The organism is Deinococcus betulae (assembly GCF_020166395.1).
In the GTDB taxonomy this organism is placed as follows: domain Bacteria; phylum Deinococcota; class Deinococci; order Deinococcales; family Deinococcaceae; genus Deinococcus; species Deinococcus betulae.
This window is the reverse complement of sequence record NZ_JAIQXU010000013.1, coordinates 1-57500: the sequence shown is the minus strand read 5'-3', so window position 1 is coordinate 57500 and position 57500 is coordinate 1. Positions and strand designations below refer to the sequence as shown.

The following is a 57500-nucleotide window of genomic DNA, read 5'->3' as shown; positions in this document are numbered from 1 at the left end:
CCCTGGGCCCCCAACCCGGCGTGGTCACGCTGCGCGGCGAGGGCCAGCGTCTGCTGGCAGCCCCGCGCGGCCCCGTGGGCGGCGAAGTGGCCCTGCTGCCCACCCTGGGCGGCACCGTCAGCGCAGGCCTCTCCCCTTTCACCGCCAGCCTGCCGGACACCGTGCGGCGCGACCTGGTGCCGGGTCAACTGGTGGCTGTTCTGAACGCGCAGGGCGCGCGCCTGAGCCTGGCAGGCAGCCGCTATCTGGGTGACCCCCTGGGCCTGGACGCCCGCGTGAGCTGGGGGGACGGACCGGTGCGGGCAGCGGGCACTCTGACCCATCCCGGCTCCCGCCTGCCCGTGGCTTTCGATGGCCGCACCCTGACCGTGCGCGGCGCCGCCCTGAACGCGCGAGTGCTGCGTCCCGTGCTGCCAGGGGCCGAGGGCCGCCTGAATCTGGATCTGACCCTGCCGGACTTGCAAGTGAAGCGCGCCAGCGGGCGGGCCACCGTGGACCTGCGCGCCCAGGGCCAGCGGGCCGCCGGCCGGGTGACGCTGACGGGTGGGCAACTGTCCGCCGACCTGAGCAGCACCCTGGCTGGCCAGGCGCTGCGGGTGCGCGGGCCGCTGTACCCGCAGGCCAACGCCACCGTGACCCTGAACGACCTGCGCGCCCGCCTGACGGGCCAGGCCGGCGAACGGGCCACCGATGTCTTGACCCTGCGTGTGGAAGGCACCTACGACAGCCGCGCCGTCAACCTCACCCTGACGGGGACAGGCCTGACTGGGGGCGCCGCGACCGTCACCGCCGAGGGCGCTCTGGCGGGCGCGGCGCTGAACCTGCGCGCCGCTCAGAGCGGGGGACCGGGCCTGACTGGCTGGCGCCTGAGCGGCGGGGCCAGTAGCGCCGACCTGCAGGCTCTGGCAGGTGTGCCTGGCCGCTTGAGCTTGACCCTGGGCGGCACCCTGGCGGACGTACAGGCACAGGCCGCTGGCGAGGTGTCGGGAGTCACGTTCACCGCCCCAGCCCGGTACGCCGCTGGCGTCCTGCGCCTGAGCGGCGCGCAGGCCACCCTGGGCGCGGCGGCCCCGGTGCAGGGTACGGCTCGCCTGAGCGGGCCGGTCTTTCCGACCCTGAACCTCAGCGCCAAGGTCAACCTGACCTCGGTGGTGCCGGGCGCATACACGGCGCAGATTGCCGGCGCCCTGAGCAAGCCGGACGTGCGCCTGGGCGGCAAGCTGCGCAGCGACCTTAGCGGGCTGCGCGCCGCCGGCACCCAGCTTTCGGCGCGGCTGCTGGGCCGTGACTACCGCGCGGTCTTTGCCGGCCCAGCGCTGGGGGGCGAGGTGCGCGGCCAGCTGGGCAGCGGCGCGCTGGGCGGCCTGCAGCGGCTGGCCCTGACCCTGAACACCGCCTACGTCGCCCAGGGAGTGGATGTGCGCCTGCGCGGCCCGCTGGGCTGGAACGCCCGCACCGGGTTTTCCGGCTCGGTGCGCGCCGTAGGGGACATTCCCGGCGGGCCGCTGGACGCCGTGCTGGATGGCCAGGGCGAGCTGCGAGTGGCGGCCCTGGTCGGCACCGGTGCCCGCGAGGCCCGCCTGACCGGGCGCTTTCCAGCGGCCCTGCCCCTGCGCCCCGGCGGGACCCTGACCCTGGCGGCCTTCGATGTGGGCGCCCTGTGGGGCCGCGCGGAACAGCTGCGTCTCAGCGGCGGGGCCACCCTGGGCGGCGCGGCCTGGGGCAGCCCCAGCCTGGCGTTGAGCGGCACCTTGACCGATGCGCTAGGCGAACTCAGTGGCGACCTGAGCGCGCAGCTGGCCAGCGGTGACCTCACGGCCCGGCTGGCTGGTCCCCGCCTGAGTGGACAAGCCAGCCTGCAAGGCGGCCGCTACGCCCTGACCCTGACCACCGGGACTGTGCGCGCCGCGCGCCTGCTGCCCCCAGGGCTGGACGTAGACGCCTTGACAGCAGCGGGCCGCCTGGACGTGCGTGGCTCGCTGAGCGGCGGCCTGGAACGGGTGGAGGCCCAGAACCTGTCTGTGCGCGGCGAGCAGGGCCAGACCGGCCCCTTCAGCCTGTATGGCCGCGCGAGTTACCAGCCGGCGGGCAACCGGCTCAGCGCCGACCTGAGCGGCAGCCTGAGGGGCGCGGTGGTGTCGGCCCGCGGCGCCCTGCCCGCCGGCCTGACCGTCACGGCGCGCGGGCTGGGCACGGCGGCCCTGAACCTGCCGGCCCTGGGGCGCGGCACGCTGGACGGCGCCGTCACGCTGAGCGGGGCGGTACAAAACCCGGTTGCGGCCGGCACCCTGACCCTGAACACCGAGACCCTGGACGCCCAGGCGGCGCTGTCAGGCCGCCTGCTGGACCCCCGCCTGAACCTGCGCCTTTCACCGCGTGGCGGGGCCGGCGGCACCCTGTACGCCGAGGCCAGCGGCCTCGACCTGGCGGCTGGGCGCGTGCAGGCGCGCGTCTACGGCGCCCTGACCAGCGGCGCCACGCGCGCCGACGTGAACCTGGCCGGCACCTGGCCTGCGCTTTCGGGCACCGTGCAGGCCACGGTGCCGGGCCTCCCGGACCCCCTGACCCTGCGCGGCGACGGCCGGGGCGGCTACGCCCTGAACGCAGGCCGCCTGGGGGGCGGCAGTCTGACCCTGGGCGGCGCAGGCTTCCTGCCCACCCTGGGGGGCGCCCTGACCCTGACCCCGCTGCCACTGGTGGGCGGTCAGGGCGACCTGAGTGCCCGCCTGACCCTGGGCGGCACGCTGGCGGCCCCCACCCTGGTCGGCACCGTGGCTTCACGCGGCGCGGCGGCAGCGGGGGTCGCCCTGAACGACCTGAGTGGCACCCTGACGGCCGCCGGCACCACCCTCAATGGCACGCTGAGCCAGGGTGGGCGCCCGGTGGCCTCGCTGAGCGGAGACGCCGTGACCCTGAGTGGCCTCGGGGCACAGGCCTTCGGTTCGGCGCTGGCCGCCTCGGGGCAAGTGGGCCTGAGCGGCGACGCCGACGTGACCCTGGACGCTACGGGCACCGTCGCCGGGCGGGTGCAGGCCACCTGGAAGGCGCAGGCCCTCACGCTGCGCGGCAACCTGACTGGCCCGCAAAACCTGCGCGCGGCCCTGGACCTGAGCGCCACGCGCCTGACTGGCTGGCGCGGCGCGGCACGCGTGACGGGTGGCCCGGCCGGCGTCCTGACCTCTCCCCTGGCCTTGACCGTGGGCGGCGCTTTCGCCCAGCCTCTGGTCAAGGGGGAAGCGGGGCTGCTGAGCGCCGGGGCGCGCGTGGTGGCCGACGCGCGCGGCGTGCAGCTGCGCCTAGTGGACGGCCCCGGCGCCCAGGCCAGCGGCGTCATTGAGGCGCGGCCAGATGCGGGCGGCACCTGGCGCCTGCTGGGCGCGGCCGGCCTGACCCGCCCCGAACTCTCGCTGACGGTCACGCCCAGCGGGCCAGTCGGCGACCCGCAGGCGCAGCTGAGCGTGCGCCGGGGCGAGTGGCGGGCCAGCGGCACCGCCAGCCTGCGCGCGGCTGACCTGAGCGTCTCGGATGGAGAACGCAGCGGCACCGTGCGCTGGACCGGCACGGCCCTGAGCGCCGACCTGCCGGGCCTGAATCTGGGCCAGCTGGGGATTGGGGGCCTGAGCGGCGTGCTGACCGCTCGCGGCACCCTGAACCCCGACAGCGGGGACGGCCAGCTGGCCCTTCAGGTGGCCAACCTGCTGACCCCGTACCGCGCGCCTTACCTTGACCTGCCGCTGAGTGGCAACGTCAGCGCTGACGTGACCCTGCGCGCGGGCCGCCCCGAGGTGCGCGCGACCCTGGCCCTGAGCAGCGGCACCTTGCAATTTCAAGCGGCGCAAGTTCAGGCGCCACAGCTCCAGACGGCACAGGGCGGGGCCTTCTGGACGGGCGCCCTCACTGGGCAGTTGCGGCAAGGGAGCGGCACCCTGGACGTGAACCTGCAAGCCGGCGCGGATGGCGTGCAGGGCCGCCTGGAGGCCGCCCGCGTGCCCCTGACCCTGGCCGGGCAGACGCTGGCGGTCAGCGGCAGCGCCACCCTGGCCGGCCAGAGTTTCCGCGCCGACCTGATTGGCACCGGCCAGATGGGCCAGGCCATCGTGACCGCTTCGGGCGGGCTGGCCGACCTGCTGCCGGCCCTGGCGGGGCCGCTGGCGGTGGCCCCCACCGGCGAGGGCTACTCGGTACGCGCGACTGCCGATGACCTGGCCCTGGGTGACCTGGTGACGGCCCCGGCCCTGGGCGGGCGCCTGAGCGGCGAGGCCACCCTGCGCGACGGCGGCGGCACCTTCGTGCTGCGCTCGGATGACCTGACACTGGGTAGCCAGCGCCTCCCCGCACGCCTGGAAGGGACGCAGGTGGCGGGCGACTGGCGCATTCGCGGCTTCCTGGGCGAGTCGGACTTTACGGCAGGGCTGAGTGACGGGGCCGTCTTCGGGCAGGGCAACCTGCGCGCGCTGCCGGTGGGCGCGGTGGTAGGGGCCGCAACCGGGACCGCGCCGGGCGAAGGTGTGGTGACGGGCGTGGCGCGCTTCCGGTTCCCCCTGGCCGACCCACTGGCGGGGCAGGTAAACGTGGTCGCCGAGCGCATCCGCGTCAGCGCCACCAGCGGCGAGGGCGAGGCGGCCGTGACCGAGACCCTGACCGGCACCGGCACCCTGGACTACGCGGCCCGCGAACTGCGCGGCGTGAACATCCAGCTGACGGGCGCCGGCACCTGGAACGTACGGGGCCAGTACACCCGCCAGCAGGTGGACCTCACGGCCCAGCTGGCCAACACGACCTTTACCCCCGCGCTGCGGCTGGTGCCGGGGCTGGCAGCCCTGCAACCCAGCCTGAAAGGCAGCGTGACCCTCAGTGTGGCCGGCACTTACGACCGTCCACGCGGTTCGGTGCGGGCGCGCAGCCTGGACGGCGCGCTGGCGGGCCTGAGCGTACAGATTCCCGACTTTGCCGGCGACCTGCCCGACAGCGGCGCCTTTGCAGCGGGCGGGCAGGTGCTGACCGGCGGCACGGTGGGCGCCGACGGCGTGGTCGAGCTCCGCGGGCAGCTCACCCAGGGCCGCCTGAGCAGCACCGTGGCGACCTTCCGTGGCCTGCTGGCCCCCGCCGCCCTGGGGGCGCTCCCCGCCGCCCAGGTGCGACTGGAGCAGCAGCCAGGTGACCGCTGGACCGTCACGGCCAGCAGCACCAGTACCGGCGCGGCGGGCGGTGGCACCCTCAGTGTGAGCGGGACCGTCGCGCCCCTGATTGACCTGACCCTGAGCGCCCGCAATTACAACCTGCCACTGGCCGCCATTTACGGCCGCGAAAGTGCCCTGAACGCCGACCTGCGCGCCACCGACGACGGCACCCTGATTCGCGTGCAGGGAGCGGCTGACTTTACCCGCCTCGTGCTGGGGCGCGTGAATGCCCCGGCCACCATCCCGGCCCCCGGCCAGAGCAGTACGGGCGCAGGTGGCCGCCCCACCGACAATTACGCCAGCCCCCTGGCCCCCGAGTACACGACCTTCCCGCAGCCGGCGCAGGAGGGCGAGGAGGAGCGCGCGCCCAGCCTGCCCATTCTGGAACGGCTGGTCTTTGAGGACATTCCTATTCGCGCCAGCAGCGGTATCCGGGTAGACGAGAACCTGGCCCGCGCCGAATTTGCCGGCGGCTTGGTGCTGTCCGGGTCGGGCGACCGCCCCCGCCTGGCCGGCGAGATTCGCTCTCAGCGCGGCTTTATCTACCTGCGCGAGAACGAGTTCACGCTGGGCGACAGCGCCGTGACCTTTGAAGGCGACAACGTGTATCCCCGGTTTAATGTGACGGCCAGCGGCACCGTCAGCGGGCGCACCACACGCGGCGACACGGCGATTACCCAGCGGGTGCCGGTCACCCTGACGGTGGCGGGCGAGTTTGTGGCCCGCGCCAGCGGCGACACGGTGCTGAGCCTGAACACCACCCTGACCTGCACCCAGATCACCGCCGAGTGCGCCGACCCCAATACCGGCGTGCCCTACGGCGAGGCCGAACTCTACGCCCTGGTGGCGACCGGCGTGCCCAACCTGGCCACCCTGCCGAACAACCTGGCCGCCCTGGGCAGCAGCGCCCTGCAGACCGCCCTGAATGTCTTTGTCCTGGGCGAGCTGGAACGCACGGTGGCCAACGCCTTTGGGCTGGATGTGTTCCGCTTTACCCCGCAGATTGCGGGCGATTCTCTGGGCGCGACCATCACCCTGGGGTCATACCTGACGCGCGACCTGTACCTGCAATACCAGGTGGACCTGAACGGCGAGGGGTTGCTGAACGCCGAATACAGCACCCCAGACGGGCGCTTTACCTTCCGCGCCACCACCCCGCTGCAAGGACTGAACCTCCAGTCCATTCGCCCCAGCTTCAGCGCCGGCTACAACCTGAATTCGCGCACCAACGTCAGTATCGGGGTGCAGAACACCGAGCAGAGCACCCGCTTCCGCTTTGGTGTGAGCTACCGGATTGGCGGAAGGTAAGGATTAGGAGCAGCGCCGCAGGGATTGTAGGGGCGGCGCTGAACGGTACTGGTGACGGCCTGGGCCGATCGCTCTGCTGAGCAACAGGCCTGCTGGTCCTGTCATATCGAGTCCGAAAAATGCCAGAACGTATGACGAAATTTTCTCGACCAGAGGGAGCAGGAAAAGGGACGGATTTCCGGGCATGACGGCAGCGTCCCTGTTATGGAAATGGGCGGCACTCGTCTTAGGCTCTACGTTGGGTCGGGTCGAGGGCCTTCTCACGGGCGCTGCTGGGCCTCTTCACGCCGCCTTGCCAACCACGGGCCGAACCGCTGACTGGCACTCCTCTTTCGACCAGGGCACGCAGAAAGCCTTCCGGGTCGGCGGGTGTCAGAAAGTGAGGAACGCCCCGGACCTCCACCAGGGCGTGCTGGTGTATGCCGGAGCTCAGCGCCTGCACTTGCCGGGGTCCATCACCCTTCCAGGCATAATTGCCGCTGTGGTAGCCGGGCAGGCCCACGCCGCCCACCCTCAGCCCCAGCGCGCCGCCTGTGGCCTGGGCGCGCAGGTCGCGGTAGGGCCACTCAAAGGTGCCGGAGGCGCGGCCCACCCGCAGCCCGGTGCGGGTCAGGGTATAAGACAGCCGCCGGGGCACCAGCACAAAGCCCAGCAACAGGCCCAGCCCCAGCAGGCTCAGGAGCACCTGACCCGCCAGCGGCAGCGCCGGGCTATCCGGGTCGGGCAGCCACGGCGCAGCGATAAGCAAGAGGGGCGCCAGCCACACTACGCCGACAAACCACAGCGGCGACCGAGCCGGGGCCAGAGGCACAGGGACCGTCGTGGGAGGAGGGTCCACCACACCTATGCGCCCCGCTCCCGCCCGCCCCAGACCGCGCCCACAGCCTCTTCGACGCTTTTGACCCCGCGCACACCGTCCAGGCCGGGCGGCACCACGAGGCGCTCGTAACCGGCGCGTCGGGCTTCCTCGGCGCGGCGTAGGGCCGCCTGGGTGCTTCTGACCTCGCCGGCCAGGCCCACCTCGCCAAACACCGCCACGTTTTGCGGCAGGGCGCGCCCCACCACCGCCGAATACACTGCCAGCGCCACGGCCAGGTCCAGGCCGGGGTCCGGCACCTTCAGACCACCGGCCAGGTTGACGTAGATGTCCAACCCGCCCAGCGTCAGGTCCAGCCGGCGCTCCAGCACGGCCAGCACCACGTCCACCCGCCGGGGATCCAGTCCCACCACCACGCGCCGGGCGTTGGGGTAGGGCGTCTTGCTGGCCAGCGCCTGCACCTCCAGCAGCATGGGCCGCTGCCCATCAATGGTGGAGGCCACCACGCTGCCCGGCACGCCCACAGGCCGCTCGGCCAGGAAAGCGGCGCTGGGGTTCTCCACGGCCATCAGGCCATCGCCGCGCATCTCGAAGACGCCCAGTTCCCCGGCCTGCCCAAAGCGGTTTTTGACGCTGCGCAGCAGCCGGTACGCCCCCACCGACTCTAGAAAGACGGTGGTGTCCACGATATGTTCCATGACCTTAGGCCCAGCCACGGTGCCGTCCTTGGTGACGTGACCCACCAGCACGGTTGCCGTGCCCGTCTCTTTGGCCGCGCGGGTCAACATGGAGGTGCCGTCGCGCACCTGGGCCACACCGCCGGGGGCTCCTTCACCCTCAACCGTGACGGTCTGAATACTGTCCACGATGCACAGAGCGGGCTTGTGTTCGGCCATCAGGGCAGCGACGTGTTCGGCGCGGGTGTCACGGGTGAGCTGAATATCGGCAGTCACGCCCAGACGGTCGGCGCGCAGTCGAATCTGTTCCAGCGATTCCTCGCCCGCCACGTAGAGGACTGGGCCCGCCGTACTGGCCACCCGGTCGGCCACTTGCAGCAGCAACGTGCTTTTGCCAATGCCGGGTTCGCCGCCAATCAGGGTCACTCCGCCTGCCACCAAACCGCCCCCCAGCACGCGGTCCAGTTCAGGAATCCCACTGGGGGTGCGTGGCTCCTCGCGCCGGCCCACATTCGAGAGCGGGGTCAGCTTGCCGCCCGTGACCCCACCGTAGGCCCCACCGCGTCCACTCTTGCCGGACACCAGGGCCGGCGCTTCTTCCTCAAACGAGTTCCAGGCCTGGCAGTTAGGGCAGCGGCCCAGCGGCTTGGCCGCCTGGTAACCGCAACTGGTGCAGACGTAGCTGGTCCGGACTTTAGCCACGCTCACCTGAAGGTCTGGTGCCGGGGCGGCCATCGGCCCGCCAGTAGACCTGACCGTCGGTGGCCAGGTAATCACCCTCAACAAGCTCTGTCAGCAGCACGCTGGGGTCCGGCAGAGTGCTGTGATCCGCCAGCAGCTGGTCCACCTGCCCCTGGTCATACGAGACGCCGGGGTCCAGCAGGCCCGTCAGGTAATCCAGAATGGCCAGCTGGTGGGCGCGGCGGCGGTCGCTGGGCCAGGTGTGAATGCGCCCGTGTTCGTCCTGAAAATCGTGGATGCTCTTCGTCATGACGGCTATCGTACCTGGGTGACTGGGAAAGATGGTTCCCGGCAAGAGGTTTGGGGGCGGCCAACCGCTTTGCAGGTGTCTGCTCTGGCGGTAGTGTGTGATACGGACGCTGAGTGGCCCGTGGGCAAACCCCATGACCTCAGAGCGAATGGAAGGACAAGCGGACTGACGGGCGTGGTGATTGCACCTCGACGAGACGTCAACAGAACAGACGGCACCCGTATAACGCCTCGACAGCGGCGTGTGGTCCTTCACCACTAGCAAGGGGGAAACTGACCTCCTCACATCTCTCTTCGGACGCTCCACACCTACCTAACTTTCTTGAATGGACCTGCGAGCAGAGTGATTCACGCCACACAGCGCCAAAGACAACCGCTGCCCCCGGAAGGAACAGCGGCTGAAGAGAAGCTTTCTGCTTACGCCAGGATCTGTCTTGGCGCGGCTTCCTCGCCCTTCTCGAACTGAATGCCTTCCTGGCCCAGCACCACGCGCACTTCCTCGCCGTGGTTGTGCGCCAGTTCCATGGCCAGCGGGTCCTCGATTTCCTCGCGGACCAGGGTGCGCAGCTGGCGGCTGCTGCCCACCGCGTGCTTGGGACTACGGGACTTGAGCTTGCTCACCAGCCAGGCGGCAATAGCCGGATCGAAGGTCACGGTTATCTCGCGGCTGGCCAGTTCCTCACGCATCTCGCCCATCAGCTGCTGGGCCACGCGCACCAGTTCTTCCTCGCCCAGCGACTTGAAGCGGATGACCTCGTCCAAACGGTCCAGAAATTCCGGCGTAAAGATGTGGCGCAGCGGCGCATTGTTGTCGGGCGTCACTGGACTGAAGCCCACCGTCGGATTGACGTTAAAGCCCGTGTTGCTCGTCATGATGATGATCGTGCGGCGGAAATCCACGGTGCGGCCCAGGCCGTCGGTCAGGCGCCCGTCGTCCAGCACCTGCAAGAAGGTGTTGTACACGTCGGGGTGGGCCTTTTCGATCTCGTCGAGCAGAATCACGCTGAACGGCTGACGGCGCACCGCTTCGGTCAGGCGGCCGCCCTGCTCATAGCCCACGTATCCGGGGGGCGACCCGATCAGCTTGCTCACCGAGTGGCTCTCCTGAAACTCACTCATGTCCATGCGGATCAGGCTGCGCTCGCTGCCAAAGAGGGTGCGGGCCAGGGCCTTGGCCAGGTGCGTTTTGCCCACGCCGCTGGACCCCACAAACAGGAAGCTGGCGGCCACGCGGGTGCGGCCCCCCAGCCCCACGCGGGCGCGGCGCAGGGCACTAGACAGGGCCCGGATGGCGTCAGGCTGCCCATACACTTGGTCGGTCAGTTGGCTTTCCAGGTCCACCAGTTGCGCCGCAGTTTCCTCGCTATAAATGCCGCCCATCGAATTGATAACGCTCTCGATGTCCTCGCGAGTGACGTAGGGCTCGCCGTCCTCGGTCTCGGCCACCGGCAGGCCGATGCTCATGTTCAGGCGCACCCGGCTGGCGGCCTCGTCAATCAGGTCAATCGCCTTGTCAGGGAAGTTGCGGCCCGGCAGACTGCGTTCGCCAATCCGTACGGCCAATTCCAGCGCCTGCTCGGGAATCTGCACGCCGTGGTGCTCCTCGTACTTGGGCTTGAGGCCGCGCAGGATTTGCAGGGTTTCGGCAGGGCTGGGTTCCAGCACGATCACCGGCTGGAAGCGGCGTTCCAGGGCGGCGTCCTTTTCGATGTAGCGGTGGTATTCGCCAGTGGTCGTCGCGCCGATGACCTGAATCTCGCCGCGGCTCAGGGCCGGCTTGAGAATGTTGGCGGCGTCCAGCGTGCCTTCCGCGCCGCCTGCCCCGACCAGGGTGTGCAGCTCGTCAATAAAGGCCATCACCTTGGCGTTGCGCAGCTCCTCAATAATCTGGCGCAGCCGCTCCTCAAACTCACCCCGGTACTTGGTGCCGGCCACCACGCCGCTGAGGTCCAGGCTGACCAGCCGGACCCCGTGGAGGTTGGGCGGCGTGCGCTTTTCGTGGATGGCCAGGGCCAGCCCCTCGACGATGGCGGTCTTGCCCACGCCGGGGTCACCGATCAGCACCGGGTTGTTCTTGGTGCGGCGGGTCAGGATCTGCGTGACGCGGCGGATTTCCTCGCTGCGGCCAATCACAGGGTCCAGCTTGCCCTCGCGCGCCCACTTGGTCAGGTCGCGGCCGTACTCGTCCAGAAAGGGCGTGGCGACCGGCTTGGCGGGCTTGGTGCCCTGGCCCTCTCCCTGCGCCAGAATGCGCCAGCGGATCGTGTCCACATCCTTGGTCAGCTCCTGCAGGATGCGGAAGGCCACACCGTCACCTTCGCGGATAATCCCCAGCAGGATGTGCTCGGTGCTGGTGACCTGGGCGCCCAGCTGCCGGGCCTCGGTGCTGGCCAGTTCCATCACGCGGCGGGCGCGCGGGGTAATGCTGGGGGCGTCGTTCAGGCGGTTGCCCTCGCCGCGCCCGATGATTTCCTCGACGCGGCGGCGCAGGCCGTCCAGCGACGCGCCAAATTCACCCAGGATGCTGGCGGCCGTGCCGCCTTCGCGCATCAGCCCCAGCAGCAGGTGTTCGGGGCCGACCATCGCGTGTCCCAGGCGGTTGCCCTCTTCACGGGCGTAGTGAAACACCAGTCGGGCGCGGTCATCGTATCTGTTCATGGGTAACCCCCAGGGCAAGCGCAGGCGGCGCGGGAACGTTGAAAGCAGGGTGGCAGAGAGAGCCTCCTGTGCAGGTTGAGCGAGACGGTAAACACCTTGAGGGTAGACTATCGCCGCGCCTGCGTGTCAGGCAGGGGAAACCTTACGTTCCGTTCACATCTACGCCACACTGAAACTGTAGCGCGTGGGCTGTGACGAACTTCTTTCTTGCCTCCCTCTTGCCCGCTACCGTGAGGCCATGAGCGACCCCCACGCCCGCGACATCATTTTTGGAGACCAGCAGGAACGCATCCTGGCCCGGCTTCAGGCCCTGGACCCCCACCTGGCCCACGATATTCAGGTGTTCGCCTACGACACGGTCTATGACCGGCCTGGCCTGGACCTGAAGACCAAGGAGCTGATTGCCTGCGCGCTGCTGGTGTCGCTGGGCAGTCCGCCCGAGCTGAGGACCCATCTGCGCGGCGCACTCAACGCTGGCGCCACCGAGGCGGAGGTGCGGGGGGCGCTGCACATGTGCGTGCCGTACCTGGGTTTTCCGCGTGCGGTGGCGGGATTTGAACTGCTGCGCCAGCATCTCAGCGCCACACAAAAAACCAGCCCCACAGAGGAGGCTGGCTAGGGGGAGAAAGGTTAGAAACTGGTCTTAACGCCGATACGGGCCTTGAAGACCGTGCCAGGGCGAACGAAGATATTGCTCACCGTGCTGTAGTCGCCTTGGTTGGGCTGCGAGGTCACCACGTTACCCTTGTTGTCATTAGTAGTGATGGCCGAGCGGAAGAACGTATCCACACCGACATCGCCGACCAAGCTCAGACCACCGGTCAGAGCGTAGCTGACCATTACGCCAGCGCCCACGCCGAACGCATTGCTGGTGTAGGTGGTGCTCTGCGAGGAATCCCCAAAGTCAGAGCGGAACATGCCGTAGCGGCCACCTGCGTACAGGGCCGTGCCAACACCAGGCGCCACTTCGCCCAGGTTATAGGTGCCGTCCAGCGAGGCCACAGTGCTGCTGCCGCTCTCGGTGTAGCCCAGCCCACCCTGGCTGGTGGGCTTCTTGTAGTCGCCCAGAGTGCCGCCCAGGTTGTTGGAAGCGTTGTCGTTAATAGCGTCCGACGCGCGGCCATACGCCACGCCAGCCTTGATGCCAATGGGGCCAAGCACATTGGGCGCGTGGACAAAAACTTCGCCGCTCAGGCCACCGGCATAGCCGCCGGTCAGGCCGAGTTCGACGCCGTTCAGGGACTGCGCGCCGGCCGTGCTGGCAGCCAAGGTCAGAAGGGTCAGGGGAAGGAGCTTCTTCATGAGAAGTAGCCTCAGGGCTGAACATGAGAAACTTCCATGAGCCAGTTGACGGCGGATTTAGGTGCTGGCTTGCATAAAGGTTCGCTGAGGGCCCACGCGGAGGTTCAGATAGCCACAGCTGTCCGTGCCAGCCGACCTGCCCGACCCTCACCACCTCCTCCTCATACTGGTCAGAAATTGGGACACCTGCTAAACTTGAACCGAGTCTAATTTGTCATGCTGGGCACGCCAGCATCTTCCCCACACACGACCCCACGGAGGCCGCATGAATATCCTGACCCTGATTCGCCAAGTTCCTGACGCCGAAGCGCGCGTGAAAATCAACAGCCAGGCCGTTGACCTGGATGGCACCACCCTTGTTATGGACGGCATGGACGAGTACGGCGTGGAAGAAGCCCTGCGACTGCGCGAAGGCGGCGCGCCTATCGAGCAGATTATTGCGCTGGCCATCGGCCCCAAGCGCAACGAGGACGCGCTGCGCACCGCCCTGGCGATGGGCGTGGACCGCGCCATTCATGTGGAAACCGACGAGAAGTTTGACGCCGTGACCCTGAGCAAGGTCGTGGCACAGGTGGCGCAGGCCGAGAACGTGCAGCTCATTCTGGTGGGCGGTCAGGAAGCTGACTGGGACTCGCAGGCCCTGGGCGCCGCCAGCGCCGAGCGCCTGGGCTGGCCTCAGCTGACCTGGACCAACGAGCTGAAACTGGACGGCGGGACGCTGACCGGCCGCCACGACGTGGATGACGGCAACGAGAGCTTCCGGGCCGAGTTGCCCGCCGTGGTCAGCACCCAGCAGGGCCTCAACGAGCCGCGTTACCCCACGCTACCCAATATCATGAAGGCCAAGAAAAAAGAGCTGCGCAAGGACGACGCCGCCAGCTACGGCCTCCAGAACCGCGTGCGCACCGTAAACGCCGAGATTCAGACCCGCGCGCGGCGCAACACCATGATTGACGGCAAGGACCCGCAGGCCGCCGCCGCAAGATTGCTGGAACTGCTGCGCAGCGAAGCCAAAGTGATTGCCTGAGCAGGGTTTGGGGGCACAGAGCGCTGCTCTGCCCAGCCGGTGCCCCAAACGCTCGGCCTCTTGCCGATGCACTTTTCCCTCTTTCTCTCTGACGGAACCGGAGGTTCCCCATGATTCTGATTGTTGCTGAACACAGCGCCGGCAAGCTGGCGAAGTCCACCCTGGAAATGGTCACCGCCGCCCGTGATTCGGGCCGTGAAGGCCCTGTCACCGTGCTGGTCCTGGGCCAGAACGTTGCGCCCATTGCCACCGAGGCCGCCGCTGTGGCCGACCAGGTCCTGGTGGCCGACCTGCCTGTCCTGGCCACCTACAACGCCGAAGCCTGGGCGGCGGCCACCACCCAGATCGCAGGTGAAGGTGAGGCCCATACCGTCATCATCGGCGGCAGCCGTTCGGGCCGCGAGTTCGCCCCGCGTGTGGCCGTCAAACTGGACGCCCCTTACCTGGAAGACGCCACCAGCCTCAAAGCCAATGGCGCCGCCCTGCAAGCCCAGCGCTACACCTACCTGGCCCGCGTGACCGAAACTGTGGAGGCCGAAGGTCCCGTGGTGGTCGTGACGGTCAAACCCGGTTCGTTTGAGGCAGCCGCACCAGCAGGAGAGGCTGGCGAGCAGTACGACGTGGAACTGACCCTGCCCGCGTCCCGCGTGGAAGTCACCGGCAGAAGTGTAGAAAAGAGCAGCCGCGTGGCCCTGACCGAAGCCGACGTCATCGTGACGGGCGGGCGCGGTGTGGGTAACGCCGAGAACTTCTCGAAGTATGTCGAGGGCCTGGCCGACGCCCTGGGCGCTGGCGTGGGCGCCACGCGCGCCGTGGTGGACGCCGGCTGGCGCCCCTACGCCGAGCAGGTGGGTCAGACCGGCAAGACCGTGCAGCCCGGCGCCTACATTGCCCTAGGCGTCAGCGGCGCCGTGCAGCACCTGAGCGGCATGGGCAAGAGCAAGAACATCATCGCCATCAACAAGGACGCCGAGGCGCCGATTTTCAAGGTGGCCGACTACGGCATTGTGGGCGACATCAACGAAATCGTGCCCGCGCTGATTGAGGCGAGCAAAAGGTAAGTGGGAAGTCGAGAGTGGGGCGTGGAAGTGTGCCGCCTCTCCCCTCCGCTCCGATAGCAAAGGGCCTGCTCCAGAATCGGGGCAGGCCCTTTTCCGTTCCCCTTTCCTCTGCCCCACGCCCCCCTCCCTATTGAGCGACCCTTAGCACTTCTCCTCCCGCAGCCGCGCACCCACAACACTGGAGGCATGAGCGAAACGACCTTGCCAGCGGGTGTCATCGTCACGGGGGCGGCCAGAGGCATTGGGCGCGCGATTGCCGAGCTGTACACCGAACGTGGCTGGCGCGTCCTCAGTGCCGACCTGAACCTGCCGCCCACCCTGCGCGGAGGCCGGCGCGTCAAGGCCGATGTCAGCACCGCCGCTGGCCGCGCCCGCATTGGGCGTGCGGCGCGCGAGATGGGGCGGGTGGACGTGCTGGTCAACAACGCGGCTTACCAGGGCGCCCACGGCAGCGTGCTGGAGGTCAGTGAACGCGGCTGGGCCAGAACCCTGAACGTGAACCTGACGGCCCCACTGCTGCTGACCCGTGAGCTGGTCGAGCTGCTGCCGCGCGGCGGGGCAGTGGTGAATGTCGCCAGTGTGCAGGGCCTGTTTGCCGAACAGGACAATGCCGCCTACAACGCCAGCAAGGGCGGCCTGGTGAACCTGACCCGTGCGATGGCCCTGGACCTGGCCCCACACGGCCTGCGCGTCAACGCAGTGGCGCCGGGCGCCATCAGCACCGAAGCCGTACTGCAGAGCATCCAGAACAGTGAGGACCCCGCCCAGACCCGGCGCGACTATGAAGACCTGCACGCCCTGCGCCGCCTGGGCATCCCGCGCGAGGTGGCCCAGGCCGTCTACTTTCTGGGCAGTGACGAGGCCAGCTTTATCACCGGCGCAGTTTTGGCGGTGGACGGCGGCATGACCGCCAGTTTCATGATGGCGGGGCGACCGGTGTAGAGAGGGAGTGGGGAATGGGCTGTAGGGAGTGGGAAGGACAAAGGGCCAACTGCACGATGGCCCTTTTCGTTATGTGGATTTAGACAGCTTTTGGCGTGCGCTTCCAGCTCAGCAGCAGAAGAATCAGGGTAAAAGCAATCATGCTCAGAACTGGGATGGTCAGGATGGTGTTGAGTGGAGAGTTCAGGCCCCAGACCGGCCAGGGGGTGCCGCACGAGGCCGAAGGGTCGGCGGTACAGGCGCGCGGCACAGGCACCACGCCCCAGGTTTCCAGGTTGTGGTACAGGGCCACCAGTACGCCAATTCCGGCCAGCGGCACCACGTAGCGGCGCACACGCAGGTCGCCGCCCAGGGCCGCGACGCCCAGTATGACGGCCAGTGGATACATGAAAATGCGTTGGAACCAGCACAGGATGCAGGGATTAAACTGCCGCACCTCGCTGAAGTACAGGCTGCCCAGCGTGGCCACCAGCGCCACCACCCAGGCCAGATATAAGCGGTTGTCGCGCGTCATGGACCCTTACTTGCTCGCGGCGTCAATAGCGCGGCTGATGTCGGCAAAGGCGTAGCTGCCCTGCTTGCCGTCGGCGGTCATGACCTGGGCGCCGTTCACGAACACCGTGGGGGTGGCGTTGACGCCCGCGTCATTGACCTGCTTCTCGTCGGCGTCCACGCGGGCGGCGGTGACGTCGGTGTCGAGGCAGGTGTTGAAGGCCGCGCTGTCCACGCCCTCGACATTGCCGGCCAGGTCCTTCAGGCGGGTTTTGGTGGCCCAGGCCTGGCTTTCCGGCCCCTGCGCACGGAAGAGAATGCTCTTGAAGCTGGTAAAGGCGCCGTTTCCACCCTGGTCATAGACGCACTTGGCCGCCTGGGCGGCAAATTTGGAGTCGTTTTCGTTCAGGCGGGCCACCTCGGACAGAAAGGGCCAGACCAGCGTGTACTGCTTGATTTTGCCGGTGTCCACATACTTATCTTTCAGTTGCGGGGCCACGGTCTCTTCAAAGCTCTTGCAGACAGGGCACTTGAAGTCCTCGACCACCACGACATTGACAGGGGCACTGTCCTGGCCGTTGTAGGGCTGGCCGGCCAGGTTAAAGTTGCCCTTCAGCCCCGCGCCAGCGGCAGGTTTGCCCTGTACAGCGAAAATCGCCAGCCCAATCAGCGCGGCGGCGGCCAGGGTGCCGATAACCAGCACCGTGCGGTTGGAGTTGTTGCCCTGCAATCTCGTCATAGCGCCGAGTGTACCGTCCCGCTTCCAGGACTTCTCTCTATTTCCTTTCCAGAAGCAGCAAGAGGCGGCCGACATGGGCCAAGAGCTCGGCTGTTCCAATCACGACCAAAGTAGCGCCGCCCCCAGGTGACCAGGGACGGCGCCGGCACAGCGGACAAACAGTCAGACAGGCTGAGCAGCCAGCCGTTCACGGCGCCGCGCCTGGGCCCGCAGCACCAGACCCACGATCTGCCGCACTGCGCTGATGCCTAGGCCCAGCAGCAGGGCGAGCAGGGCCGTGCGCTGAAAGTCCTCGCGGCCCGGCAGCGTCAGTTCGGGGTCAATCTTGGTGGCAAAGCGGCCCGCCGCCACCAGCACGCCGGCAAACAGCGCCCCCGCAAACGGCAGCACCAGCAGGCCGCCTGAATGCTTGAGCAGCAGCAACCCGCCCAGGGCGCCGCCGACCAGTGGCAGCACCACCGACCACTGCTCGGGGGGCGCCACCGGACTGAAGTAGCCCAGGCCGCCCAGCACCAGCCCGGCGTAGCCGTACCAACCACCAAACTCGTCGGCCAGGATGGTTAGCAGCACCCAGGCCAGCAGGCGGGTCGTCCACTCGCCGGGCGTCCACATGAAGTAAGCCAGCAGCCCCAGCACCAGGACCCCGCCCAGCAGGTGAATCAGAGCGTGGGTGGCGCTTCGGGTGGGGCCTTGCGGGAGTGGGGCCGCCAGCACGGACGGCGCGGGGGCCTCGGCCTGCGGGGCCGGGCGGCCCAGGGCTGGAGAGCTGGGAAAGGGGCGACCAGCGGGGGCGGCCGCCACCGAGGCGGCGCGGCCCAGGGCCTCTGGCTGTCCCTCAGCCGCCTGGGTCTCTCCTCTCTGGGCGTTGGTCTGCGGGTCGGGCGGAACGGTCATGCGCTTTCTTTCTTAGCACGACTCTTGCGTGCAGGGGCGGCGGCGACCAGCTCGCCCTCGTCGGGTGCCGGCGACGTAGCCGCTTTACGCGGGGTCCGCTTGGCCGGTTTGGCATCGGCCACCTCGCTGATTTCACGCGCCGTGGCCGGTTCAATGCCCGGCACCCGGCGCAGGTACTCGCCCGTATGGCTGGTGGGGTGCGCGGCCATCTCCTCGGGCGTGCCGGTGGCGACCACCATGCCGCCGCGCACGCCGCCTTCGGGGCCCAGGTCAATCAGGTGGTCGGCGCACTTCATCACGTCCAGGTTGTGCTCGATGATGACCAGCGTGTTGCCGCCCTCGACCAGCCGCTGCAAGACTTCCATCAGCTTGCGGACATCCTCGAAATGTAGGCCGGTGGTGGGTTCATCGAGGATGTAGATGGTCTTGCCGGTGGCGCGCTTGGACAGTTCGCTGGCCAGCTTGATGCGCTGCGCCTCGCCGCCCGAGAGGGTCGTGCTGGGCTGCCCAATGCGCATGTAGCCCAGGCCCACGTCGCACAGCAGGCTCATCTTGCGCTCAATGGCGGGAATGGCTTCAAAGAACTTCTGGGCGTCTTCCACGGTCAGGTCCAGCACGTCCGCAATCGTCTTGTGGTTGTACTTCACTTCCAGGGTTTCGCGGTTGTAGCGCGCGCCCTTGCAGACCTCGCACGGCACGTAGATGTCCGGCAGGAAGTTCATCTCGATCTTCATGACGCCGTCGCCCTTGCAGTGTTCGCAGCGCCCGCCCTTCACGTTGAAGGAGAAGCGCCCGGCCTGGTAGCCCCGGCGACGCGCTTCGGGCGTGCGGGTAAACAGGTCACGGATTTCGGTGAACACGCCCGTATAGGTGGCGGGGTTCGAGCGCGGCGTGCGGCCAATCGGGCTCTGGTCAATCTCGATAACCTTATCGAGGTGGTCCATGCCTTCAATCCGGTCGTAGCGGCCCGGCGTGGTCTTGGCTCCGTTCAGCTCGCGGGCCAGGGTGGCGTGCAGGATGTCGTGAATCAGGGTGCTTTTGCCGCTGCCGCTGGGGCCGGTCACGACGGTCATGGTGCCCAGTGGAATGTCGATGTCCACGTTCCGCAGGTTGTGTTCGCGCGCGCCGAAGACCTTCAGGTGCTTGCCGTTGCCCCGGCGGCGACTGGTGGGCACCTCGATCTTCAGCTCACCGCGCAGGTACTTGCCGGTCAGGCTGCCCCTATTCTTCTTGACCTGCTCGGGGGTGCCGACCGCCACCACCTGACCGCCGTGGACCCCGGCGCCGGGGCCCATGTCCACCAGATAGTCGGCCTCCATCATGGTGTCCTCGTCGTGTTCCACCACGATCAGGGTGTTGCCGAGGTCGCGCAGGTTTTTCAGGGTGCCGATCAGGCGGCCGTTGTCCTTGGGGTGCAGGCCAATGCTGGGCTCGTCGAGCACATACAGTACGCCGGTCAGGCCGCTGCCGACTTGAGTGGCGAGGCGAATACGCTGGGCCTCGCCGCCGCTGAGGGTATTGGCCGTGCGGTCCAAGCTCAGGTAATCCAGGCCCACATCCACCAGAAATTTCAGGCGGGTGCGGATGGCCTTCAGGATGGGTGCGGCCACCGCCGCACCGAAATCGTTCAGGGTGTACTCGTAGCGCAGGGGCCCGTGGGCTTTGGCCGTGCCGCCCAGGTGGCTCTTCAGGAATGGCTCGATGGCGTCGTGGGTCAGTGTCTTGTCTTGCAAGCCGGTAAAGAAGGCGTCGGCTTCCAGCACGCTCATGCCGCTGGCCTGCGAGATGTTGATGCCGCCTATGCGCACCGCCAGAATCTCGGGCTTGTAGCGGGTGCCGCCGCAGGTGGGGCAGGGCCGCAGTTCCATCAACTCTTCCAGCTTCTCACGCATGAACTCGGACTCGGTGTCGGCGTAGCGGCGCTCCAGGTTGGCAACGACCCCTTCAAATTCGGTCATGAAGCGCATGGTTTCTTTGCCTGCACGGCGATACACCACTTCAAAGGGGGCGCCGGGCCCCTCCAGGATGGCGTCCTGGGCGGCTTTGGGCAGCTCCCGCCAGGGCACCTTGACGCTGAAACCCATATGCTCGGCCAGGGCCTGCAACTTGTCCCAGTAGTACACGCCGCCGCCCGTGCCCTTTTTGCTCCAGGGCAGAATGGCGCCCTCGGCAATCGACAGTTTGTCGTCAATCACGAGGTCGGGGCTAAATTCCTGCTTGCTGCCCAGGCCCGCGCAGTCGCCGCACGCCCCGTAAGGCGAGTTGAAGGAGAACGACCGGGGTTCAAGTTCTTCCAGCACGCTGCCGTGTTCGGGACAGGCGAACTTCTCTGAATACAGCTCCTCGTGGGCGCTGCCGTCCTCGCCTACATCGGGCATCAGGACACGCAGTAGGCCCTCACCCCGGCGCAGGCCCAGCTCCACGCTCTCGGCCACACGGCTGCGGTCGGTTTCACGCAGAGTCACGCGGTCAATAACCACGTCCACGTCGTGCTTCTCGAACTTTTCCAGCTTCAGCTTCTCGGCTTCTTCCAGTTCGTACAGCGTGCCGTCTACCCGCACGCGGGCAAAGCCCTCGCGGCGCAGGTCGGCAAACAACTTGCGGTATTCGCCCTTACGTCCGCGCACCACTGGGGCCAGCAGGATGGCGCGCTTGTCGGCAAAGCCGGCCAGCAGGCGGTCGGTGATTTCGCTGGGGCTCTGCTTCTCGATCTTGCGGCCACAGATGGGGCAATACGGGGTTCCCACGCGGGCGTAGAGCAGACGCAGGTAGTCGTGAATCTCGGTAACTGTGCCCACGGTGGAGCGGGGGTTGTGGCTGGTGGTCTTCTGGTCAATGGAGATGGCCGGAGACAGACCCGTGATGCTCTCCACATCCGGTTTTTCCATCAGACCCAGGAACTGCCGGGCGTAGGCCGAGAGGCTTTCCACGTAACGGCGCTGGCCCTCGGCGTAGATGGTGTCGAACGCCAGGGTGCTTTTGCCACTGCCCGAGACGCCCGTAATCACCACAAACTGGTCGCGCGGCAACTCGACCGTAATGTCTTTGAGGTTGTGCTCCTTGGCACCCTTCACAATCAGGTTGTTTTGCAAGGCCGTGCTCCTTGAATTGTGCGGCCAGGACAGCGTGGCGGGGCCGCCGTGAGTTCTGCTGCGCGCGTAAGGCAGGGCCTCCGCTTCTGAAACGAGACAGTCTAGCAGGTCACGGCAGGAGGGGGCTAGGGCGGGGTGAGAAGGCCGGCGAGAGGCCAAATCCACGATCAGAGCGTTCGTGGATTTGGCCTCTCCAGGAGTGAACACAGAGGCAGACTTAGTCGGCCCATCCGGCACCACTCCAGCTCGGTTGATCGCTCTGTCCACCTCTTACGGCAGCGTCAGCACCCGCACATTGCCGTCTTTGGCGCTTAGGTAATTCAGCAGTTTGCCGTCTGGGCTAATGCCCCAGTCACTCTGGCGCACCTGATCACCCAGGTCGCCCAGGGTCGTCCAGGCGTTCGCCGTTACGTCGTACTGCCGGAGCGTATGGGGACCGCCCGAGGTCTTGAGAGGAATCAGCAGCAGGCGCCGGCTGTCCCGCCAGCGGTAAGAGCCGTAGTCGTTCAGCTCGCGCGGCGTGCCGCCCGCCGTGGCCTGCACCCACAGTCCGTTTCTGGCCGCCGAATCAAAGGCGATGGTGTAGGCCACGAAACGGCCGTCCGGGCTGACCGTCAGGGCCCGCACGCCCAGCGCCTGCCGCAGCACCCGCCGCGCGCCGCTGCGAATGTCCAGCGTGAACAGTTCGCGGTCGCGGGCCTGCGGGGTGGATTTGCCCGTCAGCAGCAGCGTGCTGTCGTTTAACCAGGCGCTGACACCGCCGCCGTACAAGGTGGCCACCTGCCGGGGGGCACCAAAAACATCCGCCACGAACACCTGCGAGGCGCGGCGGTCGTAATTGCCGCTGGTGTCGCTGCGCGTATACGCGGCCCGCGTCTCGGCCCGGTTCCAGGTCACGTCTGACCCGCGCGTGGGCAGGGTGAACTTGCGCCCATCGGCCAGGCGCTCGAAGGTGGTCGCGTCGCCCGTGCCTGGCCGCACCGCCCAGCGCAGGGCCGGAGAAAAGAACGCTACGCTGGAAAAGCGCCGGGTGACGGCGCCGCCGCTGGCACTGACCTGATAGATGCCCGTGCTGCCGCGTGCCGGGGGACCGTCGAGAAACAGCAGCGCGCGGGAATCAGGGGTCCAGACTGCGCCGGGGCAGCATTCACCGCTGAGGACCGCGCGCGACGGGAGGGTAGCCGCCAGGGCCGAGCCTGCCAGCAAGGCAGCCAGCACCAGTCGCCGGCTCACCGCGCCCCTCCGGGCGAGGGTGGCCAGGGATTTTTAAACTCGTTGAGCAGGGCTCCGCCGCGCAGCGCCGCCGGCTGGCTGTCGGGAGTTTGCCAGCGGCGCGGCTGGGTCAGGTCGTACTCGTAGCCGCGCCCAAAGCTGCCCGCCAGCGCCAGCGAATTCCAGTCGGCAGCGATATAGGGCAAGGGATTGAAAAAGCGCTGGTGCGCGCGGTCTCGCAGTTCCAGGTGCAGATGCGGCGCGCTGACACAGGTGCCCTGTGAGTCGCCGCTCTCCCCCACCACCTGCCCACGTTTAACCGTTTGACCCACCCGCAACGGTGAGCGCACGCGCAGGTGCCCGTAGAGGCTCGACAGGTTGCCCGCATGGTCAATCACGAGGTTGTGGGGCGGGCTGCCGTGGGGGCCGTCCACCTCGGCCACCACACCGTCTCCAATCGCCAGGACCGGCGTGCCGCACGGCGCGCTGAAATCCAGCCCCGCGTGGATGCCCTGGAGGTTGCCGTAGGTGCTGCGGCGCTGGCGGTACGCCCCAGTCGTGTTGCCGTAGCCCTGGCCCAGCAGCCAGGTGTCGGGGCCAGGGGCGCCCTTGAAAGGCAGGCCGAATTGCCCTTTGGGCGGCGCAATGGCGCTGAGGGGCAGCGGCGCGGCGTAGTGCGCCAGGGCCACCCCGGTCAGCACCACGGGCAGCGCAAGCAGTCGGCGGGGGAGCATACCCGATGCTGGCGGGTTCGGGGGCTGGTGAGCGTGGGCGCGGCTACCATCTGGAGGCATTGGACCAGAAGAGGCCAGGATGATTCTTGTAGGCCCCACCCCCCAGCCCCCTCCCCCAGAGGGGAAACGACTTCGCCGCGCAGGGCGGCCTGCGCGTTGCCGCTGGTTTGACTGACGCGCCTGGAACCTGGTGACAGGGGGAGCAGACGTTGGCACTGGGCAAGAGTTTTGACTGGCGTTGGCGAGGCCGCACAGTTCGCCGACGTGTCCGGCCTCGACGCCATCCGCTGCCCCGCCGGAAGGGCCTGCGCGCTGCGCGCGCAATGGCCTCGCCTGGACCTGGGCGCTGAGGGGGCAAGAAAACTTGATGTGGCCTAGAGGGTCTACTTTTCAAAAGATAGAGTCCTTATTAAAGTCGTCTCGTGGGGCGTTTTCCTACTGTGGATGAGGGGGCGATCTTTTTCTTCTGTAGCCTTGCAAGTCGTTTCTCTTGGTCGGCCTGACCTGCTGCGGGACAAGACTGCGGCGCTGGCCCACTTCTTACGACGGCATTTGGCATTAGCCTGAGGTTCTGGAGGCCCCAATGCCCAAGCCGGTACTGCTGACTGTTGATGACGACCCTCAGGTGTTGCGGGCGGTCGAGCGCGACCTGCGTGAGCGCTACCGCCAGGACTACCGGGTGATGCGCGCCGCTTCGGGCACCGAAGGCCTGGAGACCCTGCAAGAACTCGCGGCGCGCGGCGTGCCCGTGGCGCTGATTCTCTCGGACCACCGCATGCCCGAAATGGACGGCGTGGAGTTCCTCAAGGCCTCCCTGCCTCTCTTTCCCGAGGCCAAACGCGCGCTGCTGACCGCCTACGCCGACACCAGCGCCGCCATCCGCGCGATCAATCAGGTGGGGGTGGACCGTTACCTGCTCAAGCCCTGGGACCCACCCGAAGACGGGCTCTACCCCGCACTGGATGAGCTGCTGGCCGAGTGGCGCCTGACGTACCGCCCCGCCTTTGAAGGGGTGCGAATCCTGGGCAGCCGCTGGTCGCCGCGCGCCTATGAGCTGCGGGAATTTCTAGCGCGCAACCATGTGCCCTACCAGTGGCTGGATATCGAGAGTGAAGCCGACGACCCTGACTTAAAGCGCCTGAGAGCCGTGGTGGATGCGGGAGTCGAGTTACCGCTGGTCGAATTGCCCGGCGGCGCCCAGCTGCCCGCCCCCACGCCCGCCGACCTGAGCGAGCATGTGGGCCTGCAAACCCGCGCCGAGCAGGAGTTTTACGACCTGCTGATCGTGGGCGGCGGCCCGGCGGGGCTGGCCGCTGCGGTCTACGGGGCGTCCGAGGGCCTCAGAACCCTGCTGGTCGAGCGTGAGGCGCCGGGCGGGCAGGCGGGCCTGAGTTCCCGGATTGAAAATTACCTGGGCTTTTCCACCGGCATCTCGGGCAGCCGGCTGGCCCAGGAGGCGGTGATTCAGGCCCGGCGCTTTGGGGTCGAGATCGTGACGCAGGCGGTCACGGCCCTGCGCGCCGACGGGCCCTACCGGGTGCTGGAGCTGGCCGACGGGTCGTCGGTCAGTGGGCACGCCGTCATTCTGGCCACCGGCGTACAGTGGCGCGCGCTGGATGTGCCCGGGCTGGCGCCGCTACAAGGCGCGGGCGTGTACTACGGCGCCGGCACCACCGAGGCGCTGGCCTGCAAGGACGAGGACGTGTATATCGTGGGCGGCGCCAATTCGGCGGGGCAGGCGGCCATGAATTTCGCCCGCCACGCGCGGCAGGTGGTGCTGCTGGTGCGCGGGGCTTCGCTGGCGACCAGCATGTCGCAGTACCTGATTGAACAGATTGAGCAGACGCCGAACATCCGTGTGGAGCTGAATTCCAGTGTGGTGGGCGTGCACGGCACCGAACGCCTGGACGCCATTGACGTGCACTGTTCCATCAGTGGGCAGACCCAGACCCTGGAGGCCACCTCGCTGTTCATTTTCATCGGCGCCGAACCGGGCACCGACTGGCTTTCCGGCACCCTGGAGCGCGACGGGCGCGGCTTTATCCTGTCTGGACCGGACCTGATGCACGGGGGCAAGCGCCCCAAAGGCTGGCCCCTGGACCGCGACCCCGGCCTGCTGGAAACCAGCCTGCCCGGCGTGTTCGCGGTGGGTGATGTGCGGCGCGGGTCGGTCAAGCGCGTGGCGTCGGGGGTGGGCGAGGGCTCGGTGGCGATCTCGTTCGTGCATCAGTATCTGGCGCGGGTATGACCGGCCCCAGCTTGAGGAGCGCCCTGCGCCGCATTGGCGTCCTGAGCGACCTGACCGACGAGGACCTGGACTGGCTGGCCGCTCAGGGCATCGAAGCCCGCTACGCGCCCGGCGAGGTGGTAAACCGCCAGGGCGACCACGCCAGCGACATGCAGGTGATTTTGCAGGGCGCTGTAGAAGCGCGCCGCGACGCCGAGGGGCTGCTGGGCCCCCGCTACCAGGCGCGTGCAGGCGACCCTTTTGAGGTCAGCGGCAAACTGCCCTACTCCCGCCTGACCACCTACCCGTCCACCTCGCGGGCACTGGAAGAAACGTGGCTGTTCCGGCTGCCGGAAACTGCCTTCCCGGCCATGCTGGCGCGCCTGCCGCAGCTGGGCCCGCGCCTGGTGGCGGTGATGTCGGACCGTATCCGCGACTCGGCGCAGAGTGAGGTGCAGCGCGAGCGCCTGCTGTCCCTGGGCCGGCTGGCCGCCGGGCTGGCGCACGAACTCAATAACCCCGCCTCGGCCAGTCGCCGCGCGGCGCGCCGCTTGCGAGACGCCCTGGCGACGCAGCGCACCGCACAGACCGCCCTGGCCACCCAGCCCCTGAGCGCCGAGGCCCGCGCCGCGTTGGAGGGACTTCAGAGTCGGCTAGACACCGCCCAGCCCCGTCATCTCAGCGCCCTGCAAAGGAGTGACGCCGAGGACGACCTGCATGATTGGCTGGACGATCAGGGCGTGCCTGACGCCGCCGAACTGGCCCCGGTCCTGGTTGAGGCGGGCCTGCACCACCAGGACCTCCTTTCGTTGTCCCAGGCAGCGTTTGGGGACACCCTGGGCGCGGCCCTACACGCGCTGGCGGCCGACGCGGCGGTGTCGGCCCTGGTGCAGGAGGTCGAAGAAGGCACCGCCCGCATCTCGTCGCTGGTGGGGGCCATCAAGGAACACACCCACCTGGACCGCGCCGACCGCGCCCCGACCGACGTGCGCCGGGGCCTGGACAGCACGCTGACCATGCTGGGCCACTGCCTGAAAGGCAGCGTGACCGTTGAGCGCGACTACACCCCGGACCTGCCCACGATTGACGCCAATGCCGGCGAACTGAATCAGGTGTGGACCAACCTGATCGACAACGCCGCTGACGCGATGAACGGCCGGGGCCACCTGCTGGTGCGCGCCGTGACCCAGGGCCCCGACCTGGTGGTCGAGATTGTGGACGACGGCCCCGGCATTCCCGAGGACGTGCGCGCCCACATCTTTGATCCCTTCTTTACGACCAAGGACGTGGGCAGCGGCAGTGGCCTGGGGCTGGACATCTCGCGGCGAATTGTGCAGGGGCACCGGGGCGAGATCAGCGTGAGCTCGCGCCCCGGCGAGACGCGGTTTCAGGTGCGCTTGCCACTGAAGTGAGACGGACTCCGACTCCATTGTTGGCGAGAACGATTCCATCTGAGCTGACTTACAGAGCTTGGCAAGACAGCTCTTCGAATCCACAGGAGAGGGAGAAAGGGCAAAAGCGGGCTGACGGGCGTGGAAGTTACGCACTGGAACAGAACCGATGTGGAAACGGAAGAGCTTGCATCTGAATGAGGCCAGCGGGCCGTGCCCAACATCGGCGCGGGCTTTCCTCTCTTGGAGGTCTCATGCGTATTGCGGCGCTGTATGACATTCACGGCAATCTGCCCGCCCTGGACGCCGTGCTGCGCGACGCAGACGCAGCTGGCGCCGACCGTATCCTGATCGGCGGTGACGTGGCGTATGGGCCACTGGTGCCCGACACGCTGGACCGCCTGATGGCGCTGGGGGACCGGGCGCTGTGGCTCCGGGGCAACGCCGACCGGGAGCTTCTGGAATTCCAGGCGTTGGGGCACACTCGCCAGCCCGTCGCCCCTGAGATTCAGCAGGCCCTGGTGTGGGAGGCGCAGCGCCTTGGGCCGCACCATTGGAACTGGCTCCGGGCCCTGCCCCAGCAGCAGCGGGTGGAGGTCACAGGTCTGGGGGCCACCCTGTTCTGCCACGGGTCGCCCCGCAGCGACGAGGAGATCATTACGGCCCTGACCTCGCCGGAGCGGCTGGGGCGAGTCCTGGCGGGCGTAAATGAGCAACTGGTGGTATGCGGGCATACGCATGTGCAGTTTGACCACAGCTGGCCCGGCAGGCGGATCGTGAATGCGGGCAGCGTGGGCCTGCCCTATCAGGCACCGGGGGCCTACTGGGCGCTGCTGGGAGACCGGGTAGAACTTCGCCGGACGGCATATGACCAGAGACAGGCGGCGGCCCTCTTCCGCGCCAGTGGGCATCCGCTCTGTGAGTCGTTTGCCAGAGCGCTTGAGCAGCCCGTCACCGCCGAAGACGCCAGCCGCCTGTTTGAGCAGCGGGCCCTGGAGCAGGAACAAGGCAAGGCGTCGCAGGACTGATATGAGGTCTTTGCAGTAACGGTGGGGGCAGTTATTGCTGCCCTAAAGGCCTCTCTGCTCCGCAACTTTGGCAGTCCGCTTGTCCAGAGAAGTTGAGAATAAAGCCCCCAAAGAGGCGGTCCAGTTCGCCCTAGGGCGTGTCGGCGAAGGGGGACTTCACGTCCACAGCACTGTGCCTTCACGAATATCTACCCACTGCAGGCACTGTTCTGGATTCACATCGATCGCTCTTTCCGCGCCTTCACGCGCCCATGGGGGCACCCAGCACAGCAGCGCTGGCCCCCAGCTGACATCGGAGCCAGAAGGGGGAGGCACCGGCGCGATCCACGTGTCCCAGGGGGGCATGTTGTTCTGGTCAAAATACCCACTCGTGGCCACGTAGGCTGCCCCGTCTGACAGCGAGTACGCCGGTTCGACCACCAGAAACGCTTGGGGCCGTCTCACTTCCCGTTCCACGGTCAGGTCCGAATGATGACCGGAGTCCGTGGCCGCAGACAGCAAGTGTCGCCGCTCAGCTTGAAATGCTGTCAGCTCAGCTGTCAGGTCAGCGCTATCGAACGTTTCGTAGGTGCTGAGAACCGTGGTGAACGGAGCCAATGCCCGGCTTCGGAGTGCCATGGCAGGCAGTGAAGCGGCAAGATCTGACGCCCACCACGACGCCCAACTTGGATGGTCAAAGGCCAAGGGCTCAATCGAAGCCAGAAGGGCGGCTTCATCGAACGCTGGAACACAACGTCTGATGTACGTCAGACACTCGTCCAGGGCACCCAGAACAGACATAGGACGTTGTACCACCTTGGCCTACACGACCTAGGACCAGGGTCACCCCTCACTGTGGCCGTTGGCGAGCGGTCATTTCGTTCCTCCAGCGCCGCTGAGGCTGTGACCCTTAACCACTCGAGGTGCTACTAGGACCGTAATCAGGCCCCTTCCACTTCTCCGAACGGGGAGAACCCCGCAGCAGCGCGCGGGGGACAATCAAGCTCTGGGCGTAGCGTCAGCAACCCAGCACTGTTCTGGCTGGCCGACAAAAGCGATAGAACCCGCCTTACGCCTTCTTCAGCAGGATGCTTTTCAGGTACAGGCTTTCGGGCACGCTGAGCAGATGGGGATGGTCGGCGGGCTGGTAGGTCACGGCCAGCACCTCGGCGTCGGTGTCGGCCTCGGCAGCGGCCACGCGGGCCGCGTCCAGCAGGTCATCCACACGGATGTAATGGGCGCAGGTGCTGACCAGCAGGTGCCCGCGGCTCTCCAGCATTCGCAGGGCGCGCGCCGCACCGTCGGTAAAGATGCGCTTGGCGCGCGGCACGTCGTCGCGGCGCTTGGCCAGGGTGGGCGGGTCAAGGACAATGGCGCCAAAGCGGCGCTTTTCTTTTTCCAGCGCGGCCAGCTGCTCCAGCGCGTCGCCCCAGCGCACGCCCACACCCACGCCGTTGGCCCGCGCCGCGCTCTCCAGGGCGCCCAACGCCACGCTGTCCTTGTCAATGGCCACCGCCTTTGCCCCGGCCTTTGCGGCGTGCAGGCTGAATCCCCCGGTGTACGAGTACACGTCCAGAAAGCCAGTGCCGGGCTGCACCAGCGACCGCATGAGGCGGCGGTTGTCCCGCTGGTCCAGAAAGAACCCGGTCTTCTGGGCGTCCATCGGGGCAAAGTTCAGGGTCAGGTCGTCTTCAAAGAACTCCACGCGCGCGGGCACCTCGCCCCACAGGGGACCGCTGACCGGGTCCAGGCCCTCCTTGCGGCGTTCACCCGTGTCGCTGCGCTCGTAGGCGCTGGCAGCCGCCGTCTCCTCTTTCAGCGCCCGCAGAATCAGGTCGCGGTGACGCTCAACGCCAGCATTGCGCAGTTGTACCCCCAGCACGCTGCCGAATTGGTCAGCCACCACGCCGGGCAGACCGTCGGCCTCGGCGTAGAGCACCCGCACGCCATCGGTGTTTAGGATGCGGCCGGCCCGCCGCGCCAGGGCGGCCTTCACGCGGCTGCGGTAAAACGCCAGGTCCACGGCCTCGTCCTGCCAGGTCAGCAGGCGCAGGGGCGTGGCGCCCTGCGGATTAAAGTAGCCGCGCGCAATGACTTTCGAGGAATCGGGGCCGCGCACGTTCACGACCTCACCCGCCTGAATGCCGTCGTCGGCGCGGGCGATGTCGCCGCTGTGACCAAACGGGTAGCGCCCGCCAATGCGGCGCACCGCCTGAGGTTGCAAGGTGACGGTGGGAGACTTCTTCACCTGCGCAGGGTAATACGGATGGGGAACGAGACAGAAACGCAGCGGCGACACCGCGCTGAATACAGAGGGGCCCGCTGAGTCTAGAGACTGACCTTGTAGACCTCAGACGCAGGCCGGTCACGTCGCAGCCAAGCGCTTCCAGGGGCCGGGGAACGGTCAGCGAAAACAAGCCGTCGCCATGTCAAACGGACTTCACAGCGACAGCTTGCTGCCGAATCCTTGAGTCGGCGCCGCTCTGAGGTACTGTCCCCCTCACCGCAGCACGGAAAAGAACCAGCACCCTCCTTCCTCTCCAGCAGCGGGGTAACCTGGCCACACCACAGTCAGCCTCTGCCCACAACACGAAATAGGTTCTGTACTGAGGCTCCGACCGCTTCAGAGAGACAGAGACTCATCCGAGGTTGTGCTGGCCCTGCCGCTAAAAAAATCATCAGATTGGCGTCACTCGCAGCCGCCATCTTGCCGCATGCGTGTTTTTCTGAATCTTGCGCTCCTGACAGCTTTTTCTGCCGCCAGTGCGGCGGTGCCCGCACCTCTGAACGGCATCTGGAAACTGACGGGATTCACAGTGAATGGCAAGGCCGTCAAAGCCCCCGAACCGACGCTGGTGATCGTGGGCAACCGTGTGAGCGGCCGGTTGGGCTGCGGCTCGTACCAGGGCACCATTTCAGCGGGCAACAACGCGGTGAAAGTCCAGGTGGTGCCTGACCCGCCCCCCGCCAACGTCAAATGCCTGTACGCGCTGCCTGGCGACTACCACGGGGCACTGAACGCCGCGACTGGGTACGCCATCACGCAGGACACCCAGCAACTGGTGCTGTTCTCCAAGACGGGCCGCCTGACCTTTCAGCGCATCGGGTACGTCACGCCCGCCGGCAAGTAAGACGCGGGGGCGGTGACTCGGCAGCAGCCTCTTAACGGGCCCGCACAGCGGCGCCAGCAGAGGAGCAGCCACACCGGAAGGCAAGCGGTGGACGGGCATCAACGCGCCTAAGAGCACCGCACGCCTCTATCACGCAGCCGCCCGAGCTTTGGGGCCGCAGCTGGGTAGCAGAGCACAGCTCTATTTCTCAACGTCTGACCAAGACGACGTTAGGGGCACCGCTGGCCTGCGGGCGGTATACCGACCTGTGACGTCCTCTGCGGCACTCAAACCCATGCCGGTCTGGCTGCGCCTCACCGGGCTGCTGACGTGCTTCCTGCCGCTGCTGGCCTACATTGCCAGCGCGCTGCGCACCCAGAGCCTGGGGGAAGTGGTGGGTGGCCTGCTGTTCATGCTGATTCTCAGCTTCTTTGTGGTGCTGCTGTTTCTAGTGCCGCTGGTGGTGCCGCCTATCTGTTGGCTCCTGGGCTTCCGGCCAGGTGCAATGGCGGGGTCCGGACTGCTGGGGCTCATCGGCGTGGGGTTTCTTGCCGCGCACGCCTCAGAGACGGACCTGATGCTGGGCGGGCTGCTGTGCGTGCATTTTGTCTTGTGCGGGGTGCTGGCCTGGGAATGGCGCGGCGCCTTGGCCCAGCAGCAGCGGGCGCAGCAAGCGGCGGGGCCGGGTCCAGACGACTGGTAGGGGCTTCTGCTGTGTTCCAAAGCCGGCCTTGGCACAGGCGCAAGACACACGGTTAAGGTGGCGTGCGACTTCAGCTGTGCCTCTCTCGCCAGGGCGGCTGCACTGATACAGCTTGTGCCAGAGGCGGCAGCAGGTCCTCCGGGCCGCCCCGCGCGCCGTCCAGAAGGCAAGGGGCCCTCTTCCCGCCGCAGTGTTACCCTGCCGGGATGACGCAGCAACACTCTTTACAGGGGCGCGTGGTGGCGGTTACCGGCGCCAGCAAGGGCATTGGGCTGGCACTCGTGCGGGCACTGGCCGCGCAGGGGGCGGCGGTAATAGGCGGCGCCCGCGACGTGAGCGGTTTACAGGAAACGGGCGTGACCTTTCAGGCCCTGGATGTCAGCGACCCGGCCAGCGTGGCGGCCTTTGCATCGGCCTGCCGCGAGGCGGGCGTGGACGCTCTGGTCAACAACGCGGGCGTGGGCACCTTCAAGCCGGTGCAGGACATCACCCCGGAGGACTACCGCCGCGTGATGGACACGAACGTGCTGGGCACCATCCTGACCACGGGCGCCCTGGTGGCCCACTTTCAGGCACGGCATGCCGCTGGACAGGGCAGCCAGGTCGTGAACGTGACCAGCGACGTGTCGGGGCGCACCTTTGCGAGCGGCGCGCTGTACACCGCCAGCAAGTTTGCCCAGCGCGCCGTGACGCACGCCCTGGCCTACGAGGGACAGGCGTATGGCCTGCGCGTCACCGAGATTCGCCCCGGCATGGTGGACACCTACTTTGGGGACACCCAGCAGGGCGAAGCGCACAAGGCCGCCTGGCTGCGCCCGGAGGACGTGGCCGACGCCGTGGTGTACGCCCTGACGGCCCCCGCCCACGTCCGTATTGACGAGGTGCTGCTGCACCCCACCGTGCAGGAGGTCGCCTACCCATGAGGCGCCTGCTGCTGGCCGGCGCGGTGCTGTTGTCGGGCTGCGGCCTGATTCCGACGCCGAGGGTCGATGTGGACAACACGTCGCTGCGCCTGCCCGGCAGCGCGCCCCTGAGCGGCAAGGTTGTCTATCTGGAGACCGACGCCCTGGCGGGCAACCGGGTGCCGGCCGCCCTGCAACAGATCACCATTCGCGGGCAGGCCACCTACCGCACGGCGGGACTGGGCACCCTGCGCTCGGCGGGACTCTATGTGCGCTCTACGCTGACGGCGCTGCCAGCCACCTGCACCGTGTCGCCCGCCACCCCCACCGCCCCGCGCATGGTCGTGTGCGACGCGGCAGGCGAGGCCAGCCAGTTCATCGGCACCCTGGAGCTGCGCGCCGGGCAGGGCCAGCCTTTTAGCCTGGGGGGCGCCGCGCTGGACACCGCCGCGAAGGCTGGTCACGGTTACTTTGGCATGGCCTTCAGCGCTGGCCAGAGCGTCTGGACCGACTCTCTTGACCTGACCGGGATGACCGCCAGCGCCCGGCTGTAGCCAGACCATAAAGGCAACCTCATAGTGCCCCAGGGTGAGAGCGAAAGTCTGTCATAGACAGCGCTCTCCGTGGAGGCGTGTAGTGATGTGTGCCAACGGAACCCCACTGTCCAGCCAGGCAGCCTGTCTCTGTTCCCGCCCTGGCCAGGGGCACCCCCGGCATATGAAGGGGGCAGCGGGACCGCGAAGGTGCCTCCCCTTTCCTTCTAACCCTTACCACTGCCCTAGCGTCTGGAGGTGCCCCTGACGCTGACCGCCCGCCTGATGGGTCTGGCCCTGCTGAGCCTGAGTGCTGCGCAGGCCAGCCCGGCCACCGACCTGTTTCGCGCCGCCACCGACACGGTGCGCCGCGACTATTACGGCTGGGCCACCGCCGACCTGGACGCCCTGAGCAGTCAGTACGCCGCCCAGCTGGACGAGCGCTGCGCGCCGCAGGGTGACGCCTGTTCGTTCGAGACGGGCCGCGCCGTGCTGACCGACCTGTTCACGGCCTACGGCGACGCCCACACCAACGTGCGTGACCCCGAAGCCGCCGAGCGCCTGCGCGAGATTCAGCGGGGGCAGGCGGTCAGCCGCACCGGCGCCCGGACCTCCCGCGTAGAGGGCGGCCTGCTGGTGGTCTCGGTGATGCCTGGCAGCCCGGCCGAGGCGGCGGGCCTGCGCGTCTTTGACCTGCTGACCACCGTGGCCGGCGAGCCCGCTGGCAAACGGGACGGCGAGAACGCCCCGGTTGGTCCTACCGAATTTGTGCGCCTGGAACGGGAGGGCCGTGACTTCCCTGTGACAGTGCAGCGGGCGGGCAGCGCCGACTTCACCCTGTCCCTGGGCACCCAGCGCCTTCAGGCACGCGATGAACCCACCCTGAGCTGGACTGGCCCAGAAGGCCGCACCGCCCTGATTACCTACCCCAGCTTTCTGCCGCGTGACGCCTCTGAACTGTTTCTCCGGCAGGTGCAAGAGGCGCAGCGCGGCGGCGCCCGCGCCCTGATCGTGGACCTGCGTTACAACGGCGGCGGCAGCCTGACCGAGTGTGTGGCCGCCGCCAGCATTTTTGGGCCGGTGGAATACCGCAGCCACTCGAAGGGCGGCAACGCCGTGTATGCGGGTGCGGGCGGTCAAGAAACCCGGCCAGGCCAGCGCCCGCCCCGGCCTGGGATCTGGGCGGGCCCAGCAGCAGTGCTGGTTGGCCCCAACACAGCCTCGTGTGCCGAGGTCTTTACGGTGTACGCCCAGCGCACCGGGGTGCTGGCGGTGGGCGAGAGCACCAAGGGCGTGGGCAACAGCGGCGTGATTTTTCAGGACCTGCCCGACGGCGGCCTGGTGTCGGTGACGGTGCTGCGCGCCTATGGCCCCGACGGTCAGCCGCTGCCCGAGCGGGTACAGCCCGACGTGCTGGCCCCCACCGACCTGACCCTGCTGACCCGCGAAGGCCGCGACACCACGCTGGAAGCGGCCCTGGAGGCCCTGCGCGGCACAGCCCTGCGGTGAAGCGGGAAGAGTGTCAGGTCCTTTTGACAGGCAAGGGCTCGGCACAGCCCACGGACGCCGCCCAGGCAAACCCCAGTGGAGCCTCTGAGCCAGCAGCGTCGAAGGAGGCTCGACCCAGAGGCCGGGCGATTCTGCGCCGGTTCCCTTCAAGCCAGCAAGCCGTCGCCGTCACCGCACAGGAGGCAGTCGGCGCACACCGGCGGCTGTTTCAGGACCAATAAGGGGGCACCCCCTCCCCCACCACAGACCATCCAGACACCCCGTCCTCAGGCGGGCGCCGTGCTAGGGTCGCCTGGACCCATGCTGATGTCACGCCTGAAAGTCGCCACTGCCCCGCACCATCAGGCGGTGGAAGCCCTGATGCCGGTCATGCAGGCTGACCTGACCCGCCAGGGTTACGCCCAGGTGCTGCGCGGCCTGCACAGCGTCGTGCAGCCTCTGGAAAGCGCACTGCTGGCCCTGCCGCTGCCACTGGCCTTTGAGCTGCCCCGGCGTGTCAAGGCCCCGCAACTGGCGCGCGACCTGGCCGCGCTGGGCCTGACAGCGGCGCCGGGCGCGCCCCTGACCCTGCCCGGCGTGCCTGAAGGGCTGGGCGCGCTATATGTGCTGGAAGGGGCCACGCTGGGCGGCCAGATTATTGGGCGGCATCTGCGGGCGCGCGGCATTACGCCGGACAGCGGCGGCGCCTATTTCTCGGGCTACGGGCCGCAGACTGGCCCCATGTGGCAGGCCTTTGGCGCGGCCATGAACAGCGAGGTGGCCCCCGAGGACGAGGCGCGCGTGCTGGCCGGCGCCCGGCAGACCTTCGACGCCTTTGGGGCAGCGCTGCGGGCGGTGGCGGCGTGACAGTGCCGACTGACGTGCCGGCAGCCGGCGGCACAGGTCCCGGTGACCTCCTGCCCCCCACCTATCTGGGCGGCCCCACCATCACGGCCGACAACTGCGAGCGCGAACCGATTCAGATTCCAGGCAGCATTCAGCCGCACGGCGCGCTGCTGACCGCCGACGCCGAGACGGGCGTGGTGGTGCAGGTCAGTGCCAATGCCGAAGCGCTGCTGGGCCGCCCGCCAGAGGCGCTGCGGGGGCAGGACCTAGGCGCGCTGCTCAGCGACGCCGAATTGGCCCCGCTGCGCAGCGCGCTGCCGGCGGGTGTGCCGGACCACCTGCAGTACCGCGCGGTGCTGGAGCGGCCCGCAGGCCGGCTGGCCCTGACCGCCCACCGCGCCGCCGGACTGCTGATTCTGGAGCTGGAAGCCACCGGGAGCGCCGACCCCAGCGGCCCCCAGGCCCTGCGCAACGCGCTGTTTGCCCTGGAGGGTGCCCCCAGCCTGGCGGCCCTGACCCAGACCGCCGCCGACGCCGTGCGCGACCTGACCGGTTTTGACCGCGTGATGATCTACCGCTTTGCCGAGGACGCCAGCGGCGAGGTCATCGCCGAGGCCCGCCGGGACGACCTGCACGCCTTTTTGGGCCACCGCTTTCCCGAGTCCGATATTCCGGCGCAGGCGCGCGCCCTGTATGTGCGCCACCTGCTGCGCCTGACCGCCGATGTGGACGCCGCGCCTGCGCCGCTGGACCCCGTGCTCAACCCCCGCACCGGGCAGCCCACCCCGCTGGGCGGCGCGGTGCTGCGGGCCACCTCGCCCATGCACCTTCAGTACCTGCGCAACATGGGCGTGCGCTCCAGCCTCTCGGTGTCCATCGTGGTGGCGGGGCGGCTGTGGGGCCTGATTGCCTGTCATCACCTGGGCGCCCATGTGGTGCCGCCCGAAACCCGTACTGCCCTGGAATACCTGGGCCGGGTGCTGAACTTGCAAGTGCAGCAAAAGGAGCGCGCCGATACCGACGCCTTTCGCCAGGGCCTCCAGGCGCGGCGCCTGCGGCTGGCCGAGGCGGCGGCACACTCGGTCTCGCCGCTGGCCACCCTGAGCGCCCCGGCGCTGGACCTGACTGGCCTGATGCGCGCGGGCGGCGCCGTCGTCTTTTTCGAGGGCCAGTGGCGGGCGCTGGGCGTGACCCCAGCCCCCGACCAGATTGAGGCGCTGCTGGCGTGGCTGCGCAGGCAAGCCGACCCCCTGGTCGCCACCGACGCCCTGAGCGAGACCTGGCCAGAGGCGGCCGCGTTTGCCGAGCAGGCCAGCGGGCTGCTGGCCATCAGTGTGGGGCGCGGCTGGGCCGAGGGGGTGGCGTGGCTGCGCCCAGCCATCACCACGCGCGTGGCCTGGGGCGGGGCCACCCCCGAACACGCCAAGGGCGACCTGGGCCCGCGCCAGTCGTTTGACACCTACATTCAGACGGTGCGCGGCCGCGCCGAACCCTGGCACCCCGGCGAGCGGGAAGAGGCGCAGGAGGTGCAGCGGCTGCTGACGGGCGCCCTGGGCGAGCGCCTGACCGTGGTGCGCGACCTGAACGCGGCCCTGGAGCGCGCCAACGCCGAGTGGCGCCGCTACGCCTTCGTGATTGCCCACCATATGCAGGAACCGGTGCGCCTGATTACCCAGTTCGCCGAGCTGTTTCAGCTGCGTTACCAGCATCAGGTGGACCCCGGCGCCGGGCAGATGTTCCGCTTCATGCTGGACGAAACCGCGCGCCTGCGCAGCCTCACCCACGACCTGCACAGCTACACCGCGCTGCTGTCGGCCCCGCCGCCGGTGCGCCGGCCAGTGGACCTGGCGCGGCTGGTGCCGGAGGTCGCGCGCGAGTTGGACGGGCAGCTTCAGGCGGTAGGCGGCGCGCTGCACCTGGACGGGCCTCTGCCCACGGTGCAGGCCGACCCGGGCGAACTGCGCGACCTGCTGCGGCACCTGCTGGCTAACGCCCTGACGTTTGGCGGCCCGGCGCCGCAGGTGACCGTAGACGCCGAGCGGCGCCCCGGCGCCTGGGCGCTGACGGTGCGCGACCAGGGACCTGGCATCGCCCCCGATTACCACGAGCAGGTCTTTGGCCTGTTCGGGCGGCTGGGCCGGCGGGAAGACAGCCCCGGCAACGGCATTGGGCTGGCGCTGTGCCGCAAGATTGCCGAGCGCCACGGCGGCACGCTGACGCTGGTGTCGGCGCTGGGCCAGGGCGCGGCCCTGACGCTGCTGCTGCCGGACCCCCGAGGGGCCGGAATGGCCGAAGGCAGTTCGGCATGACCCGCCCCCCCGTTCACCTGCTGCTGGTTGAGGACAACCCCGCCGACGTCTTTTTATTGGAAGCGGCGCTGGACCTGGCCGCCGTTCCGGTGGAGATGACCGTGGCCCGCGACGGCCTGGAAGCCCTGGAATACCTGCACCAGACCAAGGCGGGCGCCCGCCTGCCCGACCTGATCCTGCTGGACCTCAACATGCCGCGCATGAACGGCTTCGAGTTTCTGGCGGCGGCGCGCGCCGACCCCGACCTGATGGGGCTGGTGATTCTGGTGTTCACCACCTCCAACGCCGAGGCCGACGTGAAGCGGGCCTACGCCCTGCAAGCCAACGCCTACCTGAGCAAACCCGCCAACCTGGACGCCTTCTTGCAGACCGTTCATCTGCTGGAAGCCCACTGGTTTGGCGCCGCTACGCTGCCTCGCAGTTTCGCGCCTTAGGTACTGGGGGCAGCTCCCCTTCGGCGCTCTGGTGAACTGCGGACAATGCGGCGTCACGCTCCTCACTGGCAAGATGTTGAAGCAGGCGCGGCGCTGAGGCAGTCCTCTCAGCGCCGCGCCCTCCTGGCCCTCTAGGCCGGGCCGCCCACCGGCACCATGTAGGTCGTGAACTCGCCCACGCCGTCCAGATGCAGCAGCGCGTTCACCGCATCGTCGTAAAACCCGCCGATGGTCAGGTGAGGCAGGCCCTCAGCCGCCGCAATCAGGCACAGGTTCTGGGTCAGGTGCCCGCATTCCAGCAGGGCGTGGCGGTAGGCGCGGTGGTGGTAGTGCGCCTTGAGGTAGGTGTAGTCCAGCACCGGCAGCAACCACGCGGCCACCTGGCGGGCCGGCAGAACGTCGGGGGTGGCGGGGTTCAGGAAGGGCGAGCTGCGTTCCAGCAGTTCTATGGGCGGCACGGTGCCGTAGCGCACCAGCTCGCCGCTGTGTTCATCAAAGACGTAGTGACCGGGGTCGAGCGACTCTATGCGGTAAGCCAGCAGGTGCAGGCGCCACGGATAGCGCCCCCCACCCGACGGATAGGGCCGCCGCTGCACCTGAAACTGCCCGCCCGGATGGGTAATGACGCGCGTGTCTACAATGCCGGCCGCGCCGCGCAGCAGGGTCGCCAGGGTGGGCAGCGGCAGCGGCTGGCCGTAGCGGGCGTAGTGGCTGGTGCGGCGGCGCAGCACCTCGCCCAGCGGCATGGTCAGGTCGCCTTCCGGGCGCTCGGGCAGCGGCACGCGGCGCTGGCCGGGCCAGTGGGGCACCGGGCGCGGCTCGGGCGGGGTGGTGGCGCGCAGTTCGGCCAGGCCGTGTGGGTAGAGCTTGCTGTCCTCGTGGGCACGGTGGTCGGATGACCAGTCGGCGTGCAGGTGCTCGCCCCCCCGGTCCGACAGAATCAGCGCGGCCAGGGTCGCCAGGTAACATTCGTCTTCAATGCTGAAGCCCAGGCGGTTGTGAAACATATGCAGCTGCGAGCGCCAGATGTCCAGGCTGGGGTAACTCAGGGCCCCCTCCACCGCGCGGTAAGCCTGCTGGGCCGCGCGCACCTCGGCCTCCCAGGCCCGCAACAGCTGGCGTTCGGGGCGCTGAGCATAGGTCTGGCGGGCGCCTGTTAGGGACGGCGGCGCGGCAAAGTAGGTGGCCTCGGCGCGCTCGCGGGCGCGGGCGACCTGCTCGGTGGGGGTCGACGAGAATAGCGGCCAGGCATTCACGAACTCGCGCAGCCAGCTGACGCCGCCGGGGGTGTCCAGGTCCAGAGCGCGCACAGTGGTCAGCAGCAGGTGCAGGCCCAGCCCCAGCCGCGAGGCGCGTGAGGGGGTCAGCGGCAGAATCTGAGCGGCAAAGGCGCTGGAGGTCTCGAAAAACGCCTCGCTGATGCCCAGGCCCGCCCGCCCGCCGTAGCGCAGGGTTTCGGGTTCATAGGGCACGGCACGCACCTGGCCGTGCGGGTACCAGCCGTAGGCCTCGGCGGCCCCCATGCGGTGCGCAGGCGGCACGAAGGCGGCGTAGTAGCCCTCGGGGTCGGGGGTGGCAGGCGCGGGCAGGGCAGCGAAGGTGCGGGTCAGTGTGGCCTCCACCTGCGCGGCGGCCTGGGGGGAGGGGTCCCGCAGGCGCATGCGGATGTGAGGGCCGCCCTCCCAGTAGCGAATGAAAAACCAGCCCGCCAGCTCGCCGCGCGTTTGCAGCGCGCCCAGCAGCGGAAAGAGGTCGTGGTGTAGAGCGCGTTCTAGGTCGGCCACCGGGGCGAAGGTGTGGGCGTGCAGCGAAACCCAGGCGGCGGAAACGGGCGGCGGAGTGGGCACAGGCGGCGCGCTGAAGGTGGTCATGCGGCAGTCCTCCGGAGCAGGGGCAGGGAGAGATCGTGAACCGGCGCGCGCCCGCACAGCAGGGCGTAGGCGACGGTCTGGTCGGGCGGCAGGTTCAGCAAGCGGTCCAGCGGCGCCTCGCGGTAGGCCCGCACCGGCCGCGCGAACAGCCCTGCGCGGGCCAGGGCCAGACACAGGCGCTGGGCCCGTTCACCCAGGGTCAGTTGCGTATGCAGAAAGTCCACGTCTGGGCCGTAGCACGCGGTCAGCAGCACAGTGGCATTCAGGCCCTGAACGTTGAGGTCATCGGGGTAGCTGTAGGCGCCGTGCAGGGCCGTGGCCAGCTCGGCGGGCGGAATGGGTAGAGGGGCAGGCGACCCGGCGCGGTAAACGCCAGGGGCCAGGCCGTCCAAACGCTGCGCCAGCAACACGGTGCCGGGGTCTTTCAGAGCCGCCTGAAACGGCGCGGCTGGCGCCGGGCGGCCATCGGTGGTCAGGCCAAAGGCGCCGGGGGCCGAGGAGCGGGCTTGCACGTCATGCCAGGCGGCCGCCGCCTGCTGCGGGTCGGGTGTGGTCTGACCCACCTGAAGCGTGACCAGCGGCTGCCAGTCGGCGCCGAGGTCGGGGGCGGCTGGAGCAGAGTGCTCCTGCAGGCTGAGCCCCAGCCCCGTGCCCAAGTGCCGCAACGCGCCCAGCAGGTGGCCAGCTTCCAGCGCCGCCAGCGTGGGCCGCAGCGTGCCGTAACTGTCCGGAATGGTGGGTAGATGGCCCAGCAGATGCAGATGCACGGGGTCGTCTGCTGATGGCGCGGCTACCGCTCCGGCCAGTGGGCGCAGCGCCGCGCGGTGGGCGTCCAGCAGCCAGCGGCCCTGTGGGGTCTCTAGGATCAGGTGCACGGCGTACAGCGCGCGCGGAGACGGATAGGCGCGGTGCGGGTTGTACGGAGCGTGCGGCTCCACGCGCAGGGGTGTAGCGGCCAGGCGCAGCAGCAGGGCCAGCCGCGCCCACAGGTCCGCGCCCGCCGGATGGTCCAGCACCGCCCAGTCCAGCGGCAGGGCTGGGCCCAGCGGCCAGGCGTCCAGCGCAGGCGGCTGGCCGGGGCGCGCCGGGGCCGACACCTCTTTCAGATACGACTGCTGCAGGGCGTGCAGGGGCGGGTAAGGCGGGGTCATGGGGATTCACCTCCTGAACGTGGTGAGTGAAGGGAATGAGAGGATGCTTCCTTGAGCCGGGCCACCAGCGGTCGAGAACGCCGGGCGCCCGAACTGCTGTTCACGGAAACGGGTGGGGCAGGTGCAGGGCGGGGGCGGGGTTGGGAAAACCCAGGCGCTCGGGCACACTGGTCAGGCGGCCCAGGCCCCCAAAGCGCTGGTTGACGTGCCCGAAGGTCATGGGCAGGCTGCCCGGCACGATCACCTTCACCTGAGCAAACCCCAGGTCGCGCACAGCGGCGCCCGTCTGGTCCACCACCAGCACGTCCAGACCTTCAGCCAGCACCCGGTCGGTCAGGCGGCGCAGCACGTTCGTCAGGTCGGGGTCGCGCCAGGCGCGCCAGTCGGGAAACAGTTCATCCAGGGACGCGGGCGGCGCTTCGTCCCGGAACAGGAAACTCAGGCGGTCAAAGGCGTCGGGATGGGCATTGACGGCCACATGGTCGTCCAGGGTGCGCACCAGGGTGGGGTCGCGCAGCATGGCCTGCAGGGCCTCTTCGGTGTGGGCGGGCTTGCGGTCATGCACGAAGGCGTTCACGACCACTTCAATCAGGCCGGCGCTCAGGGCTTTTTCGGGGTTGAAGTGCGCCCCGGCCGCCGACAGCGCGCGGGGATAGCCGCCCGACTCGTTCACCAGCAGCGTCCAGATGGCGGGCACGCCAAATTCCGTGGTGATGTCAAAGGCGTAGGGGGTAAAGCCCAGCGACTCGGCGCGGCGCAGCAGATGCAGGGTCAGGGGATCGCGCACGCCCCCCAGGTCAATGCGGCGGGCGGGGCGCTGCGTGTGCCAGGCCAGCAGGAACGCGTCGCGCTCGATGACTTCCAGCAGGCCGTACAGCGTGGCCTCCTCGACTGAGGCGCCCAGGGCGCAACCGTTGGAACTTTCGTACAGAAAGCGTTCCTCGCGCGGCACGCGGTCATGCTGGTAGTAGGCGATGTGTTCGGGGATGAGGCGCGCGGCGGCGGCCTTGAAGGAATGCGCCCAGACCCAACTGGTCGGCGTGTCGAGGTTCAGGGGCGTGTACTCGTAGGCGGGGTGCGCGGCGTGGGCGGGCTGGCCCAGCGTCTCCAGGTTGACGGCGTGCGCGCCCAGGTCGCGGCTACTCGCCCGGATGCGGGTGCGCTTGCCGCGCGGGCGCTGGCTGCCGTAGCGCTCCAGGGCTTCCAGAAAAGCCACCGGCTCGGCGTCTGTGAAGGCGTCGGCGCGGCCCCAGCCGGACTCGTTCATGCGGTGGTCCGGCGCGCGGAACTCGGCGCCCACCAGCGGCATTCCGGCGTTGTGGGCGCGGTAGACATGGTGAATCAGGCCGTAGCGCCAGTCCAGCAGGGCGGTGCGCAGCGCCCCCGAGGCCAGGTCCAGCGCCTTTTCGCGGAAAGCGTCGGGATTGCTCTGCAGGCGCGGCTGCAGGTGCAGAGTCGCCGCTTCGGCGGTGTCGTCGGGGTAGGGCGAGCAGTGGGGGCAGTCGTGTACCGGGACGTGAGTGTGCCAGCCGCCGGTCAGGTCGGTCCAGCGCCAGGCGTAAATCTGGCTGGGGGCGGGCCAATCGCTCAGGGGGCGGGCCAGCAGCTCGGCCAGGACGGCCTGCAGCGGGGCCAGCGCGGCGGCGGGCACGGGGGCCGGGGCGGGGCGGGCAAAATCGGCCTCCGGCACCTGGGCCACCTCGCGGCGGCGGCGTTCGGCGCACAGGGCGCAGCCGGCGGCGTGTGGCGTCACCAGCGGGCCCAGCAGCGCCAGGGCCCCTTCCAGGCGCAGCGGCAGCAGGCGCAGGCTGTGGGCGCGGGCGTAATCCTGCAGGTCAGCCAGTTCCTGGGGACGCCAGTCGTCGTGGGCGACCAGCAGCACGCTGCCGGGCAGAGGCGGCTGGCTCAGGTCGGTGCGCAGGGCGTGACGGGCACGAATCAGGTCGTGCAACTGGCCTTCGCCCAGCAGATACAGCGGGGTGGTCACGGCGGCTCCTTGTGTGGTGTTCAGGTTAGCCACGGGCCACCACCCACCCCAGCAGCACGCCGCGCTGCACGGTGCCGGGTAGGCCCAGATACGGGTGAAGGCGAGGGGCGCGGCCCAGGTCGGTGAGGGCGGCCCAGGTGGCCTGCTCGGGCTGGTCGCTGGGCACCGGCCGAACCTCACCGGCTGGGGGCGCGGGCGTACCGGGCACCGGCAGACCCAGTTGCAGAGCCGCCACGGCGTCCAGCAGTGCGCCGCCCACTGCTCCGTCAGGGTCGGGGGCAAAGGCGGCGGCCAGCAGCCCCCGCGCCGGGTCGTAGACGGCGGCGCCGTGCAGGCCACGTAGCGCTGGGTGGCCCAGGCGCACCACCTCGGCGGCCACGCCGTACACCATCCCCAGAGTCTTGAGCAGCCACAGGTGCGCCAGGGGAACCTCGGCAGGGGGCAGGGGCTGGGCGGTAAAGCGCTCTGGCTGCCGCGCTAGGTCGGCGCTCAGCACGGCCGCCACGCCCCGGCCCAGCAGGTCGGTCTCGCTGTAGCCCAGGACGGGGAGGGCGACCTCTGCCCCGGCCAAGCCCTCTGGCGCGGCGGGCAGCAGGGCCAGCAGGCGCCGCTCCTGGGCGCGGTGCAGGGCTTCTTCACCGTCGCTGCCCCAACCCGCCTGCGCGGGGCCATCGGCCGCACCGTAGGTGAACAGGGGGAGCTGCTCGCCCGCTGCCGAGGGGGCAGTGGTGAGAGCGAAGGGCCCGGTCAGCAGGGCGTGCAGGTCGTCGGGACCGGCCAGGGGCAGCTCGGCGCGGGCCAGGGTCCACCATCCTTCCAGGGTGTCAGGCTGGAGGAATGCGGGCACTGGGGCGCTGTGGAGGGTTGCAGCGTCCACCACCAGCCCCCGCTCGGCACTCACGCCGCTTTTTAACTCGGCCACCTGCCGGAAAGCTTCCAGTGCCAGCAACCCTGCCAGCAACTGCTTCAGCGGTTCGGCGGGCGTGCCGCTCAGGGTCAGGCGCCCGGCCAGCACCTCTGCGGGGGTGTGCAGCGGCGCAATAATGCCCTGCTCGGCGCCCAGCGCAGCCAGCAGGGTCGGTGCCCCAGAGTCCGCGCTCAGGCTCAGCGTCACGATGCTTTGGCCCTCGTCGGCTCCGGTCTCCACCTGCACATCCGCAAACGCCAGATCCCGCAGGTGCGCGGCCACCGCCGCCGTCAGGGCCGCCGGGCCGCGCAGGGTCACGCGGGCCGCGCGCACAGCGCGGAACGCTGCTGAGGGGCGGTCACTCAGCGAGGCCAGAAAGGTCAGGATGCCCGCGTGGGAGCCCAGCTCCTCGGCATTCGGTTCTTCCTCCACGGGCAGCAGCAGGTCGCGCGCCCGCAGTTCATTCAGCAGCAGCCGCGCGGCGGGCCAGGCCCCGGCGGGCAGGGCCGCCTGAAGCGCCTGCGCCGTCACTCCGGCCTGCAGCTGCGGCAACAATCCCGTGAACAGCGCGTGTAGCGCGGGGTGGCCCTGAATGCGGAAGGTGGTGTCCCAGTGCTGAAAGCGGATGCCGCCCCGGATGGGCACATGCCCCACGCCGGGCCGCAGGCGCAGTGGCACGTCGGTCTCGGCGGTGCGGGCCAGCGCAGCCACGGTCCCGGCCGCGCCGGGCTTCACCTGTGCGGCGGCGCTCACGCGACACCTTCCTCGCGCAGCTGAACCCACCACTGCTCGAAAAAGCCCTGCCAGTCCTGGCCGTGCAGTTCCTGCATGGCTTCGCTGACCATGTAATTGACGAAGTAGCGCTCGGTGGGCGAGATGTCCATCAGCGGCAACACGCTGTACATGAAGTTCATCAGCGTGCGGTACGTGGAGAACATCTCGACGTGGTACCAGGTCTCGGAAATATTGAACTTGCGCAGTTCCTGGTGAAATTCGCTGAACTGGTAGTCCGGCCCGAACGCCCAGCGCGCCTGCGCCTCGGGGTTGATGCCGGCCGCTGCGCGCTGCATGGTCGCGGTGGGGTCGGCGGCCAGCAGGCCCGCGTCGGCCAGTTGCCGCCCGATGGGCCACATCCGCCGGAACTGCGTTTCCCAGAGGCTCAGCACCTCGTCGCGCCCGCCGCTGCTCACGCCGTCCACCGCGCGCAGCACCTCCTGGCGAATAGGCGCGTATTTCTGGGCAAAGGCCGCGCGCAGTTTCTCGCCGCCGCCCTGACGAAACAGGAATTCTTCCAGGTGCGAGCGGTACGAGATATGGCCGCTGTACACACCGAACGGATAGGTGCTGGCGTACAGCACAAAGATGCGCGCCAGGCGGATGAGGCGCTCGGCGGTGTTGCCGGTGTCGGCCTGCAGGGTCCGCAGTACAGCGGGCGTCAGGGCCGCAAAATACTGGGCACGGAAATCCTCGGCCTCGGGCGAGCCGAGCACGCCCTGCCGGTCAGGGGCCGCCCCCACCACCACACTGTTGTCGGGGCGCAGGGGGCCGTAGGGGCCAGGCTCCAGTTCCAGCGTGCCCAGTTTCTCGCTGCGGGCCAGGTAGGCCGCCTCGTCCAGCACGGCGGCCGACGGGTGGGCGGCCAGGTAAGCCTCGGCCTGCACTTTCGCTGCGTCCAGCGCCGCCTGCACCGCGCCGTCTTCCCCCCGCACAATCAGCCGGACGTGGGGGCCAAACTTCCAGTGGCGCTCGGCATAGGCCCGTTCAATGCCGGGGCGCGCCTGAATCTCCAGCACCAGCGGCAGCACCAGGTCGCGCAGCAGGGGGCGTTTGTCGTTCTGATAGTGGGTGAGGTACAGGGCTGCGTTCATAGGGAACCTCCGGCGCGGGGGCAAAAAACTGGGGTGAGTCGAAGACGAACCCGAGCGAAGCGAGTGACAGAGAAGAAGGGACGGCGACGATGGACAGGCGCCTCAGCGCTGTTTCTGCGGTGCCTGGGAATCACAGCCGTCCCTTCTGGTGCAGTTCAAAGACCAGTTCGCTGGTCAGGGGGGTGTGGGGGTCGGGGGCCAGCAGCGCCTCTTCTGGCAGGGGGCGGCACTCTTCGAACACGAAGTCCTGCGGGGCGTCGCGCAGCATCTTGGCCAGCAGCCGGGCGTGCAGCGGGCTGCTGAACTCCAGGTGCTGCGGCTTCTGGGTGCCGCCCGCCAGTTCGGCCTGCCAGGCGCCCAGGTTGGCGCTGGCCTGGCGGGCCCGGCGGCGGCGCACGAACACCTGTTCGGGCAGGCCGTGCTCGGCGGCCCAGCGCCACAGAGCCAGGGCGTAGTCGGCGTCGCTGTCGTGGGGACCGGGCACCGGCAGGGCGCCGTGCGGCACGCTCCAGCGGGCGCGGTGCAGCACCACCCCGCCCGAGCGCAGGCGCGGCGTGCGCCGGACCTGGCCGTCTGCGGGGCCCAGAGCACTTTCGGCGATGTCGGGCAGGTGCGGCACGATTAGGCCGTTGTTCGTCAGCGTGACCAGAAAGTTCTTGAGGCTAGGCAGCAGCTGGGCAATCAGAAAGCCCGCGTACACCACCTGCACCGGCTCGTTGGTGTCGCGCCGGCGCAGACGCACCTCGTCCGCCGCCTCGTCATGATGCAGGTACAGGTCGTCAATGTGCAGGGCCGGGCCGTCCACAGGGGCGTCCACCTGCAACTCAGTGGATGTCAGGGCGGGGTGCAGATTGGCGGTAAAGCCGTGGGCGCTGCGCAGGCCCACCTGCGACAAGCCGCGCGGAGCCAGCGCCTCGACGGTGGCTTTCACGTCGGCCATGACCTGCGCAGGCAACTCGGTCAGAAAGCGGCTGAAGTATTGCCCGTAGCCCGCGTACACCTGATTGACGATCAGGCTGCCGTCCGCAGCCGCCGCCTGGGCAAAGACGTCGTAGGACCAAGGCCGGGCCGTCAGACGCTCAGGCAGGCGCTCCAGCCAGGCTTGCAGCTGCGCGCCGGTCAGGTCCAGTTCCTCGGCGCCGGCGCGGGCGGCCTGCAGGTAGGCGGCGCGCACCTCGCGCTGCACGGCCAGCACGCCCTGAAGTTCGGGCAGGGCTTTTAAGCCCGCACCCGGCCCGCGCAGGGACGCCTGCAGCCACTCGTCAAACAGGTCAGCGTTCTCGCGGACAAAGGTGGGCAGGTCGTCCACCCGCGCGCCCGGCCCGTGCTGGCCCACCAGGCGTTCCCGCAGCAGCGGCTCGAACAGCAGGTGGGTGTCAAAGACCCGCAGCACCGACAGCAAGAGGTGCAGGCGCTCAATGGCCGGCGCGTAGGGCGTCACGTCCAGCGCCAGGGCCTGCGGAGCCACCGTGTCCTCGTACAGCACGGGGCCCGCTGGGAGGGTCAGGCCGTAAGCGTCGTAAGCGGCTTGCAGGTGGGCGCGGGCGGCCTCCAGCGCGGCGGGGCGCGCGGCGCTCGGCACCCAGGGAAAGGCGGCCAGGGCCATCGCCAGGTCGTCTAGGGCCGCCGCCGCCCGCTCGCTCTCGGCTGTTTCGGCCTGGCGCAGCAGCGCCGCCACCTGACCCAGCAGGTCGGTGGGCTGCTCGCTCAGGCCCGTGACCGGGCGCAGAAAGCCGCTGTCCATCAGCTGCCCCACAAAGCGCGGCGCCGCCTGGGGGTCGGGCGACAGGCCGCTCAGGGCCGCCACCAGCGCCGCGTAGTCCGCCTCTCCCCCGCTGTCCCGCACCGCCGCGATCAGGCGGGCCAGGCCGGCACTCAGGCGCAGGGTGACGCGGCGCGAGGCCAGGTTGCGGGCGCGCGGCTGGCGCGCAGGGTCGTCAATGGCCTGCTCAAAACGCACCTCGCCGCCCTGCACCCGCAGGTGGTCGCCCAGGCGCCAGGGCAGCGCTGCACGCAGGTCAGGGGTCTGTAGGGCGCCGTCCAGCAGGCGCAGAATCAGGACGTGGTTGACGGTGGTGCTCGCCCGCACTTCGGGGCGGGTCAGCGCGCCGGCCGCGCCCTGTGTCCAGCGCCCGCCGGCCACCGAGGTGTAGTGGCTGTAAGGGCTGGTTTTCCAGGCGGCGCGCGACACGTACTGCAGCAGGCGGTATTCGCACTTGCGCAGCGTGCCCTTCTGCTCGAGCAGCGGCGTGGCGGCGTACTGCCGCGCAGTGGCCAGCAGCGGCGCGCTGGACACGGCCAGGCCTTTCAGAAAACGCTCGTCCCGGCAGGCGGCCTGCAAGGCGGCCCGCTCGGTGCCCAGGTGGGCGGCCAGGGCGCTTCTCAGTTCGGCGGTGTGGCCCTCCTGCGCAGCCTGGGCCGCCAGATAAGTGTGGACCTCGGCGGGCGCTGCTGCCGGTACCGTGCGGGGCGTTTTGCCCGCCAGGACGCTGCGGCGCAGGGCCAGCCACTCGCGGCGCTCGGTATCGTCCTGCGCGGCCGACACCTGGGCATACAGGGCGGCTGCGGCGGCTGCGCGCTGGGCTTCGACATCCGCCCGCACCGCCTGATCGCGGCGCAGCTGCTCCAGCAGCGGAAAGGGAGGCAGGTGGGCGGGGCTCAGGTGGTTAAAGCGCAGCAGCAGCTGGGGGGCCAGCTGGTCGGCCAGGGGGGTGGGGGCGGGGCGAATCGGGGCAGAAACAGAGCGCTGGGTCATGGCCGGGAAACCTCCTTTGGGTGGGTGTGCGTGCAGGGTCTGGGGCGGACTTTGTGGGGTCTGATGTTGGGAGAAGCGCAAAAGAGGAAGTGGGAAGAAAAAGGGGGGGAGGGGGGCCAAACGCTGGCCCATGCCCTCCCCGGTCGTGCGGTGCGTGGCCGCCTTACTCTGAAAGCTGCGCTTCAACCGAGCCGCAGCAGCAGGAGCTGCTTCCGCAGGTGGAGGTGGCGCTGCAGCTGCTGGAGCCGGACGAGGCGCCGGTTTCGGCCAGGGCGGTGCTGTCGCGCACTTCGGTGACTTCCAGGGCTTCGATGTTCAGGTCGCTAAAGTCGATGTCGGTCATGTTGATGTTGGTCATGGCAAGTCTCCTTGGGTGTGGCGCTGCGGCGCCGGTGAGGGGGAACGGAGGGGCCGGTGGGCGGACAGGGCGGGCCAGGTGAGGGCGCCGGGGGCAGGTCAGGTGGAGCGGCCGGGCGTTAGAAGGCGATCACCTCCAGGGGGGGCTAGGGGGCCAGGGTGGATTAGGAGCGCTGAGCCGGGGAGGACCGGGGGCCTTACAGGCCAGCGTTGCCTTCGTCGCGTCGGTAGCCAATCAGGGCCAGGGTGAGAAACAGCACCGTGGAGCCGACCAGCCAGAGAATGTGGGTGAGCATGTTGGGGTCGGTGGCGGCGCCAATCTGTCCCAGCGCCAGCTGCGAGAAGTGGTAGGGGGGCAGGTACTGGGCCAGCTTCTGAAAGAACTCGGGGAGCATGGAGTGCGGCACCCAGAGGCCAGAGGCAAAAGACATGGGGATGTAGATGACGTTCGCCAGGGCCGGCGCTGCGCCGGGGCCCGAGAGGAACCCCAGAGCCAGTCCCAGGGCCGTAAAGGGCAGGCCGCCCAGAATCAGGGTCGCTCCCAGCCGCAGCCACGTTTCGGCCGGCATCTCGACCTTGCCGATGGTGGCGCCCAGCAGGAACATCAGCGAGATGATGGTCACGTTGAACATCAAAGACGTTGCAAATTTCGAGAGCAGGAAGGCGGCGGGCGGCATCGGAGAGACGCGCTTGATCTTGAGCCAGCCGCTGGCCCGGTCGTTGGCGATGCCCACCCCGAAGGAGAAGAGCGACGCGCCGATGACCCCGAAGGCCCCGTAGGTGGCGAGCATGTACATGGGCACCCGGACATTGCCGGCCGACTGGTTCATGTACGTGAAGCCGAACACCACGTAAAACAGCAGCGGAAAGATGATGGTGGGAATCAGGAACATCGGGCTGCGCAGCAGAGTCAGGGTCTCGGCGCGCACTTCCAGGCCGTACAGCCGGACCTTGTTGACGCGGGGCGGCGCCGACCGGGCGGGGCGGGACACGTCTTGCACGAGGCTCATGCGCTCACTCCTTGGGGGGCGTGCAGGCCCTGAAACACGTCTTCGAGGCTGGCAGGCCGCACCGTAAATTCCTGCAGGGCCGGGTCCAGGGCGTACAGCAGCGGCGCGATCACGGCCGTGCCGTCCACCGTCAGATGCACCGTGTCGGCCTGGCGGCGCACGGCGCGCACCCCAGCCACCGCCATCAGCTGCGGGTCGCTTAGGACCGTGCGCAGCGAGACGTGCTGCACGTTGACGCGGGCCTTGAGTTCCTGCGGCGTGGCCTGGGCCACCAGGCGGCCCTTGTCGATGACCAGAATCCGGTCGGCCAGGGCGTCGGCTTCTTCGAGGTAGTGGGTGGTCAGCAGCACCGTGCGGCCGTCGTCCACCAGGCGGCGAACTTCCATCCAGAAGGCGCGGCGGGTTTCGGTGTCCAGCGCCACGGTGGGCTCGTCCATCACCATCAGGGCGGGGTCGCCGCACAGGGCCAGGGCAAAGCGCACCCGCTGACGCTGGCCGCCGGACAGCTGGCGGTAGGTGCGGCCGGCCAGGGCGGTCAGCCCAGCGCGCTCCAGGGTGTCGGCCACTTTCAGGGGGGCCGGGTAGTAGCTGGAAAATAGCTCGACCAGTTCAGAGACGCGCAGATTGGCGGCCAGGTGGACCTGCTGCATCATAGCGCCGGTGTGAATGCGGTGGGCGGCTTCCAGCGGCGACTGACCAAAGACCTTGACGGCGCCGCCGGTGGGGGCCAGCAGGCCCAGCACCATGTTGACCAGGGTGCTCTTGCCGGCGCCGTTGGGCCCCAGCAGGGCCACGACCTCGCCCCGGTGGATGCTCAGGCTGGTGGGCTGCAGCGCCTGAATGGAGCCGTACCTTCTGTGCACCTCCTGAAGCTCGATGGCGGGGCCGGCGTACGCCGGGGTCCACGCTCTGGTTGGTTGCCGATGAAGTCCCATATCACTCTCCTTCCGGCGGGGGCTTGTTCTCTGCTGCTCCCGAGCGGTGAGGAGAGTGTGCGCGGCGGCCGGGGACGGCTCGGGGACAGTGGGGCTCGTGCGCTGCTGGGACCGGGGACAGCTCCGGCCACCAGGGCGGGCTGTCTCCGCGCCGTCCCCGCCCACGCGGCACCGTGCGGGGGTGCGGGGGCGCAAGCTTGCCTCTGGCCCCAGGGCTTCATCACCCGCACACCCGCCGCGTGGCGCGTCTCTGTCTCTGCGCGCCGTGAGGCACCTTTGGTCCTGCGGCGCGCCGTCTTCTCCGCGTACCACGCGCGGCCCTGTCCTCGTTTCTCCCCGCATTCAGGAGGTCGTATGCGTCACGTTGCCCTACTGCTGGCCCTCTTTCTCGCTCCGGTCGCCCAGGCGGCGGCCCACACCCCGCAGACCGCCGGTTCGTTCGGCGGCTTTGGCGGCGGCTCTTTTGGAGGTGGTGGCGCAGGCGGCAGTTACTGAAACCGACGGAGGTGGAGTCGTTTGCACGAACGATGAAATCCGAGCGAAGCGAGAAGGAAAGCGGGTTCCGGGCATGGAGTTTGCCACTCGGTTCTTTCCCGAGTTGTCAATGAAACAGACGGAAGCTGTATGAGCGCAGGCTCCGTCCAGGCTGCACCCCGTGGCGTGCTGGGCAGACCAGCGGGTTGATCCCGTGCCGCAAGGTTCTGCTGGCTGCGCCACGCTGGGCAGCACGCACAGGCGGATAAACATGCCGCATTTCTGCCGCTGTTCGGGTTACATGCAGGCCTTCTCCCCCTGAGCTTCCTGCCCGTCCTGACGGGCCGGGGCGGCGCTGTCCTCTGCTGTGTCCTCTGCTGTCTCCGCTGTGTCTCCGCCCGTGCTCATGAGTGTCTCTGGGGCGTCCCCAGCGCCTTTTTAAGGTGAGCCCCATGACCAGCAGCCGCACTCCCCGCACCCTCCGCCCCGTCCTGCTCGCCCTGCTGGGTGCCGCGCTGCTGGCCCCTCTGGCCGGTGCCCAGACCGTCACCGTGCACAGCGACCCAGGCGTTGGCCCCGTGCAGCTGGCCGATCCCGGCGTCGGCCCGGTGCAACTGGCGGACCCCGGTGTTGGCCCCGTGCAACTGGCCGATCCAGGCGTTGGTCCCGTGCAGCTGAGCACCGTTCCTCCTGTACCCCCCCGCTCCTGATCCCTTCGGAGGTTGTCCTATGACAGTTCAACGCACCTTGACCGCCCTGCTGACCTTCGCCCTCATGACCGCCGTCGTCGCTCAGGCTGCTGCGCCTGCACCCCAGACTCAGGGCACCGTGCGCGGCGGAGGCGGTTCCTTCGGGGGCGGCGGCGCCACTGGCAGCTGGTAAGCCCGGCCGGCCTTCACCTCAAGTCCCCTCTCCCACTTTGGAGGTTTTCACCATGTTCAGCCGCATTCTGACCGCTCTGTTGACCCTGACCCTCGTGCTCGTTCCCGCCGCACAGGCCACCGCCCACACCCCGCAGACGGCCGGCGGCTTCGGCGGCTTTGGTGGTGGCTCGTCGGGCGGCGGAGGCGCCTCGGGCGGCTGGTAATCGCTGCTCCCATCTCTAGCATTTGCGGCGGACCTTTAAGGGGTTCGCCGTTTTCGCGTGTGAGACGTGCCGCGAAGGGGCAGCCGACCTGATATGGGTTCCGGTTGAATCATTGGCCAAAACGCTAAAAGCCGAGCGAACCGCGCAAGAAACCATCGAGTTCAGGGCACGGAATCCATACTCAGCCAACCCCTCAGCCACCTTCGCCGTTGGCTCACCTGTTCTCTCGCCGCGCGGCCGGAGAGTTACCATGCTCCTATGCGCCACCTCGCCCTGTTGGGCGCGCTGCTCACGGCGGTTGCCGGACAGAGCAGCGCGCAGACGGCCACGCCCCCGGCCCGCTTTGAGGGGCAGATCATCTATCAGGTGATGCCAGACCGCTTTTTCGATGGCAACGCCAGCAACAATCAGGGCGTCAACCGCGCCGACCTACGCGCCTGGCACGGCGGCGACTTGGCCGGCCTGACCGCCAAGCTGCCGTACATCCAGAAACTGGGAGCCACGGCGGTGTGGCTGACCCCGGTGTACCTCCAGCAGACGGCCAACTCATTTGGCACGGCGCCCTATCACGGGTACTGGCCCGCCGATTTCCGCAACGTGGACCCACACTTTGGCACCCTGGCCGATTTCGGCGCGTTCACCAAAGCCGCCCAGAACGCCGATCTGCGTGTGGTGCTGGACCAGGTCATCAACCATTACGGCTACGAGGCGGCGGCTGTGCGGGCCCGTCCCGCCTGGTTTAACGGTGAGGCGCAGTGCAGCGCTTCGGCCAACAAGGATGTGGACTGTGCCTTAGCGGGGCTGCCCGACCTGCGCCAGAGTAACCCCCAGGTGCGCGAACTGCTGCTGGACAACGCCGATTTCTGGCGCGAACAGGGCGTGCAGGCCTTCCGCTACGACGCCATTAAGCATGTTGAAGGCCCTTTTCTGCGCGACCTGCTGACCCGCGACCGCCAGGCCGGCACCTGGACCCTGGGCGAGTGGTACGACGCCGACACGGGCACGGTGGCCGACTGGCAAAAGGAGGGCTTTGACAGCCTCTTTCTGTTCAGCCTGCAAGCGGCTATGAAGGGCAGCATCATGGCCGGGCAAAGCCTGGACGGCGTGCGCAGCGTGCTGGCCCGGCAGGGCGAACTGGTGCGTCCCGGCGAGGTGGCCCTGTTTCTGGACAACCACGATGTCCCGCGTTTTGCCCAGGGCAGCCTGTTTGAAGATGTGGGCCAGGAGCGCACCAAATACGGTCTGCGCGCCCTGATGACCCTGCGCGGCGTGCCCGTACTGTGGCAAGGCACCGAGATCGCCATGCGCGGCGGCGCCGACCCCGACAACCGCCGCGACATGCGATTTGAAGACGCCTGGACCCCCGCCGAGCGCGCGGTGTTCGAGGTGACCCGCGCCGCCATCGCCGCCCGCAAGGCCAGTCCCGCCCTGAGTGCCGGCGCCCTGAAGCTGCTGCCCAGCCCAGATGCCCTGGGGAGCGACCTGCTGCTGTTTACCCGTGAACTGAACGGGCAGACCGTGCTAGCCGCGTGGCACAACGGCAAGGCGCGGAAATCTTATAGCCTCAAGCTGGGCAGCCTGGGCGTGGGCTGGGCCAACCGGGCCGCCACCTCTTCCCTGTTCGTCGGTCAGGATGCCAAAGCCAGTGTCTCTGGCGGCTACCTGCACCTAACCCTGCCGGGGCAGGACGCAGCGGCCTTCCGGGTGGAGTGAGGGCAGCTCCCGCCTCAAGGTGCTCAGCCGTCATGTAAGGCCGCGTCTGTTCGTCCCTGCCCCTAAACTGAGCCCCGTGCGGCCCTTCTTCTTGCTGGCATTCCTTCTGGGGCTGGGCACGGGGCAGGCCGCCCAGCCCGCCACAATCCAGCAGGTTGAGCAGGGACTGCGGCCTGCGCGCCCCTTCTGGCAGCCACCGGGACACTGGGCGGGCATGAGCCTGACCGACCGGATGGCGTTTCACCACGTCCCTGGCGTGAGCGTCGCGGTGATTGATCACGGACAGGTGGTCTGGGCCAGAGGCTACGGCGTACTTCAGGCCGGCCAGCCTGCCCCGGTGACGCCCAGCACGCTCTTTCAGGCAGCGTCTATCAGTAAGGCCGTGACGGCCACTGCGGCCCTGCGGCTGGTGCAAAGCGGTCAGCTTGGCCTGGACGTACCAGTTAATCAGACCCTGCGCTCCTGGCAGCTGCCTGAAAACGCCCTAACTCGCCAGCACCCTGTCACGCTGCGGCACCTGCTGGCGCACACGGCGGGCATTGGCATGCCCGGCTACCTGGGCTACCCGGCGGGGCAGGCGCTGCCGACCCTGCGGCAGGTGCTAGACGGCCAGGCGCCCGCCACGTCGCAGCCCGTGCGGGTGGAGCGGCGGCCGGGTCAGGCCTACGCCTATTCCGGGGGCGGCTACGAGGTGCTGCAGCTCTTGATGCAGGACGCGGCAGGCACAGCGTTTCCCGACCTGATGCGGCGGCAGGTGCTGGCCCCGCTGGGGATGACCCGCAGCGGGTTCACGCAGCCCCTACCGGCGGCGCTGGAGTCGCAGGCGGCGGTTGCCCATCAGCCGAACGGCACGCCCCTGCCCGGCCGCTGGCACACCTATCCCGAACTGGCCGCCGCCGGGCTGTGGTCCACGCCCAGCGACCTGGCCCGCTGGCTGTTGGCGCTGTCGGGCGCCGCACAAAAGACGCCGGGCGCTGTCCTATCGCCCGGCGTCATGGACCAGATGCTGACCAACCACACCCCCGGTCTAAAGGGCTGGCAGCACGCCTACGGCCTGGGGCTCACTCTGCATGGTCATGGGCCAACCCTCTCGTTTGGGCACAGCGGGATCAATCAGGGGTTCCGGGCCATTGCAGTGATGTATCCGCAGACCGGGCAGGGGGCCGTCATCATGACCAACGGAGAAAATGGCGTTCCGCTCTACAACGAGCTGCTGGAAAGTATTGCGGCGGCCTATCACTGGCCCGGCCACCAGGCTGGCTGGAGGGGCTGGCCGATAGCCTTGCTCGGTGTTCTTGCGCTCTGCGGAGGTCTTCTGCTGGTCACCCGAAAGCGACACCAGAGCAAGAGGCGCAGCATCATATGAACCGGCTTGTAGAGGGACCAGGCCGGCTGAACTCACTTACCTTTGGACGCGCGTGGCGGCTGCGCTGACCTCACGCCTTAAGCGGTCTGGGCACCGGCAACGTATACGTCGCAAACGGTTTCCACTGACCGCCGGGGTGGTGGCGGGCCAGCGGCCGGTCCTGCTCGTCTACGTACACCATGCGGTAGCGCATCCGGCCCAGTTCCAGGCCGCCGCGCTGACGCCACAGCACCTGCACGTCCACGTTGGTGGCGGCGGGGTCGGTGTCGTGCGCCGCCAGAATGCTGAAGTCCCCCAGACGGCCCGGGTAGGCCAGTTTGACCTGCCGGATGCTGCGCCGACCCGTGGGAAAGGCGCGGGCAGGCAGTGAAGCGGCCATCTCGCGGTAATGCTCGCCCTGCCAGTGCGTCAGGAAGGCTTTCAGGGCCTCCTGTGGCGTGTGGGGAAGCGCGGTGTTCATGACCCAAGCATGGCACGGCGGCGGAGCAATAGATATCCGGCGAACGGCGGATGAAGGAAGAGGCCGAGCGGCTTAGGATCAGGTATTCGTTCTGCCGCTACAGCATCCAGGCCTCTCTACATGGACAACCGAAACTGGTCAAGACGACAGCCCGCAGAGGAGACGATCCGACCTCCTGTGATCATGAAGTCACCGCAGGCGAGGCAGCCTGGCCCCCCTCCAGTCTGACCTTGAACCTGCCCGCCAGGATGGGCCAAAGGCCGCACAGGCTGCTGGGCCGCCTGGCGTATTGGCTGCAGCCGCAGCCGCTGGCAGGCTAGGTCATGGACGAGATCACCGCCTACTACCACCGCGACCGCGAACACGACCGCCTGACCCGTGGCCTGGGCCTGATCGAGTTTGCCCGCACACTGGACGTGCTGGAACGCCTGCTGCCCAGTGCCCCTGCCACCGTGTTGGACATTGGCGGCGGCACCGGCGTCTACGCCCGCGAGTGCTTGCGGCGGGGGCACCGGGTTCACCTGCTGGACGCCATGCCCGTGCATATCGAGCGGGTGCGTGCCGATCCGTCGCTGGCGGCGCTGGCTTCGGTCACGCTAGGCGACGCCCGCGCTCTGCCCTACCCGGACGACCTGGCCGACGCCGCCCTGGTCATGGGGCCGCTCTATCACTTGCCTGACGCCCACGACCGCGCCGCCGCCCTGGCCGAAGCCGCGCGCACCGTGCGGCCCGGTGGGCTGGTGGCTGCCACGGCCATTCCGCGTGCGGGGGCCATCTGCGGCGACTTCAAACACGGGCTGGACGAAGAAGACTACAGCCGCGCCATCCGTGAGCGGGCGTACACGACTGGGAGCTACCTGAATCCTGAGGACCGCCCCGGATTCTTTACCACCGCCTACTTTCACCATCCTGCCGAGCTGGAAGCCGAATTGCGAGCAGCTGGCCTGCGCAACGTGACCCTCTATGCCCTGGAAGGCCCCGCCAATCTGCTGGCCGACCCAGCGCTGGAGATCAGCGACCCAGTGCGGCGAAGCGGCCTGATGACGGCTCTACGACTGGTCGAGCGCGACCCAGCGTTGATAGGCATCAGCGCGCACATTCTGGGCGTGGGCTGGACAGAAGGCCGGTGATAGAAATAGGGCTTTTGCTTTATTAGTCAGAATCAGCAGATAGCGTAGAAAGACCAAGCACGCTCCATGTGCCAAGCAACAGATGGGAAAAGGCGGCACGAGCCCTTGCCGATCAAGAGTCCGAAGAGGTGCGACGCTGCCCCAGCACCTCCCACAGCTGTTTTGAGATGGGCCAGTGGTCTGCACCCTCCTCGTCGTGGACTAGGTTCGTCCAGTAGAGCAACAGTTCCGGTAGAGCGGGCTGCTTCGCTTGAGCCAGCAAGAGGTCAACCACGGCCCGCACCTCTGGTTCGCAGCTGAGCCTTTGCAGCAGCGCATCATTGGCCGACTCCAGCAGCAGTTCACCTAGTCCTT

The 57500-nt window shown here is 68.5% G+C and carries 47 protein-coding genes (1 of these 47 running past the window's edge); 23 read left to right on the top strand and 24 right to left on the bottom strand.

Translation table 11 applies throughout. The annotated features are described in order from the left end of the window. A protein-coding gene (locus K7W42_RS11275) for a translocation/assembly module TamB domain-containing protein (protein ID WP_304524149.1) crosses the window boundary here: on the top strand, nt 1-6488 show its 3' portion. Its footprint begins 3394 nt before the window's first position; 6488 of the gene's 9882 nt are visible here — the last part of the coding sequence; its start codon lies off the left edge, out of view; the stop codon is at nt 6486-6488. A 226-nt stretch (nt 6489-6714) separates the two neighbouring features. Here the strand turns inward: K7W42_RS11275 and K7W42_RS11270 are convergent, their stop codons facing one another. From K7W42_RS11270 to K7W42_RS11255, 4 genes are all read right to left on the bottom strand, one after another. After that, nucleotides 6715-7326 (bottom strand): PH domain-containing protein, encoded by a 612-nt coding sequence (locus tag K7W42_RS11270; RefSeq protein ID WP_224574721.1) that lies wholly within the window; start codon nt 7324-7326, stop codon nt 6715-6717. Between the two features lie 5 nt (nt 7327-7331). Beyond that, entirely contained in the window at nt 7332-8684 is a 1353-nt protein-coding gene (radA, locus tag K7W42_RS11265) for a DNA repair protein RadA (RefSeq protein ID WP_224574720.1), read from the bottom strand. After that, nucleotides 8677-8973: a DUF2087 domain-containing protein gene (locus tag K7W42_RS11260; protein WP_224574719.1), complete on the bottom strand. Its 297-nt coding sequence runs from the start codon at nt 8971-8973 to the stop codon at nt 8677-8679. The genes radA and K7W42_RS11260 overlap by 8 nt, the downstream gene beginning before the upstream one ends. Before the next feature lie 416 nt (nt 8974-9389). Then, complete coding sequence (locus tag K7W42_RS11255; protein WP_224574718.1) at nt 9390-11630, bottom strand: ATP-dependent Clp protease ATP-binding subunit; 2241 nt, start codon at nt 11628-11630, stop codon at nt 9390-9392. A gap of 238 nt (nt 11631-11868) precedes the next feature. Here K7W42_RS11255 and K7W42_RS11250 point away from each other — a divergent pair, with 238 nt between their 5' ends. Beyond that, complete coding sequence (locus K7W42_RS11250; RefSeq protein WP_224574717.1) at nt 11869-12249, top strand: carboxymuconolactone decarboxylase family protein; 381 nt, start codon at nt 11869-11871, stop codon at nt 12247-12249. An 11-nt stretch (nt 12250-12260) separates the two neighbouring features. Here K7W42_RS11250 and K7W42_RS11245 read toward each other — a convergent pair whose 3' ends face one another. Beyond that, nucleotides 12261-12932: a hypothetical protein gene (locus tag K7W42_RS11245; RefSeq protein WP_224574716.1), complete on the bottom strand. Its 672-nt coding sequence runs from the start codon at nt 12930-12932 to the stop codon at nt 12261-12263. A gap of 265 nt (nt 12933-13197) precedes the next feature. Here K7W42_RS11245 and K7W42_RS11240 point away from each other — a divergent pair, with 265 nt between their 5' ends. From K7W42_RS11240 to K7W42_RS11230, 3 genes are all read left to right on the top strand, one after another. Further along, a complete protein-coding gene (locus tag K7W42_RS11240; RefSeq protein ID WP_224574715.1) occupies nt 13198-13959 on the top strand; it encodes an electron transfer flavoprotein subunit beta/FixA family protein in 762 nt (253 codons plus the stop codon). Between the two features lie 110 nt (nt 13960-14069). After that, on the top strand, nt 14070-15020 hold the full coding sequence (locus tag K7W42_RS11235; protein WP_224574714.1) for an electron transfer flavoprotein subunit alpha/FixB family protein: 951 nt from the start codon (nt 14070-14072) through the stop codon (nt 15018-15020). A gap of 186 nt (nt 15021-15206) precedes the next feature. Beyond that, nucleotides 15207-15962, top strand: a complete 756-nt coding sequence (locus tag K7W42_RS11230) for an SDR family NAD(P)-dependent oxidoreductase (protein WP_224574713.1) — start codon at nt 15207-15209, stop codon at nt 15960-15962. A gap of 79 nt (nt 15963-16041) precedes the next feature. On the opposite strand, the gene K7W42_RS11225 is transcribed toward K7W42_RS11230, so the two are convergent. The 6 genes from K7W42_RS11225 to K7W42_RS11200 all read right to left on the bottom strand — a co-directional run bounded on the left by K7W42_RS11225 (nt 16042) and on the right by K7W42_RS11200 (nt 23125). Then, entirely contained in the window at nt 16042-16476 is a 435-nt protein-coding gene (locus tag K7W42_RS11225) for a disulfide bond formation protein B (RefSeq protein WP_224574712.1), read from the bottom strand. 6 nt (nt 16477-16482) lie between these two features. Then, the gene (locus K7W42_RS11220) at nt 16483-17193 is read right to left on the bottom strand and encodes a DsbA family protein (protein WP_224574711.1); all 711 of its coding nucleotides are present in this window, start codon (nt 17191-17193) and stop codon (nt 16483-16485) included. 162 nt (nt 17194-17355) lie between these two features. Then, entirely contained in the window at nt 17356-18087 is a 732-nt protein-coding gene (locus tag K7W42_RS11215; RefSeq protein ID WP_224574709.1) for a hypothetical protein, read from the bottom strand. Then, a complete protein-coding gene (gene uvrA, locus K7W42_RS11210; protein WP_224574708.1) occupies nt 18084-21179 on the bottom strand; it encodes an excinuclease ABC subunit UvrA in 3096 nt (1031 codons plus the stop codon). Before uvrA ends, K7W42_RS11215 begins: the two co-directional genes overlap by 4 nt. A 270-nt stretch (nt 21180-21449) precedes the next feature. Next, a complete protein-coding gene (locus K7W42_RS11205; protein ID WP_224574706.1) occupies nt 21450-22412 on the bottom strand; it encodes a hypothetical protein in 963 nt (320 codons plus the stop codon). Beyond that, a complete protein-coding gene (locus K7W42_RS11200; protein ID WP_157461283.1) occupies nt 22409-23125 on the bottom strand; it encodes a M23 family metallopeptidase in 717 nt (238 codons plus the stop codon). The genes K7W42_RS11205 and K7W42_RS11200 overlap by 4 nt, the downstream gene beginning before the upstream one ends. A 583-nt stretch (nt 23126-23708) precedes the next feature. Between K7W42_RS11200 and K7W42_RS11195 the strand changes: the two genes are divergently transcribed. The 3 genes from K7W42_RS11195 (at nt 23709) to K7W42_RS11185 (ending at nt 27771) form a co-directional block, all read left to right on the top strand. After that, on the top strand, nt 23709-25373 hold the full coding sequence (locus K7W42_RS11195) for an FAD-dependent oxidoreductase (protein ID WP_224574704.1): 1665 nt from the start codon (nt 23709-23711) through the stop codon (nt 25371-25373). Further along, the gene (locus K7W42_RS11190) at nt 25370-26764 is read left to right on the top strand and encodes a sensor histidine kinase (protein WP_224574703.1); all 1395 of its coding nucleotides are present in this window, start codon (nt 25370-25372) and stop codon (nt 26762-26764) included. The genes K7W42_RS11195 and K7W42_RS11190 overlap by 4 nt, the downstream gene beginning before the upstream one ends. A 233-nt stretch (nt 26765-26997) precedes the next feature. Then, on the top strand, nt 26998-27771 hold the full coding sequence (locus K7W42_RS11185) for a metallophosphoesterase family protein (RefSeq protein ID WP_224574701.1): 774 nt from the start codon (nt 26998-27000) through the stop codon (nt 27769-27771). Nucleotides 27772-27927: 156 nt separating this feature from the next. Here K7W42_RS11185 and K7W42_RS11180 read toward each other — a convergent pair whose 3' ends face one another. Both K7W42_RS11180 and K7W42_RS11175 read right to left on the bottom strand, forming a co-directional pair. Then, nucleotides 27928-28389 (bottom strand): hypothetical protein, encoded by a 462-nt coding sequence (locus tag K7W42_RS11180; protein WP_224574699.1) that lies wholly within the window; start codon nt 28387-28389, stop codon nt 27928-27930. Between the two features lie 430 nt (nt 28390-28819). After that, nucleotides 28820-29998, bottom strand: coding sequence for a class I SAM-dependent rRNA methyltransferase (locus K7W42_RS11175; protein WP_224574697.1), 1179 nt, complete (start codon nt 29996-29998; stop codon nt 28820-28822). A gap of 466 nt (nt 29999-30464) precedes the next feature. Between K7W42_RS11175 and K7W42_RS11170 the strand changes: the two genes are divergently transcribed. The 8 genes from K7W42_RS11170 (at nt 30465) to K7W42_RS11135 (ending at nt 38075) form a co-directional block, all read left to right on the top strand. Then, on the top strand, nt 30465-30881 hold the full coding sequence (locus K7W42_RS11170; protein WP_224574695.1) for an META domain-containing protein: 417 nt from the start codon (nt 30465-30467) through the stop codon (nt 30879-30881). A gap of 247 nt (nt 30882-31128) precedes the next feature. Then, the gene (locus K7W42_RS11165; protein WP_224574693.1) at nt 31129-31563 is read left to right on the top strand and encodes a hypothetical protein; all 435 of its coding nucleotides are present in this window, start codon (nt 31129-31131) and stop codon (nt 31561-31563) included. 206 nt (nt 31564-31769) lie between these two features. Beyond that, nucleotides 31770-32486 (top strand): SDR family oxidoreductase, encoded by a 717-nt coding sequence (locus K7W42_RS11160; RefSeq protein ID WP_224574691.1) that lies wholly within the window; start codon nt 31770-31772, stop codon nt 32484-32486. Further along, nucleotides 32483-33019, top strand: a complete 537-nt coding sequence (locus K7W42_RS11155) for a hypothetical protein (protein WP_224574689.1) — start codon at nt 32483-32485, stop codon at nt 33017-33019. Before K7W42_RS11160 ends, K7W42_RS11155 begins: the two co-directional genes overlap by 4 nt. 237 nt (nt 33020-33256) lie before the next feature. Then, nucleotides 33257-34507 (top strand): S41 family peptidase, encoded by a 1251-nt coding sequence (locus tag K7W42_RS11150; protein ID WP_369411341.1) that lies wholly within the window; start codon nt 33257-33259, stop codon nt 34505-34507. Nucleotides 34508-34807: 300 nt separating this feature from the next. Continuing rightward, complete coding sequence (locus K7W42_RS11145; protein ID WP_224574687.1) at nt 34808-35353, top strand: biliverdin-producing heme oxygenase; 546 nt, start codon at nt 34808-34810, stop codon at nt 35351-35353. After that, nucleotides 35350-37641, top strand: a complete 2292-nt coding sequence (locus K7W42_RS11140) for an ATP-binding protein (RefSeq protein ID WP_369411340.1) — start codon at nt 35350-35352, stop codon at nt 37639-37641. Before K7W42_RS11145 ends, K7W42_RS11140 begins: the two co-directional genes overlap by 4 nt. After that, nucleotides 37638-38075, top strand: coding sequence for a response regulator (locus K7W42_RS11135; RefSeq protein WP_224574685.1), 438 nt, complete (start codon nt 37638-37640; stop codon nt 38073-38075). Before K7W42_RS11140 ends, K7W42_RS11135 begins: the two co-directional genes overlap by 4 nt. 131 nt (nt 38076-38206) lie before the next feature. On the opposite strand, the gene K7W42_RS11130 is transcribed toward K7W42_RS11135, so the two are convergent. The 9 genes from K7W42_RS11130 to K7W42_RS11090 form a co-directional block, all read right to left on the bottom strand. Next, nucleotides 38207-39946 (bottom strand): thiopeptide-type bacteriocin biosynthesis protein, encoded by a 1740-nt coding sequence (locus K7W42_RS11130; RefSeq protein WP_224574683.1) that lies wholly within the window; start codon nt 39944-39946, stop codon nt 38207-38209. Further along, entirely contained in the window at nt 39943-41097 is a 1155-nt protein-coding gene (locus tag K7W42_RS11125; protein ID WP_224574681.1) for a hypothetical protein, read from the bottom strand. The genes K7W42_RS11130 and K7W42_RS11125 overlap by 4 nt, the downstream gene beginning before the upstream one ends. A 100-nt stretch (nt 41098-41197) precedes the next feature. Continuing rightward, nucleotides 41198-43084 carry a TOMM precursor leader peptide-binding protein gene (locus tag K7W42_RS11120; RefSeq protein WP_224574679.1) on the bottom strand — a complete coding sequence of 629 codons (1887 nt, stop codon included), beginning with the start codon at nt 43082-43084 and terminating at the stop codon, nt 41198-41200. A gap of 25 nt (nt 43085-43109) precedes the next feature. Further along, nucleotides 43110-44744 (bottom strand): hypothetical protein, encoded by a 1635-nt coding sequence (locus tag K7W42_RS11115; RefSeq protein WP_224574677.1) that lies wholly within the window; start codon nt 44742-44744, stop codon nt 43110-43112. Further along, on the bottom strand, nt 44741-45859 hold the full coding sequence (locus K7W42_RS11110) for a lantibiotic dehydratase C-terminal domain-containing protein (RefSeq protein WP_224574675.1): 1119 nt from the start codon (nt 45857-45859) through the stop codon (nt 44741-44743). Before K7W42_RS11110 ends, K7W42_RS11115 begins: the two co-directional genes overlap by 4 nt. 130 nt (nt 45860-45989) lie before the next feature. Further along, complete coding sequence (locus K7W42_RS11105; RefSeq protein WP_224574672.1) at nt 45990-48614, bottom strand: lantibiotic dehydratase; 2625 nt, start codon at nt 48612-48614, stop codon at nt 45990-45992. A gap of 163 nt (nt 48615-48777) precedes the next feature. Then, a complete protein-coding gene (locus K7W42_RS11100) occupies nt 48778-48972 on the bottom strand; it encodes a thiazolylpeptide-type bacteriocin (RefSeq protein ID WP_157458699.1) in 195 nt (64 codons plus the stop codon). A gap of 196 nt (nt 48973-49168) precedes the next feature. Further along, nucleotides 49169-49981 (bottom strand): ABC transporter permease, encoded by an 813-nt coding sequence (locus K7W42_RS11095; protein WP_157458700.1) that lies wholly within the window; start codon nt 49979-49981, stop codon nt 49169-49171. After that, nucleotides 49978-50916, bottom strand: a complete 939-nt coding sequence (locus tag K7W42_RS11090) for an ABC transporter ATP-binding protein (RefSeq protein WP_157458701.1) — start codon at nt 50914-50916, stop codon at nt 49978-49980. Before K7W42_RS11090 ends, K7W42_RS11095 begins: the two co-directional genes overlap by 4 nt. Nucleotides 50917-51270: 354 nt before the next feature. On the opposite strand from K7W42_RS11090, the gene K7W42_RS11085 reads away from it, so the two are divergent. From K7W42_RS11085 to K7W42_RS11060, 6 genes are all read left to right on the top strand, one after another. Continuing rightward, nucleotides 51271-51411 (top strand): hypothetical protein, encoded by a 141-nt coding sequence (locus K7W42_RS11085; protein ID WP_157458702.1) that lies wholly within the window; start codon nt 51271-51273, stop codon nt 51409-51411. A 431-nt stretch (nt 51412-51842) separates the two neighbouring features. After that, nucleotides 51843-52100 carry a hypothetical protein gene (locus tag K7W42_RS11080; protein ID WP_224574670.1) on the top strand — a complete coding sequence of 86 codons (258 nt, stop codon included), beginning with the start codon at nt 51843-51845 and terminating at the stop codon, nt 52098-52100. Between the two features lie 19 nt (nt 52101-52119). Continuing rightward, a complete protein-coding gene (locus K7W42_RS11075) occupies nt 52120-52272 on the top strand; it encodes a hypothetical protein (RefSeq protein ID WP_224574668.1) in 153 nt (50 codons plus the stop codon). Between the two features lie 52 nt (nt 52273-52324). Then, nucleotides 52325-52477: a hypothetical protein gene (locus K7W42_RS11070; protein WP_224574666.1), complete on the top strand. Its 153-nt coding sequence runs from the start codon at nt 52325-52327 to the stop codon at nt 52475-52477. Nucleotides 52478-52735: 258 nt separating this feature from the next. Then, complete coding sequence (locus K7W42_RS11065; RefSeq protein WP_224574665.1) at nt 52736-54190, top strand: alpha-amylase family glycosyl hydrolase; 1455 nt, start codon at nt 52736-52738, stop codon at nt 54188-54190. A 76-nt stretch (nt 54191-54266) separates the two neighbouring features. Continuing rightward, nucleotides 54267-55556, top strand: coding sequence for a serine hydrolase domain-containing protein (locus tag K7W42_RS11060; protein ID WP_224574663.1), 1290 nt, complete (start codon nt 54267-54269; stop codon nt 55554-55556). Between the two features lie 70 nt (nt 55557-55626). On the opposite strand, the gene K7W42_RS11055 is transcribed toward K7W42_RS11060, so the two are convergent. Then, nucleotides 55627-56016 carry a hypothetical protein gene (locus K7W42_RS11055; protein ID WP_157458708.1) on the bottom strand — a complete coding sequence of 130 codons (390 nt, stop codon included), beginning with the start codon at nt 56014-56016 and terminating at the stop codon, nt 55627-55629. Between the two features lie 323 nt (nt 56017-56339). Here K7W42_RS11055 and K7W42_RS11050 point away from each other — a divergent pair, with 323 nt between their 5' ends. Beyond that, complete coding sequence (locus K7W42_RS11050) at nt 56340-57146, top strand: class I SAM-dependent methyltransferase (protein ID WP_224574661.1); 807 nt, start codon at nt 56340-56342, stop codon at nt 57144-57146. Nucleotides 57147-57258: 112 nt separating this feature from the next. Here K7W42_RS11050 and K7W42_RS11045 read toward each other — a convergent pair. Continuing rightward, nucleotides 57259-57500: hypothetical protein (locus K7W42_RS11045; protein WP_224574660.1), on the bottom strand; the 242-nt coding region annotated here is incomplete at its 5' end.

Coding starts and splice junctions, on each gene's coding strand:
- K7W42_RS11095 (WP_157458700.1), bottom strand. CDS start 49,981: ATGAGCCTCGTGCAAGACGTGTCCCGCCCCGCCCGGTCGGCGCCGCCC.
- K7W42_RS11130 (WP_224574683.1), bottom strand. CDS start 39,946: ATGACCACCTTCAGCGCGCCGCCTGTGCCCACTCCGCCGCCCGTTTCC.
- K7W42_RS11170 (WP_224574695.1), top strand. CDS start 30,465: ATGCGTGTTTTTCTGAATCTTGCGCTCCTGACAGCTTTTTCTGCCGCC.
- K7W42_RS11230 (WP_224574713.1), top strand. CDS start 15,207: ATGAGCGAAACGACCTTGCCAGCGGGTGTCATCGTCACGGGGGCGGCC.
- K7W42_RS11180 (WP_224574699.1), bottom strand. CDS start 28,389: ATGGCACTCCGAAGCCGGGCATTGGCTCCGTTCACCACGGTTCTCAGC.
- K7W42_RS11255 (WP_224574718.1), bottom strand. CDS start 11,630: ATGAACAGATACGATGACCGCGCCCGACTGGTGTTTCACTACGCCCGT.
- K7W42_RS11125 (WP_224574681.1), bottom strand. CDS start 41,097: ATGACCCCGCCTTACCCGCCCCTGCACGCCCTGCAGCAGTCGTATCTG.
- K7W42_RS11075 (WP_224574668.1), top strand. CDS start 52,120: ATGACAGTTCAACGCACCTTGACCGCCCTGCTGACCTTCGCCCTCATG.
- K7W42_RS11250 (WP_224574717.1), top strand. CDS start 11,869: ATGAGCGACCCCCACGCCCGCGACATCATTTTTGGAGACCAGCAGGAA.
- K7W42_RS11195 (WP_224574704.1), top strand. CDS start 23,709: ATGCCCAAGCCGGTACTGCTGACTGTTGATGACGACCCTCAGGTGTTG.
- K7W42_RS11240 (WP_224574715.1), top strand. CDS start 13,198: ATGAATATCCTGACCCTGATTCGCCAAGTTCCTGACGCCGAAGCGCGC.
- K7W42_RS11145 (WP_224574687.1), top strand. CDS start 34,808: ATGCTGATGTCACGCCTGAAAGTCGCCACTGCCCCGCACCATCAGGCG.
- K7W42_RS11260 (WP_224574719.1), bottom strand. CDS start 8,973: ATGACGAAGAGCATCCACGATTTTCAGGACGAACACGGGCGCATTCAC.
- K7W42_RS11105 (WP_224574672.1), bottom strand. CDS start 48,614: ATGACCCAGCGCTCTGTTTCTGCCCCGATTCGCCCCGCCCCCACCCCC.
- K7W42_RS11225 (WP_224574712.1), bottom strand. CDS start 16,476: ATGACGCGCGACAACCGCTTATATCTGGCCTGGGTGGTGGCGCTGGTG.
- K7W42_RS11160 (WP_224574691.1), top strand. CDS start 31,770: ATGACGCAGCAACACTCTTTACAGGGGCGCGTGGTGGCGGTTACCGGC.
- K7W42_RS11245 (WP_224574716.1), bottom strand. CDS start 12,932: ATGAAGAAGCTCCTTCCCCTGACCCTTCTGACCTTGGCTGCCAGCACG.
- K7W42_RS11200 (WP_157461283.1), bottom strand. CDS start 23,125: ATGCTCCCCCGCCGACTGCTTGCGCTGCCCGTGGTGCTGACCGGGGTG.
- K7W42_RS11155 (WP_224574689.1), top strand. CDS start 32,483: ATGAGGCGCCTGCTGCTGGCCGGCGCGGTGCTGTTGTCGGGCTGCGGC.
- K7W42_RS11100 (WP_157458699.1), bottom strand. CDS start 48,972: ATGACCAACATCAACATGACCGACATCGACTTTAGCGACCTGAACATC.
- K7W42_RS11050 (WP_224574661.1), top strand. CDS start 56,340: ATGGACGAGATCACCGCCTACTACCACCGCGACCGCGAACACGACCGC.
- K7W42_RS11110 (WP_224574675.1), bottom strand. CDS start 45,859: ATGAACGCAGCCCTGTACCTCACCCACTATCAGAACGACAAACGCCCC.
- K7W42_RS11085 (WP_157458702.1), top strand. CDS start 51,271: ATGCGTCACGTTGCCCTACTGCTGGCCCTCTTTCTCGCTCCGGTCGCC.
- K7W42_RS11235 (WP_224574714.1), top strand. CDS start 14,070: ATGATTCTGATTGTTGCTGAACACAGCGCCGGCAAGCTGGCGAAGTCC.
- K7W42_RS11055 (WP_157458708.1), bottom strand. CDS start 56,016: ATGAACACCGCGCTTCCCCACACGCCACAGGAGGCCCTGAAAGCCTTC.
- K7W42_RS11070 (WP_224574666.1), top strand. CDS start 52,325: ATGTTCAGCCGCATTCTGACCGCTCTGTTGACCCTGACCCTCGTGCTC.
- K7W42_RS11080 (WP_224574670.1), top strand. CDS start 51,843: ATGACCAGCAGCCGCACTCCCCGCACCCTCCGCCCCGTCCTGCTCGCC.
- K7W42_RS11220 (WP_224574711.1), bottom strand. CDS start 17,193: ATGACGAGATTGCAGGGCAACAACTCCAACCGCACGGTGCTGGTTATC.
- K7W42_RS11190 (WP_224574703.1), top strand. CDS start 25,370: ATGACCGGCCCCAGCTTGAGGAGCGCCCTGCGCCGCATTGGCGTCCTG.
- K7W42_RS11065 (WP_224574665.1), top strand. CDS start 52,736: ATGCGCCACCTCGCCCTGTTGGGCGCGCTGCTCACGGCGGTTGCCGGA.
- K7W42_RS11185 (WP_224574701.1), top strand. CDS start 26,998: ATGCGTATTGCGGCGCTGTATGACATTCACGGCAATCTGCCCGCCCTG.
- K7W42_RS11215 (WP_224574709.1), bottom strand. CDS start 18,087: ATGACCGTTCCGCCCGACCCGCAGACCAACGCCCAGAGAGGAGAGACC.
- K7W42_RS11135 (WP_224574685.1), top strand. CDS start 37,638: ATGACCCGCCCCCCCGTTCACCTGCTGCTGGTTGAGGACAACCCCGCC.
- K7W42_RS11090 (WP_157458701.1), bottom strand. CDS start 50,916: ATGGGACTTCATCGGCAACCAACCAGAGCGTGGACCCCGGCGTACGCC.